Source organism: Nocardioides luteus (genome assembly GCF_014648595.1).
Classification (GTDB): Bacteria; Actinomycetota; Actinomycetes; order Propionibacteriales; family Nocardioidaceae; genus Nocardioides; species Nocardioides luteus.
The window spans coordinates 112,752-161,837 of the sequence record NZ_BMRK01000013.1; the positions used below are offsets into that span (position 1 = coordinate 112,752).

At 70.2% G+C, this 49,086-nt stretch carries 47 protein-coding genes (1 of these 47 cut by a window edge); 23 read left to right on the top strand and 24 right to left on the bottom strand.

The window, feature by feature from the left end; translation table 11 throughout:
- Positions 1 to 646: the 5' portion of an MFS transporter gene (locus tag IEY81_RS16490; protein WP_229787929.1), read on the bottom strand. Its footprint begins 851 nt before the window's first position; only the first 646 of its 1,497 coding nucleotides appear in the window; it begins with the start codon at positions 644 to 646; the stop codon falls past the left edge of the window.
- A 284-nt stretch (positions 647 to 930) separates the two neighbouring features.
- On the opposite strand from IEY81_RS16490, the gene IEY81_RS16495 reads away from it, so the two are divergent.
- Genes IEY81_RS16495 through IEY81_RS16540 form a run of 10 tightly spaced genes read left to right on the top strand, consistent with a single transcriptional unit; the run spans position 931 to position 10,663 of the window.
- Complete coding sequence (locus IEY81_RS16495; RefSeq protein WP_271188342.1) at positions 931 to 1,896, top strand: ABC transporter ATP-binding protein; 966 nt, start codon at positions 931 to 933, stop codon at positions 1,894 to 1,896.
- The gene (locus IEY81_RS16500; RefSeq protein WP_189119571.1) at positions 1,893 to 2,894 is read left to right on the top strand and encodes an ABC transporter ATP-binding protein; all 1,002 of its coding nucleotides are present in this window, start codon (positions 1,893 to 1,895) and stop codon (positions 2,892 to 2,894) included. The genes IEY81_RS16495 and IEY81_RS16500 overlap by 4 nt, the downstream gene beginning before the upstream one ends.
- A 4-nt stretch (positions 2,895 to 2,898) precedes the next feature.
- The gene (locus tag IEY81_RS16505) at positions 2,899 to 3,861 is read left to right on the top strand and encodes an ABC transporter permease (RefSeq protein ID WP_189119572.1); all 963 of its coding nucleotides are present in this window, start codon (positions 2,899 to 2,901) and stop codon (positions 3,859 to 3,861) included.
- Entirely contained in the window at positions 3,858 to 4,745 is an 888-nt protein-coding gene (locus IEY81_RS16510; RefSeq protein WP_189119573.1) for an ABC transporter permease, read from the top strand. The genes IEY81_RS16505 and IEY81_RS16510 overlap by 4 nt, the downstream gene beginning before the upstream one ends.
- Positions 4,746 to 4,769: 24 nt before the next feature.
- Positions 4,770 to 6,419 (top strand): ABC transporter substrate-binding protein, encoded by a 1,650-nt coding sequence (locus IEY81_RS16515; RefSeq protein WP_189119574.1) that lies wholly within the window; start codon positions 4,770 to 4,772, stop codon positions 6,417 to 6,419.
- The gene (locus IEY81_RS16520; protein WP_189119575.1) at positions 6,416 to 7,294 is read left to right on the top strand and encodes an MBL fold metallo-hydrolase; all 879 of its coding nucleotides are present in this window, start codon (positions 6,416 to 6,418) and stop codon (positions 7,292 to 7,294) included. Before IEY81_RS16515 ends, IEY81_RS16520 begins: the two co-directional genes overlap by 4 nt.
- A complete protein-coding gene (locus IEY81_RS16525; protein ID WP_189119576.1) occupies positions 7,291 to 7,722 on the top strand; it encodes a Zn-ribbon domain-containing OB-fold protein in 432 nt (143 codons plus the stop codon). Before IEY81_RS16520 ends, IEY81_RS16525 begins: the two co-directional genes overlap by 4 nt.
- Positions 7,719 to 8,861, top strand: a complete 1,143-nt coding sequence (locus IEY81_RS16530; protein WP_189119577.1) for a thiolase C-terminal domain-containing protein — start codon at positions 7,719 to 7,721, stop codon at positions 8,859 to 8,861. The genes IEY81_RS16525 and IEY81_RS16530 overlap by 4 nt, the downstream gene beginning before the upstream one ends.
- Before the next feature lie 30 nt (positions 8,862 to 8,891).
- Entirely contained in the window at positions 8,892 to 9,806 is a 915-nt protein-coding gene (locus tag IEY81_RS16535) for an SDR family oxidoreductase (RefSeq protein WP_189119578.1), read from the top strand.
- Positions 9,803 to 10,663 (top strand): MaoC/PaaZ C-terminal domain-containing protein, encoded by an 861-nt coding sequence (locus tag IEY81_RS16540; protein ID WP_189119579.1) that lies wholly within the window; start codon positions 9,803 to 9,805, stop codon positions 10,661 to 10,663. Before IEY81_RS16535 ends, IEY81_RS16540 begins: the two co-directional genes overlap by 4 nt.
- Positions 10,664 to 10,700: 37 nt before the next feature.
- On the opposite strand, the gene IEY81_RS16545 is transcribed toward IEY81_RS16540, so the two are convergent.
- On the bottom strand, positions 10,701 to 11,345 hold the full coding sequence (locus IEY81_RS16545; RefSeq protein ID WP_189119580.1) for a TetR/AcrR family transcriptional regulator: 645 nt from the start codon (positions 11,343 to 11,345) through the stop codon (positions 10,701 to 10,703).
- Positions 11,346 to 11,485: 140 nt separating this feature from the next.
- Between IEY81_RS16545 and IEY81_RS16550 the strand changes: the two genes are divergently transcribed.
- The 3 genes from IEY81_RS16550 to IEY81_RS16560 all read left to right on the top strand — a co-directional run bounded on the left by IEY81_RS16550 (position 11,486) and on the right by IEY81_RS16560 (position 15,388).
- Positions 11,486 to 12,658, top strand: coding sequence for an acyl-CoA dehydrogenase family protein (locus tag IEY81_RS16550; RefSeq protein WP_189119581.1), 1,173 nt, complete (start codon positions 11,486 to 11,488; stop codon positions 12,656 to 12,658).
- Complete coding sequence (locus IEY81_RS16555; RefSeq protein ID WP_189119582.1) at positions 12,655 to 14,778, top strand: acetate--CoA ligase family protein; 2,124 nt, start codon at positions 12,655 to 12,657, stop codon at positions 14,776 to 14,778. The genes IEY81_RS16550 and IEY81_RS16555 overlap by 4 nt, the downstream gene beginning before the upstream one ends.
- Positions 14,779 to 14,866: 88 nt before the next feature.
- Complete coding sequence (locus IEY81_RS16560; RefSeq protein WP_189119583.1) at positions 14,867 to 15,388, top strand: hypothetical protein; 522 nt, start codon at positions 14,867 to 14,869, stop codon at positions 15,386 to 15,388.
- 1 nt (position 15,389) lies between these two features.
- On the opposite strand, the gene IEY81_RS16565 is transcribed toward IEY81_RS16560, so the two are convergent.
- The gene (locus IEY81_RS16565; protein ID WP_189119584.1) at positions 15,390 to 16,226 is read right to left on the bottom strand and encodes a helix-turn-helix transcriptional regulator; all 837 of its coding nucleotides are present in this window, start codon (positions 16,224 to 16,226) and stop codon (positions 15,390 to 15,392) included.
- A gap of 101 nt (positions 16,227 to 16,327) precedes the next feature.
- Here IEY81_RS16565 and IEY81_RS16570 point away from each other — a divergent pair, with 101 nt between their 5' ends.
- Positions 16,328 to 17,107 (top strand): SDR family NAD(P)-dependent oxidoreductase, encoded by a 780-nt coding sequence (locus tag IEY81_RS16570; RefSeq protein WP_189119585.1) that lies wholly within the window; start codon positions 16,328 to 16,330, stop codon positions 17,105 to 17,107.
- 9 nt (positions 17,108 to 17,116) lie between these two features.
- On the opposite strand, the gene IEY81_RS16575 is transcribed toward IEY81_RS16570, so the two are convergent.
- The 4 genes from IEY81_RS16575 to IEY81_RS16590 all read right to left on the bottom strand — a co-directional run bounded on the left by IEY81_RS16575 (position 17,117) and on the right by IEY81_RS16590 (position 23,294).
- Positions 17,117 to 20,569, bottom strand: coding sequence for an indolepyruvate ferredoxin oxidoreductase family protein (locus IEY81_RS16575; protein WP_189119586.1), 3,453 nt, complete (start codon positions 20,567 to 20,569; stop codon positions 17,117 to 17,119).
- Positions 20,570 to 20,758: 189 nt separating this feature from the next.
- On the bottom strand, positions 20,759 to 22,219 hold the full coding sequence (locus tag IEY81_RS16580; protein ID WP_189119587.1) for an NAD-dependent succinate-semialdehyde dehydrogenase: 1,461 nt from the start codon (positions 22,217 to 22,219) through the stop codon (positions 20,759 to 20,761).
- 78 nt (positions 22,220 to 22,297) lie between these two features.
- A complete protein-coding gene (locus tag IEY81_RS16585) occupies positions 22,298 to 22,741 on the bottom strand; it encodes a P-loop nucleotide/nucleoside kinase family protein (RefSeq protein ID WP_189119621.1) in 444 nt (147 codons plus the stop codon).
- Positions 22,742 to 22,799: 58 nt separating this feature from the next.
- Positions 22,800 to 23,294, bottom strand: a complete 495-nt coding sequence (locus tag IEY81_RS16590) for a MarR family winged helix-turn-helix transcriptional regulator (RefSeq protein ID WP_229787930.1) — start codon at positions 23,292 to 23,294, stop codon at positions 22,800 to 22,802.
- Between the two features lie 101 nt (positions 23,295 to 23,395).
- Between IEY81_RS16590 and IEY81_RS16595 the strand changes: the two genes are divergently transcribed.
- A complete protein-coding gene (locus IEY81_RS16595; RefSeq protein ID WP_189119588.1) occupies positions 23,396 to 24,307 on the top strand; it encodes a dioxygenase family protein in 912 nt (303 codons plus the stop codon).
- 183 nt (positions 24,308 to 24,490) lie between these two features.
- On the opposite strand, the gene IEY81_RS16600 is transcribed toward IEY81_RS16595, so the two are convergent.
- From IEY81_RS16600 to IEY81_RS16615, 4 genes are all read right to left on the bottom strand, one after another.
- The gene (locus IEY81_RS16600; protein WP_189119589.1) at positions 24,491 to 25,699 is read right to left on the bottom strand and encodes an AGE family epimerase/isomerase; all 1,209 of its coding nucleotides are present in this window, start codon (positions 25,697 to 25,699) and stop codon (positions 24,491 to 24,493) included.
- 7 nt (positions 25,700 to 25,706) lie between these two features.
- A complete protein-coding gene (locus IEY81_RS16605) occupies positions 25,707 to 26,576 on the bottom strand; it encodes a carbohydrate ABC transporter permease (protein ID WP_189119590.1) in 870 nt (289 codons plus the stop codon).
- On the bottom strand, positions 26,573 to 27,511 hold the full coding sequence (locus IEY81_RS16610) for a carbohydrate ABC transporter permease (protein WP_229787931.1): 939 nt from the start codon (positions 27,509 to 27,511) through the stop codon (positions 26,573 to 26,575). Before IEY81_RS16610 ends, IEY81_RS16605 begins: the two co-directional genes overlap by 4 nt.
- Before the next feature lie 114 nt (positions 27,512 to 27,625).
- The gene (locus IEY81_RS16615) at positions 27,626 to 28,897 is read right to left on the bottom strand and encodes an ABC transporter substrate-binding protein (RefSeq protein WP_189119591.1); all 1,272 of its coding nucleotides are present in this window, start codon (positions 28,895 to 28,897) and stop codon (positions 27,626 to 27,628) included.
- 166 nt (positions 28,898 to 29,063) lie between these two features.
- Here IEY81_RS16615 and IEY81_RS16620 point away from each other — a divergent pair, with 166 nt between their 5' ends.
- The 6 genes from IEY81_RS16620 to IEY81_RS16645 all read left to right on the top strand — a co-directional run bounded on the left by IEY81_RS16620 (position 29,064) and on the right by IEY81_RS16645 (position 36,037).
- Positions 29,064 to 30,236 carry an ROK family transcriptional regulator gene (locus IEY81_RS16620; protein WP_189119592.1) on the top strand — a complete coding sequence of 391 codons (1,173 nt, stop codon included), beginning with the start codon at positions 29,064 to 29,066 and terminating at the stop codon, positions 30,234 to 30,236.
- A 23-nt stretch (positions 30,237 to 30,259) separates the two neighbouring features.
- A complete protein-coding gene (gene nemA, locus IEY81_RS16625; protein ID WP_189119593.1) occupies positions 30,260 to 31,351 on the top strand; it encodes an N-ethylmaleimide reductase in 1,092 nt (363 codons plus the stop codon).
- Positions 31,352 to 31,413: 62 nt separating this feature from the next.
- Positions 31,414 to 33,837: a GH92 family glycosyl hydrolase gene (locus IEY81_RS16630; protein ID WP_189119594.1), complete on the top strand. Its 2,424-nt coding sequence runs from the start codon at positions 31,414 to 31,416 to the stop codon at positions 33,835 to 33,837.
- A gap of 31 nt (positions 33,838 to 33,868) precedes the next feature.
- Complete coding sequence (locus IEY81_RS16635; RefSeq protein WP_189119595.1) at positions 33,869 to 34,117, top strand: FitA-like ribbon-helix-helix domain-containing protein; 249 nt, start codon at positions 33,869 to 33,871, stop codon at positions 34,115 to 34,117.
- Positions 34,114 to 34,521, top strand: coding sequence for a type II toxin-antitoxin system VapC family toxin (locus tag IEY81_RS16640; RefSeq protein ID WP_189119596.1), 408 nt, complete (start codon positions 34,114 to 34,116; stop codon positions 34,519 to 34,521). The genes IEY81_RS16635 and IEY81_RS16640 overlap by 4 nt, the downstream gene beginning before the upstream one ends.
- A 46-nt stretch (positions 34,522 to 34,567) precedes the next feature.
- Positions 34,568 to 36,037 carry an NCS2 family permease gene (locus IEY81_RS16645; RefSeq protein WP_189119597.1) on the top strand — a complete coding sequence of 490 codons (1,470 nt, stop codon included), beginning with the start codon at positions 34,568 to 34,570 and terminating at the stop codon, positions 36,035 to 36,037.
- Here the strand turns inward: IEY81_RS16645 and IEY81_RS16650 are convergent.
- From IEY81_RS16650 to IEY81_RS16705, 12 genes are all read right to left on the bottom strand, one after another.
- Complete coding sequence (locus IEY81_RS16650; protein ID WP_189119598.1) at positions 35,991 to 36,770, bottom strand: urease accessory protein UreD; 780 nt, start codon at positions 36,768 to 36,770, stop codon at positions 35,991 to 35,993. The genes IEY81_RS16645 and IEY81_RS16650 overlap by 47 nt on opposite strands.
- Complete coding sequence (ureG, locus tag IEY81_RS16655; protein ID WP_189119599.1) at positions 36,748 to 37,476, bottom strand: urease accessory protein UreG; 729 nt, start codon at positions 37,474 to 37,476, stop codon at positions 36,748 to 36,750. Before ureG ends, IEY81_RS16650 begins: the two co-directional genes overlap by 23 nt.
- Entirely contained in the window at positions 37,469 to 38,131 is a 663-nt protein-coding gene (locus tag IEY81_RS16660) for an urease accessory UreF family protein (protein WP_229787932.1), read from the bottom strand. The genes ureG and IEY81_RS16660 overlap by 8 nt, the downstream gene beginning before the upstream one ends.
- Positions 38,132 to 38,133: 2 nt before the next feature.
- Positions 38,134 to 39,828, bottom strand: coding sequence for an urease subunit alpha (locus IEY81_RS16665; protein ID WP_189119625.1), 1,695 nt, complete (start codon positions 39,826 to 39,828; stop codon positions 38,134 to 38,136).
- Positions 39,828 to 40,163 carry an urease subunit beta gene (gene ureB / locus IEY81_RS16670; protein ID WP_189119600.1) on the bottom strand — a complete coding sequence of 112 codons (336 nt, stop codon included), beginning with the start codon at positions 40,161 to 40,163 and terminating at the stop codon, positions 39,828 to 39,830. Before ureB ends, IEY81_RS16665 begins: the two co-directional genes overlap by 1 nt.
- Positions 40,164 to 40,176: 13 nt before the next feature.
- Positions 40,177 to 40,479 (bottom strand): urease subunit gamma, encoded by a 303-nt coding sequence (locus IEY81_RS16675; RefSeq protein ID WP_189119601.1) that lies wholly within the window; start codon positions 40,477 to 40,479, stop codon positions 40,177 to 40,179.
- Positions 40,480 to 40,489: 10 nt separating this feature from the next.
- Entirely contained in the window at positions 40,490 to 41,167 is a 678-nt protein-coding gene (locus IEY81_RS16680; protein WP_189119602.1) for an ATP-binding cassette domain-containing protein, read from the bottom strand.
- On the bottom strand, positions 41,167 to 41,928 hold the full coding sequence (gene urtD / locus IEY81_RS16685) for an urea ABC transporter ATP-binding protein UrtD (RefSeq protein WP_189119603.1): 762 nt from the start codon (positions 41,926 to 41,928) through the stop codon (positions 41,167 to 41,169). The genes IEY81_RS16680 and urtD overlap by 1 nt, the downstream gene beginning before the upstream one ends.
- Positions 41,925 to 43,004, bottom strand: coding sequence for an urea ABC transporter permease subunit UrtC (gene urtC, locus IEY81_RS16690; RefSeq protein ID WP_229787933.1), 1,080 nt, complete (start codon positions 43,002 to 43,004; stop codon positions 41,925 to 41,927). Before urtC ends, urtD begins: the two co-directional genes overlap by 4 nt.
- Positions 43,001 to 43,885: an urea ABC transporter permease subunit UrtB gene (gene urtB / locus IEY81_RS16695; protein ID WP_189119604.1), complete on the bottom strand. Its 885-nt coding sequence runs from the start codon at positions 43,883 to 43,885 to the stop codon at positions 43,001 to 43,003. The genes urtC and urtB overlap by 4 nt, the downstream gene beginning before the upstream one ends.
- A 4-nt stretch (positions 43,886 to 43,889) precedes the next feature.
- The gene (gene urtA, locus IEY81_RS16700; protein ID WP_189119605.1) at positions 43,890 to 45,131 is read right to left on the bottom strand and encodes an urea ABC transporter substrate-binding protein; all 1,242 of its coding nucleotides are present in this window, start codon (positions 45,129 to 45,131) and stop codon (positions 43,890 to 43,892) included.
- A 113-nt stretch (positions 45,132 to 45,244) separates the two neighbouring features.
- A complete protein-coding gene (locus tag IEY81_RS16705; protein ID WP_189119606.1) occupies positions 45,245 to 45,676 on the bottom strand; it encodes a MarR family winged helix-turn-helix transcriptional regulator in 432 nt (143 codons plus the stop codon).
- 119 nt (positions 45,677 to 45,795) lie between these two features.
- On the opposite strand from IEY81_RS16705, the gene IEY81_RS16710 reads away from it, so the two are divergent.
- Both IEY81_RS16710 and IEY81_RS16715 read left to right on the top strand, forming a co-directional pair.
- The gene (locus IEY81_RS16710; RefSeq protein WP_189119607.1) at positions 45,796 to 46,914 is read left to right on the top strand and encodes a substrate-binding domain-containing protein; all 1,119 of its coding nucleotides are present in this window, start codon (positions 45,796 to 45,798) and stop codon (positions 46,912 to 46,914) included.
- 44 nt (positions 46,915 to 46,958) lie between these two features.
- Complete coding sequence (locus tag IEY81_RS16715) at positions 46,959 to 47,381, top strand: carboxymuconolactone decarboxylase family protein (protein ID WP_189119608.1); 423 nt, start codon at positions 46,959 to 46,961, stop codon at positions 47,379 to 47,381.
- Positions 47,382 to 47,389: 8 nt separating this feature from the next.
- On the opposite strand, the gene IEY81_RS16720 is transcribed toward IEY81_RS16715, so the two are convergent.
- Positions 47,390 to 48,682, bottom strand: a complete 1,293-nt coding sequence (locus IEY81_RS16720) for an HNH endonuclease (protein ID WP_189119609.1) — start codon at positions 48,680 to 48,682, stop codon at positions 47,390 to 47,392.
- Positions 48,683 to 49,086: the final 404 nt, after the last annotated feature.

The window sequence follows — 49,086 nt, forward strand, 5'->3', positions numbered from 1 at the left end:
TGACCACGGCGGCCATGATCACCAGGTTTCCGGAGAGGTCGAGACCGACCGCCCGCTTCTCCTCGACACGGCGCGGCAGCAGCGCGTGACCAGCCGCCAGAGCGAGCAGGCAGACCGGGACGTTGAACCAGAAGACCCACTGCCAACCGATGTGGTCGACGATCAGGCCGCCGACCGTGGGGCCGATCAGGTTGGCGGTCGGAAACGATGCGGCGTACAGGCCCATCGCGCCCCCGAGCGACTCCTGCGGGAAGGCCTGGTGGATGAGAGTGGCGCCGTTGCCGATCAGCACCGCACCACCGATCGCCGAGACCACCCGGAGCCCGATCAGCACCTCGACGTTCGGCGCGAAGCCGGCGAGGAGGCTCGCCACGGAGAAGAGCACCAGCCCGTTCAGGTAGAGCCCGCGCTGCCCCCAGACGTCACTGAGACGGCCGAACAGGAGCAGGCAGGCGGTGTTGGCGACCATGTAGGAGAGCAGCAGCCAGCTCCCCTCCCCCGAGCTCGCGTGGAACTCCCTGCTCAGCGTCGGGAGCGCCACGTTGAGTGAGCTCGCGTTGAGCGCCATCACGGCGCTGACCAGGCAGACCACGATCAGGGTGGAACGTGCGGCGGTTGTCACTTCGGTCGGTTCGGACCCGGTCATCCCACCTCCTGCGCCGTACGCGACAGCGCCTCTTCGAGCCGTGCGCGACGGCACGACCTACCCCCGACGGGGGCGTCGCGAGAAGAAAGTCCGATATCCGGCTTGTGACTCTTGACACACCCGTTTGGCGACCCAATGATGAATCTCATCCTAGAGCGTGATTCTAGATTGAGCCACCAACATCGGCGACCGGAGCCCGGTCGTGGACACGAACGGGAGGGTCAGGTATGAGAGCACCAGCCAGGTCCGCGGACGAGCCGCTTCTGCGCGTCGAGGATCTTCATGTGGAGTTTCGGACCGGCGGCGGGACGGTCGAAGCCCTCAACGCCGTGGACCTCTGGATCGACGCCGGCGAGACGGTCGCCGTCGTCGGCGAGTCGGGGTCCGGCAAGAGCGTGACGGCGCTCGCCGTGCTCGGCCTCCTGGGCAACGGCCGGGTCAGCGGCGGCCGGATCACCTGGGACGGCAAGGACATCACCGGCGCGTCCAACCGCGACATGCGTACGGTCCGCGGCAACGACATCTCGGTGATCTTCCAGGACCCGATGACCTCGCTCGACCCGCTCTTCACCATCGGTCACCAGCTCGTCGAGGCCTACCGGATCCACCACGACGTCTCGAAGCGGGAGGCTCGCGAGCGGGCCGTCGAGCTGCTCGACCTGGTCGGCATCCCCGAGCCCGCGGCGAAGTTCAAGGCGTACCCCCACCAGCTCTCGGGTGGTCAGCGACAGCGGGTGATGATCGCCGGTGCCCTCGCCTGCGACCCGCGCCTGCTGATCGCCGACGAGCCGACGACGGCGCTCGACGTCACCGTCGAGGCTCAGGTGCTCGCCCTCATCCGCGATCTCCAGGAACGCACCGGCGTCGGGCTGATGCTGATCACCCACGACATGGGCGTGGTCGCCGAGATGGCCGACCGGGTGGTGGTCTTCTACGCCGGCCAGGTCGTCGAGACCGGCACCGCCGACGAGATCCTCGACCGCCCCCAGCACCCCTACACCCGCGCGCTCCTCGAGGCGATCCCGCGACGGGACACCCCACGTGACCAGGAGATGCCCGCGATCCCGGGCGCCGTCCCCGCCCTCGACGAGATGCCCACCGGCTGCCGCTTCGTCACCCGCTGCACGGAAGCCGCGCCCGAGTGCGAGTCGGCCCAGACGCTGCGCGACGTCGCCGGCCGCCAGGTCCGCTGCTGGCGCCCCGACGAGGACCACGGAGTCCTCGCCCCGATGGCGGAGGTGGCCGGATGATCGTCCCCGAGGCGGCGCCCCTCGTCGAAGCCGACGGGCTCGTCAAGCACTTCGGCGGCGGCAAGGGGCCCTTCACACCCCACCGCCCGCCCGTACGCGCCGTCGACGGCGTCTCCCTGACGATCAGGCGCGGCGAGACGCTCGGGCTCGTCGGCGAGTCCGGCTCCGGGAAGTCCACGCTCGGCCGGCTGATCCTGCGGCTCATCGAACCGACCAGCGGCTCGGTCACCTTCGACGGCCAGGACATCGCCCAGCTCACCAAGCGCGAGCTCACCCAGCTCCGCAAGCGGATGCAGCTGGTCTTCCAGGACCCGTTCAGCTCGTTCAACCCGCGGATGACCATCGCCCAGGTGCTGACCGAGCCGATGGTCGTCCACGGCATGGGCGACCGGGAGAGCCGCACCCGGCGCGCCAAGGAGCTGCTCGACCTCGTCGGCCTGCCCTCCTTCGCCATGGAGCGCTACCCGCACCAGTTCTCCGGCGGCCAGGCCCAGCGCATCGGGATCGCCCGCGCGCTGGCCACCGACCCCGACCTGATCGTCTGCGACGAGGCCGTCAGCGCCCTCGACGTCTCCGTTCAGGCCCAGGTGCTCAACCTGCTCAAGGAGGTCCAGCGCGAGCTCGGCCTCTCCTACCTCTTCATCGCCCACGACCTCAACGTCGTCCGCTACATCTCCGACCGCGTCTGCGTGATGTATCTCGGCAAGCTCGCCGAGGTGGCGCCCGCCGACGACATCAGCGAGCGGCCCCAGCACCCCTACTCGCAGGCCCTGATGGCCTCGATCCCCTCCCCCGACGCCCACCACCAGCTGCGTACGCCGCTCGCCGGTGAGATCCCCAGCCCGCGACGGCCACCGTCGGGCTGCCGGTTCCACCCGCGCTGCGCGCAGAGCGTCGACGGCTGCGACCGCGACGAGCCCGAGCTGCTGACGATCGGTCACGACGGCGATGCCCGCAGTGTCGCCTGCCACCTCTTCGACCCCACTCCCGCGAGGTGATCGCATGCTCCTCTATGCCGGACGACGCCTGACCTACGGCCTGCTGGTGCTCGCCCTGGTCGCCACCCTGGTCTTCCTCATCATCCGACTGATCCCGGGCGACGCCGTCCGCCTCCAGATGGCCGACGCCCCCGGCGTCACCCAGGCGCAGATCGATCAACGCACCGCCGAGCTCGGCCTCGACGAGCCGATCCTGTCCCAGTTCGGCCACTTCGTCGGCGGGCTGGCGCAGGGTGATCTCGGCACCTCCTTCGACGACGAGCGCCCCGTCACGACCAAGATCCTCGAGCGGCTCCCGGCCACGTTGGAGCTCGGCCTGCTCGCCATCCTCTTCGGCGTCCTGCTCGGGGTGCCGTTCGGCATGCTCTCCGCGATCCGGCACCACAGCGTCGTCGACAACGTGATGCGCTTCCTTGCGGTGATCGGCATGTCGGTGCCGAACTTCTGGCTTGCGCTCCTGCTGATCACCTTCCTGGCGCTCTGGTTCGGCTGGTCCCCGCCGCTGGTCTACGCCTCCCCCGCCGAGAACCTCGGTCAGAACCTCGTCCACATGCTGCTCCCCGCGATCGCCCTGGGCGCGGCGACGATGGCGAGCATCGCCCGGATGCTGCGCTCCTCGCTGCTGGAGGTGCTCGGCTCGAACTTCGTCCGCACCATCCGCTCCCGCGGCGCCTCCGAGCGCGTGGTCGTGCTCAAGCACGCCGGCCGCAGCTCGATGATCCCGGTCTTCACCGTGCTCGGTCTGCAGGTCGGCCACATCCTCGGTGGCACCGTCATCCTCGAGCGCATCTTCGCCATCCCCGGGATGGGCTCGCTGATCTTCGAGGCGGTCGGGCAGCGCGACTACCCGGTCATCCTCGGCTGCGTCATCTTCTACGGCGCCATCTTCATCCTCGTCAACGTCGTGGTCGACCTGCTCTACGCGGTCATCGACCCGCGGATCCGTTACAAAGGAGCCTCCGCATGAGCATCGCCCTCTCCGGCACCGCACCGGCAGTACGCCGCCCCCGCACCCGCAGCGGCCTGCGCCGCTTCACCCGCGAGCAGCCCCTCGGGGCCATCGCCCTCTTCCTCATCTCCCTCTTCGTGGTCGTCGCCGTGCTGGCGCCGTGGATCGCTCCGTACGACCCGTTGGCCCAGGACCGGGTGAACATCCTGACCGGACCCGGGGTCGGCGGGCACCCAGCCGGCACCGACGAGCTCGGCCGCGACGTACTCAGCCGGTCGCTCTACGGCGCCCGGACCTCCCTGCTGATCGCGGTCGCCACGCTCGCCCTGGGTGGCGCGATCGGCCTGGTCGTCGGCGTCGTATCCGGCTACTTCGGCGGCACCTGGGTCGACTCGATCCTGCAGCGCGCCATGGACGCGCTGATGGCGATCCCCTCGATCGTGCTGCTGCTGTTCGTGGCCGCCCTCCTCGGCCCGAGCGTACGCAACACCGTGATCGCCCTGAGCCTGCTGGTGATCCCCTCGATCAACCGGGTGGCGCGAGGCGAGATGCTCCGCATCCGGGAGGAGCCGTACGTCGAGGCCGCCCGGTCGGTCGGCTGCGGGACGCCCCGGATCCTGATCCGCTACGGGCTGCCCAACCTCATGGCACCGCTCTTCGTCATGGGCTCGCTGCTCTTCGCGGTCATCCTGATCGCCGAGTCGGCCCTCAGCTTCCTCGGCATCGGCACCCCGCCGCCCACCCCGTCGTGGGGCCGGATGCTGAGCGAGGGCCGCAGCCAGCTCGAGATCGCCCCGTGGATGACCGTCGTCCCGGGCCTGATCCTGTCCATCTCCGTCCTGGCGTTCAACCTCCTCGGCGACGCCATGCGTGACTTCCTCGACCCCAAGCAGCGCCGCTAGCCCATCCCACCCAAGGAGTCCGTGATGCCCCACCTCAACCCCCGTCTCACCAGACGGCAGACCCGGACCGCCGGTGCGGCCCTGGCCGCTGCCTGCCTCGCTCTGACCGCAGCATGCTCCGGCGCCGACGGCGCCGCCTCCGGGAAGGGCAAGATCGTCGAGGACGCCGGACCGCCCCAGGACGGCGGCATCCTGCACACCGCGGCGACCGCGGACGCACCTTCGCTGGACATCCAGAAGGAGGCGTCCTACATGACCCACGTCGCGGTCGGCTCGGTCTACAGCCGGCTGGTCGCGCCGAAGACCGGCAAGGACATCGCCTACGGCTCGAGCGACCTCGAGGGCGACCTGGCCGAGAAGTGGTCGAAGTCGAAGGACCTGAAGACCTGGACCTTCAACCTGCGGCAGGGCGTCACCTTCCACGACAAGCCGCCGGTCAACGGCCGCGAGCTCACCTCCGCCGACGTGAAGTGCACGGTCGACCGGATCAAGTCGCTGCCCGGCCACCAGCTCGGGCTGGTCGCCAACGTCGCCGAGCTGCAGACGCCGGACCCGTACACCGTGGTCTTCACGCTCACCTCCGCGAACACCGCCTTCGACCAGACCATGGCCAACCCGTTCATGGCGATCCTCCCCTGCGAGGGCACCAAGGGCGAGTTCAACCTGGCCGAGGACGCGATCGGCACCGGCCCGTTCATGCTGAAGAGCTGGAAGCGCGACCAGGAGCGCGTGCTGGAGAAGAACCCCGACTACTTCGTCGAGGGCCTCCCCCACCTCGACGGCATCCAGACCACGGTCCTGCCCGACGCCCAGGCGCAGATCGCCGCCCTGCGCAGCGGCAAGCTCGACATGATCTCCTCGCTCTCCACCGAGAAGCGCCAGGTCGACCAGATGCTCAAGCAGATCGACGGCCTGCAGCTGCGCACCGAGAAGGGCATCACCCAGACGCGCGTCTTCATGAACGCGGAGAAGGGACCGTTCAGCAAGCTCGAGGTCCGCCGGGCGGTGGCGCACGCGATCGACAAGGAGGGGATGATCAAGGCGCTCCGCTCGGGCGGCACGCTCACCGGCCCGATCACGCCGACCCTGTTCGGCGCGATGCCGCAGGACGAGGTCGACGAGCTGCTCGAGTACGACCCGGAGAAGGCCAAGGAGCTGCTCGCCGAGGCCGGCTACCCCGACGGCTTCTCGGCCGAGCTGGTCGCCACCGACGGCTATGGCGAGACCATCCTGCGCGAGGCCCAGTGGGTGCAGGAGGACCTGGCCAAGATCGGCATCGACCTGACCATCGACCAGCAGGACTACGCCACCTACGTCAGCTCGACCTGGCCCGAGACGAAGTACGACATCATGTACGGCCTGCAGACCCCGATGCTGACGGCCGACGAGTACCTCACCTCGGAGTACACCAGCACCGGCACCCGCAACTGGTCGAAGGTCAACGACCCGAAGCTCGACGAGATGGTCGCCGCCCAGCGGGTGCTCACCGACGACGCGGAGCGCGAGAAGGCGCTGCAGGACATCGAGCGCTACATCATGGAGAACGTCTCCACCCCGCTGCCGCTCTACGCCTACGACACCCAGACGCTCTACTCCGGCAAGGTCCACGACTACTTCCCGCACCCGGACTACTCCACCCGGGAGCTCCAGGACGTCTGGATGGAGCAGGAGTGAGCAGCGGCCCTCGCGTCCAGGACGAGGCGTCCCACCTCACCTGCGCCGTCGACGCGATGTGGGACGTCGGCGGAGCGCCGCCGCGGCCCGGGGAGCCGGTGGAGGTCACCGCGGGCGTCCACCTGCTGCTCGCGCCGAACGCCAACCACTGGACGTACGAGGGCACCAACACCTGGATCCTCGTCGGGGAGGGCCGGGCCGTGGTCATCGACCCCGGCCCGACCGACCCCGGCCACCTGGACCGCATCGACGAGGTCGTACGCAGCGCCGGTGCCCGCGTCGAGACGGTCCTGCTCAGCCACCACCACGGCGACCACTCCCAGGCGGCCGGCGCGGTGGCCGAGCGCTGGCGGGCGCCGATCAGGCCGCGGGTGCAGAAGGGGCTGATCCCCGACGGCACCCGGTTCGACCTGGGCCGGCGCACCGAGATCCGCACGCTCACCACGCCCGGCCACACCTCCGACGGGGTGAGCTTCGCGCTCGGCGGGCGGCGGGTGATGCTCACCGGCGACACCGTGCTGGCCAGGTTCAACCCCTACATCTCGCATCCCGACGGCACCATCGCGGACATGCTCGGGTCGATGGCCCGGATCGCGGACCTGGTCGACGACGACTGGACGCTGCTCCCGGGCCACGGGCCGGCGGTGCGCGAGCCGACGACGTACCTGCACGCCCGGATCGCGGACCGGCGGCGCCGCATCGACCAGGTCGCCGGGCTGCTCGCCGACGGCGTGGCTCGCGAGCACGTGACCGACCACGTCTACGCCAAGGTCGACGACCAGCGGCTGCCCGCCGCCCGGGCGTCGGTCGAGGCCATCCTCCACTTCCTCGACACTCGCGGCCCCGCGCAGCGGGAGAAAGGCAGCACCGTATGAGTACGACGACCCCGGAGGTCTCACCGGAGGCACGCTTCGCGCCGCGGCCGACCCCCGAGACCCAGCCCTACTGGGACGCCACCGCCGCCGGCCGCCTCGACCTGCCGAGGTGCCGCCCCTGCGACCAGGTGTTCTTCTACCCGCGCTCCTCCTGCCCGCAGTGCGGGTCGACCGACCTCGAGTGGGTGACCTGCTCCGGCAGGGGCCTGCTGCACACCTACGTGGTCTCCCACCGCCCCGCGCCCGGCTTCCCGGTGCCGACCGTCATCGCCGTCGTCGAGCTCGAGGAGGGCCCGCGGATGATGACCAACCTGGTCGACGCCGACCCCGGCTCGCTCGAGCTGGACATGCCGGTGCAGGTGCGCTTCGAGCAGCGCAAGGGCGTCGTCGTACCCGTCTTCGCGCCTGCGAAGGAGGACGCCCGATGAGCCGCGACGTCGTCATCATGGGTGCCGCCGAGACCGAGATCGGCAAGCTGCCCACCACCTCGACCCTCGAGCTGCACCTGGAGGGCGCCCGGCGGGCGCTCGCCGACGCCAACCTGACCAAGGACCAGGTCGACGGCATCGCCTCGGTCTCCGTCCCGGGCCCGGTCCAAGTCGCGCACGCCCTGGGAATCACGCCGACCTACGTCGACGGCACCGGAGTCGGCGGCTCCTCCTTCCTCTTCCACGTACGCCACGCCACCGCCGCCATCAAGGCCGGCTACGCCGACGTGGTGCTGGTGACCCACGGCGAGTCCGGCCGGTCCCGGGTCGGCGCGCCCACCCATCCGCGCGGGAACGACTCGGTGCTGGCGCAGTTCGAGCTGCCGTACGGTGTCGTCGGGCCGCCGACGAGCTTCACCGTCCCCGCCCGCCGGTTCCTCCACGAGACCGACAACACCCTCGAGCAGCTCGCCGAGGTCGCGGTCGCGCAGCGGCGCTGGTCCTCGCGGAACCCGCGCGCGATGTTCCGCGACGAGGTCACCGTCGACGACGTCCTCGGCGCCAAGATGATCGCCGACCCGTTCACGCTGCTGATGTGCTGCCTGGTGACAGACGGCGGCGGTGCGCTGGTCGTCGCCTCGCGCGAGTTCGCCGAGGCCCACGGCAGCGACAAGCCCCTCGTCCACGTCCTCGGCACCGGCGAGGCGGCCACCAGCCCGCTGATCTCGCAGATGGAGGACATGACCCGCTGCAAGCAGTTCACCCTGTCCAGCCAGGCGGCGTTCAAGGAGTCGGGCACCTCCCAGGCCGACATCGACCACCTGATGATCTACGACGCCTTCGCGCACGTGCCGCTCTACGGCCTCGAGGACATGGGCTTCGTCGGCCGTGGCGAGTCGGGCGCGTTCGTCGCCGACGGTCACACCTCCCCCGGCGGCCGGCTGCCGATGAACACCAACGGCGGCGGCATGTCCTACACCCACACCGGGATGTACGGGATGTTCGCCATCCAGGAGTCCGTACGCCAGCTGCGCGGTGAAGCCGCCGCGCAGGTCGACGGGGTGAGCACCAGCCTCGTGCTCGGCAACGGCGGCATGTTCATGAGCGCGGCCACCCTCATCCTCGCCAACCAGCGCTAGCCCACCCCCATCCAGCAAGGAGCTGACAGCATGAACGACACCCAACGCCAGGTCGTGATCATCACCGGCGCCGGCCGTGGCCTCGGCCGCGCCCACGCGCTCGAGTTCGCCCGCCGGGGCGCGGCCGTGGTCGTCAACGACCTCGGCGCCGGCCTCGACGGCACCGGCAAGGCCGACGACCCCGCCCAGCAGGTCGTCGAGGAGGTACGCGCGCTCGGCGGCGAGGCGATCGCCAACGGCAGCGACATCAGCGACCCCGAGGGCGCCCAGAAGCTCTTCCAGGACGCCCTCAACGAGTGGGGCAAGGTCGACGTGCTGGTCAACAACGCCGGCATCCTGCGCGACCGGATGCTGGTCAACATGTCCATCGACGAGTGGGACGCGGTCATCAAGGTCCACCTGCGCGGCACCTTCGCGCCGATGAGCGTCGCCGCCCAGCACTGGCGCGAGCTCGCCAAGCGGGGCGAGGACGTCGACGCCCGGATCATCAACACCACCTCCTCCTCCGGCATCTACGGCAACCCGGGCCAGATCAACTACGGCGCCGCCAAGGCCGGCATCGCGGCGATGACCGTGATCGCCGCCCAGGAGCTGCGCCGCTACGGCATCACCGTCAACGCGATCGCCCCCGCCGCCCTGACCCGGATGACGGAGAACCTCAACCCCAACCGCCCGACGGTCGCCGAGGGCGAGTGGAACCCCGGTGCACCCGAGAACGTCTCCCCCGTGGTCGCCTGGCTGGCCTCGCCGTCGGCTCGCGAGGTGACCGGCCGCGTCTTCAACGTCCGTGGTGGCCACGTCAGCGTGGCCGAGGGCTGGGTCGCCGGCCCGACCGAGGAGAAGGACGGGCCGTGGACCGTCGACGAGCTCGACGTGGTGCTTCCCAGCATGATCGCCGAGGCCCGGGCCAACTCGCTCACCAGCGGAAGGACGCCGGAGGCATGAGTCTGGACCAGTCCGTCATCGGCGTACGCTCCGAGCCCGAGTTTCGCTCCTGGACCAGCGCCGACACCCTCCTCTACGCCCTGGGCGTGGGGGCCGGCCACGACGACCCGCTGAGCGACCTGCGCTACACGACCGAGCACGGCGACGACGAGTGCGGCGAGCAGAAGGTGCTGCCGACCTTCGGCGTGATGGTCACCTGGGGCGCCAGACGCGGCGGCAGGAAGATGGGCGACTTCAACCCCGCCATGCTGGTCCATGCCGAGCAGGAGGTCGTCCTGCACCGGCCGCTGAGCGCGGCCGGGACGGTCTCGCTCAGCTCCCAGGTCACCGGCATGTACGACAAGGGATCCGGCGCACTGGTCGCGAGCGAGGCGGAGGCGGTCGACCCGGAGACCGGTGAGCCCGTGGTGACCACCCGCAGCTCGGTCTTCATCCGCGGCGAGGGCGGCTTCGGCGGCGACCCGGGGCCCAAGGCGGCCTCACCGATCCCCGAGCGTGATCCCGACGAGCTGGTGGTGATGCCGACCTGGCCCGGTCAGGCGCTGCTCTACCGGCTCAGCGGCGACCGCAACCCGCTGCACTCCGACCCGCGCTTCTCCGCGCGCGGCGGCTTCGAGCGGCCCATCCTGCACGGCCTGTGCACCTACGGTGTCACCGGCCGGGCGCTGGTGCGCACGATCGCGGACGGGGACGGCGACGCGATGGCCTCGATGGCCGGGCGCTTCTCCGCACCGGTGCTCCCCGGCGAGAAGCTGCAGGTCGCGATGTGGCGGCTCGACGAGACGACGACCGCCTTCCAGACCCGGAAGGAGGACGGCACCGTGGTGGTCGATCGTGGCCTGGCCACCTGGCGCTGAGCGGTGCGATGACCAGCCGATGACCGCCGGGCCTGGCCTACTCGGAGGCCGGCAGCGCTCCCCCGGCGACCTCTCCGTCGAGAAGTCGCTGGGCGAGCGCGATCGCGTGCCTCGCGACCTTCCGCGCCTGCCGCTTCGTCTCACAGGCGGCCGTCATCCGGGCGGCCTCACCGATGAGCGCGGTCAGGATCGCACCCAGCAGCTGGTCCTCGTCGCTGCCGCCGAGGCCGAGCACCTGCAGGTTGCGGCGGATCCACTCGATGTTGCGGCGGCGGCGCATCACCTCGAACCCCGGCGGCCCGTCGCCGGCGTAGAAGACCGGCAGCAGCTCGCGGTCCTCCCAGACCGCGTCGAGGTAGGCCAGCGCGCCCGCCTCGAACTGCTCCAGCGGAGCCTCGACGCCGCTCTTGCGCGCCTTCGCGACGCTGGCCGCGGCGGCCGAGGCCAGCCGGTCGACGTACTCCTCCCAGAGCGCGAGGTAAAGCTGCTCCTTGCCACCGAAGTGGTGGTAGACGCTGCCGACGCTCGAGTCGGCCCGGGCGACGACGTCGGAGACGCTCGCCACCGCGTAGCCCTTCTCGGCGAAGACCTCTCGCGAGGCGTCCAGGAGCTGGCGGCGCGTCTCCTCGGTCTTCGCCCATCGGCGCCCCGCCGGGCGCTGCGGTTCGACCTCAAGGGACATCGTTCACTCCTGTCGTGGTGGCGGGATCTTCTCACAATATGCGCATTTCCTCTTGACGACGAACCGCTACTGCGTGACTCTTCTCATAGTCCTATTCTAGAAAATCATTCTAGAAAGTCACTCTAACCGAGGGAGCGGCAATGATCGACTTCGCGCTGGGAGAAGAGCATCGAGCAGTCAAGGAGGCAGTCCGCCAGTTCATCACCAAGGAGGTGATGCCGCTGGAGGACGAGGTGCTCCTGAACGAGCGCAACGGCCGGCCGGCGCTCGAGCCGGGACAGCTGAAGGACCTGCAGGCCAAGGCCCGCAAGTACGGCTACTGGGGCATCAACACGCCCGAGGAGTACGGCGGCATGGCCGCAGGCGCCGTGATGTCGGCGATCATCGCGGGCGAGGCCGGCCGCACCTTCGTGCCGTTCCGCTTCGGCGGCAGCGCGGACAACATCCTCTACGCGGGCACCGAGGAGCAGAAGCAGGAATACCTGATCCCCACCATCGAGGGCGAGCGTCGCAGCTGCTTCGCGATCACCGAGCCCGGCGCCGGCTCCGACGCCCGCAGCATCCGGACCAGGGCGGTCCGTGACGGCGACGACTGGGTCATCAACGGCGAGAAGATCTTCATCACCAACGGCAACGAGGCCGACTTCGTGATGGTCTTCGCCGTCACCGACCCGGAGAAGGGAGCCGACGGCGGCGTCACCTGCTTCCTGGTCGACCGCGCGATGGGCTGGGAGTCCACCCCCATCCCGACCATGGGCGAGTGGGGCCCGGCCGCGCTCAGCTTCCAGGACGTACGCGTGCCGAACGACCACATCCTCGGCGAGGAGGGCAAGGGCTTCGAGCTGGCGATGCAGTGGATCGGCAACGGCCGCTTCATGATCCCGGCCGGCGCCATCGGTGCCGCCGAGCGGATGCTCGAGATGGCGATCGAGCACGCCAACAACCGCCAGTCCATGGGCCAGCCGATCGCCAACTACCAGTTCATCCAGGGTCACATCGCCGACAGTGCCGTCGAGCTGGAGGCCGCCCGCTGGCTGACCCTCCACGCCGCCTGGCAGGTCGAGAACAAGATGGATGCCCGGCACGCCTCGTCGGTGGCGAAGCTCTACGGCACCAACATGGCCAACCGGGTCGTCGACCGGGTGCTGCAGATCCACGGTGGGATGGGCTACACCAAGGAGCTCCCGCTGGAGCGCTGGTACCGCGAGCTGCGGCTGCTGCGCATCTTCGAGGGCACCGACGAGATCCAGCGCCGCACGATCGCCCGAAACCTCCTCAAGGGCCACGTCAAGGTGGGAGCGTCGTTGGCATGAGCATCCTCGACGCCGATCGACTGCGGGAGTTCTTCCAGCCGAAGTCGGTCGCCCTCGTCGGGGCGACCGACAAGTCGGGCTGGTCGACGAGCACCTACAACAACCTTCTCCAGCACGGCTTCGCGGGCGACGTACATCTGGTGAACCCGAAGACGCCTGTCGTCCACGGTGTCGAGACCCGTCGGAGCCTCACCGACATCCCCGGGCCGGTCGACCTCGCCTACGTGATGACCCCGATCGAGGTCGTGCCGCGCGTCCTCGAGGAGGGTGCCGCCCGCGGCATCCGCAACTACGTCATCCTGACCGCCGGCTACGGCGAGGTCGGCGGGGACGGCACGGTCCGGGAGCAGGAGGTCGCCGACATCGCCCGCCGTCACGACCTCACCGTCCTCGGTCCGAACGGCAACGGGTTCATCAACGCGGCCGACTCGATCACGCCGTACGGTCTGCCGATCCCGCCGCCGCTCCTGGGTGGCTCGGTCGGGGTCGTGCTGCAGAGCGGGGCGCTGGCCAGCAACGTGCTGGCCTTCGCGCAGGCGCGCAACATCGGCATCTCGCTCCTGGTCTCGATGGGCAACGAGACCGTGATGTCGGTGACCGACGTGATGAACGCGCTGGTCGACTCTCCCGAGACCAAGGTGATCGCGCTCTTCCTGGAGAGCATCCGGCACCCGGAGGAGTTCGCCGAGATCGCCCGGCGGGCGCTGGCCGCCGGCAAGCCGATCGTGGCGCTCAAGATCGGCCGCAGCGTCAAGGCGTCCCGGACCGCCCAGGCTCACACTGGTGCGCTCGTCGGCGACGACAAGACCGTCGACGCCGCCTTCCGCCAGCTCGGGGTGATCCGGGTGAGCTCCCTGGAGGACCTGATGGTCACCGCCGGGATGCTCGCCGAGACCGGCCCGCTCCCCGGCAACCGCATCGGCGTCGTCACCCCCTCGGGCGGCGCCTCCGAGATCATCTCCGACCGCGCCGAGGACGAGGGACTCGAGCTGCCGGAGTTCGCCGGGCACACGACGGAGGCGCTCCGGGCGGTGCTGCCGCCCTTCGCCACCCCCAACAACCCGCTGGACGTCACCGGGTACGTCCTCCTGGACCGTCAGCTCATGGCTAAGTCGCTCGACGTCGTCGCCGCCGACCCGGGTGTCGACGTCATCATGCTGCTGCAGGACATGCCACGCGCGACACCCGACTTCGACCTCGCGGTCGAGAACTACCGCCACACCGGCGCGGTGATCCGGGCCTCGGCCAAGCCGGTCGTCATCGTCGGCAACGTCCTGGTCGACGTCAACGAGACCGGGCGGGCGCTGCGGGAGGCGGCCGACTATCCGCAGATCGCCGGTGGGATCGAGCACGGGATGACCGCCCTCGGCCACGCCGTGCGGTGGTCGGAGACCTACCGTCGCCAGCAGGCGGGCGGTGAGGAGCCGCTCGCGGTCGAGGTGAGCGTGCCCGAGGGGCTGCCGCCGCGTACCGGCACCTGGACGGAGCGACACGCAGCCGGCTTCCTGGCCGCCAACGGCATCCCGGTGGTGCCGTCGCTGGTGGCCGCATCCCCTGAGGAAGCCGGGCGGCTGGCCGAGGAGGTCGGCTTTCCGGTGGTGCTGAAGGCGGCGGCCGACGGCGTCGAGCACAAGAGCGACCTCGGCGGCGTGGAGCTCGGGCTCGGCGACGCGGAGTCCGTCCGGGCCGCAGCAGCGCGGATCGCGACCTCGCTCGCGAGCGCCGGCCACGACGGCAGCACGACCGTGGTGCAGCCGATGCGGGCGGGCGGCACCGAGCTGCTCGTCGGGGTCGTCCGCGACCCGTCCTGGGGACTCACCCTGGCCGTCGCCATGGGCGGAGTCTGGGTCGAGATCCTCGGCGACTCCCAGCTGCGCCTGCTCCCGGTCTCGACGACGGAGGCTCGCCAGGCGATCGAGTCGCTGCGCAGCGCCGCCGTCCTCCGGGGCGCACGCGGCCAGGACCCGGTCGACCTGGACGCGCTGGCGGACGTGGTGGCGAGGATCGGCGCGATCGCCGTCGCCCTCGGTGACGACCTCGAGTCGCTCGAGGTCAACCCGTTGCTGGTCTCCGGGGATCGCATCGAGGCGCTCGACGCGCTCATCACCTGGCGGCGATGAGTCTCGACACCGGGGCCGGGGTGTGACCACCTCGGCCCCGGTCTCGGCTAGATTGCCTCCACCGTTCAGGCCGAGAAGGAGTCTCAAGATGCCCACACCGGTGATGCGTACCGCTCAGATGCTGTCGCTCACGTTCATGTCGATGCTCGTCGTGATCGGGGTCGTGGTCGCGCTCAGCATTCCCGAGGCCGACCTCGCGCTGCCCGCCCCCGTCATCCTCGGCGGCCAGGTCATCGCCGGCATCGTCGTGTTCGTGCTCTGCTCCACGATCGGCTTCCGCACCGCGCCGATCGCGCCCGGCACGCCGCAGGAGCGCGCCGAGACCGAGGGCATCCAGAAGCAGCAGACCTCGATGTTCCTCCGGCTCGTCCTCAGCGAGATCGTCGCGCTCGGCTCGCTCGCGCTGGCCTTCCTCGTGGAGGAGGGCCAGCTGATGACGTACGCCGTGGGCGGGGTGATCTCGCTGCTGCTGATGATCTTCTTCGCCTACCCCTCGGCCCGCAACATCCGCCGGGTGGAGGCCGGCCTCGACAGCGCGGGTGCGCGGTCGAGGCTGTCGGAGTCGTTCGGCGTGGGTGATGGCCCGACCAGCACCCACCAGGTGCTCTAGGTCAGCCGCCGCGCGGCTCGCGCGAGCGGGTGGCGGCCAGGGTGCCCAGCAGGGCGAGCGCCTCGGCGTCCCGCGAGCCCGGGTCGGCCTGATAGACGATCAGCTCCTGACCCGGCGCGGAGCGTACGTCGAAGGCGTGGATGTGGAGCGTCAGGTCGCCGACCTCGGGGTGATGGAAGCGCTTGCTGGTGAGGCGCTTGGTGCGCGCCTCGTGCCGCTCCCACATCTCGACGAAGGCGGGGCTCTCCGCGGTCAGCTCAGCGAGGATCCGGCGGATGCGCGGGTCGTTCGGGGTGCGCCCCTCGAGGACCCTGAACCCGGCGACCGTGTAGCGGGCGACCTGCTCCCAGTCGGGGTAGAACGAGCGCGCATCGGGATCCAGGAACATCTTGAGCATCAGGTTCGGGCCCTGCCGGAAGCCGTCGAACAGCGCGTACGCCAGCTCGTTCCCGGCCAGCACGTCATAGGCCCTGCCGAGGATCAGCGCCGGGCTGTCGGACCAGGTGTCCATCAGCTGCATCAGCTGGGGGTCGACCTGGTCGCGTGTCGCCGTCGCGGGGCTCGGTAGGTGGCCGGCGACCTGGTAGAGGTGGTCGCGGGCGTCGTCATCGAGCTGGAGCACCTCGGCGAGCGTGTCCAGGACCTGAGCGGACGGGCTCTTCTCACGGCCCTGCTCGAGCCGGACGTAGTAGTCGACGCTGATGCCGGCTGCCACCGCGACCTCCTCACGCCGCAGCCCGGCCACCCGGCGGAGTCCGTAGGTGGGGATCCCGGCCGCCTCCGGTGTCACCTGCGCGCGGCGGGCGCGCAGGTAGTCCCCCAGCGCTGTCGATGCCATGGGGTCGATCCTAGGTCGCTCGAGCGGCGCGTGGGTGGGTGCAGCTCTCCCAGGCACACCGGCACCTTCTTGCCGCCTTCCGTGCGGGACAGGGTCGAGACATGAACGCGAACATTCCTCAGGACACGACCCTTCCGATCCCCACCACCCTCGACCTGACCGGCAAGGTCGCGGTCGTCACCGGCGCCGCCCGCGGCATCGGCCTCGCCACCGCCGACCTGCTCCGCGCCCGCGGTGCGCGGGTCGTCGCGACCGACCTGCTGGACGCCGTCGAAGGGCAGGAGGACGACCGGACCGTCACCCTCGTCGGCGACGCCGCGGACGAGGAGGTCGCCCGCGCGACGGTGCAGCTGGCGACGGACCGCTTCGGCAGGCTCGACATCCTGGTCAACAACGCCGGCCGCACCCTCAACAAGCTGCTCACCGACACCAGCGTCGAGGAGTTCGACGCCATCCTCGCCACCAACGCACGCGGCAACTTCGTGCACGCCCGCGCGGCCTTCCCCGCGATGCGCGAGACCGGAGGAGGCGCCATCGTGTCGATCGCGTCGGTCTCCTCCGTCGTCGCGTTCGAGACCCAGACGGCGTACGCGGCGTCCAAGGGCGCCCTCGTCCAGATGGCCCGGGTCTTCGCGATCGAGGGTGCTGAGCACGGCATCCGCAGCAACGCCGTGCTCCCCGGCGTCATCGACACCGACATCATGGAGGGCGTGGTCGACAACGGCCGGGAGATGCTGGCCGGGTTCGGCGACGCGCACCCGATCGGTCGGATCGGACGGCCCGGGGAGGTTGCGGAGGCGGTCGCCTTCCTCGCCTCCCCGGCCGCGTCCTTCGTCACCGGTGCCCTGCTCGCCGTGGACGGCGGCTGGACCGCGCAGTGACGTCCTCGCTCAGACGTCGAGGTCGATGCCCTCCACCGCGAGCGCCGCGCGGTAGGCCTCGACGTTGCGCATCTTCACGTTCTCGTAGCCCCGCACCATGTCGGGCAGCTCGGCCAGGCGTACGGCCCGGGCGTAGCTCTCCTCGGTGAGGTTCTCGGCGAGCTCGGTGACCATCGCCGAGTAGTGCGCCACGAGCGCGCGCTCGGTGCGTCGTACGTGGGCACGACCGAACGGGTCGAGGACGGTGCCGCGCAGGAACTTCATGGTCGCCAGCAGGCGGAGCACGAAGTGGGAGCGCGGGCCGAAGGTCATCTTGCGACCCTTCAGGAGAGCGCCGAAGACCGGCGGCGAGAGCTTGAAGCTGATCTTGCCCTGGACCTCGGAGCGGACGCCGTCGAGCGCGGCCGGTGCGGTGAGCAGCCGGGCGACCTCGTACTCGTCCTTGTAGGCGGTGAGCTTGAACAGGTAGCGGGCGACGGCCTCGGAGAAGCGGGTCTCCGCGGTCACCTCACGCTCGGCGGCCCAGACCCGGTCGACGAGCTCGACGTAGCGGCGAGCGGTCTGCTGGTTCTGGAAGCCGACCAGCTTCGGGGCGCGGAACTCGGCGAGGCGGCGCACCTCACCGTCGAACTTCGCCTCGTCCAGCGCCGGGACGGCGACCTCCTCGACCGCCGCGGTGGCCGTGCCGGTGACCTTGGCGAACTCCTCCGGCGCCGCGACCGAGGCGCGGCCCCAGCGGAAGGCGGCCACGTTGGCGCTGACCGCGACACCGTTGATGCCGATGGCCTCCTCGATCGCCTCGGCGGGGATCGGGAGCGCACCGGACTGGTAGGCGGCGCCGACCAGCAGGAAGTTGGCCGCGGCGGTGTTGCCGAAGAGGGTCTCGGCGGCGGAGAGCGCGTCGAAGGCACGCAGCGACGAGGTCGCGCCGTTGACCCGGGTGAGCAGCTCGTCGTCGGCCGGGTAGGCGATGTCCTTGTCGTAGACCATCGGACCGGTCGGCGTCTTGCTGGTCGACACCACCGCGCGGGTGCGCGCCGGGTCGCCGTAGGCGAGGTTCTTGCCCTCGGCGAGGGTGAGCAGGTCGAAGCCGAGCAGCGCGTCGGCCGAGCCCGGGGTGACCCGGTTGGACGGGTCGATCGAGCCCGGAGCGAAGCGCAGGTGACCGGTCACCGGGCCCGCCTTCTGGCTCATCCCGACCTGGTCGAGCGACTCCACGTCGAAGCCGGCGCGCAGCGCCGCGGTGGCGAGCACCTGGTTGACCGTGACGATGCCGGTGCCGCCGATGCCGGCCATGAAGACGCCGTAGGTGCGGTCGAGCTGGTCGTAGCCCGGGTCGGCCACCGTCGGCGGCTCCGGGGTCTGCTTCTTCGACTTCTTGGCCGTGGGATCGGTCTCCACGGCCATGAAGGACGGGCACTCGCCCTCGACGCAGGTGTAGTCGGTGTTGCACGAGGTCTGGTCGATGCGGGTCTTGCGGCCCAGCTCGGTCTCGACCGGCTGCACGGAGAGGCAGTTGGACTTCACGCCGCAGTCGCCGCAGCCCTCGCAGACGGCCTCGTTGATCACGATCCGGGTGTTGCGGGGCTCGATCGTGCCGCGCTTGCGCTGGCGGCGGGCGTCGGCGGCGCAGTGTTGGTCGTAGATCAGCACGGTCACGCCCTCGATCTCGCGCAGCTCGCGCTGGGCCTCGTCGAGGCGGTCACGGTGCCAGAGGCGTACGCCGGCGGGGAAGCTCGCGCGACGGTAGCGCTTGGGCTCGTCGGCGACCACGATGATCGCCTTGACGCCCTCGTTCATCAGCTTGTGGGTCAGCTGGGCCATCTCGACCTCGCCCTGGCGCTTCTGCGCACCGGTCATCGCGACGACGTCGTTGTGGAGCAGCTTGTAGGTGATGTTGACGTTCGCCGCGACGCACGCCTGGATGGCGAGCTGGGCGGAGTGGAAGAAGGTGCCGTCGCCGACGTTCTGGAACGTGTGGCCGGCGTGGCTGTAGGGCGCCTGGCCGATCCACTGCGACCCCTCGCCGCCCATCTGGGTGATGCCGACGACCGCGCTGTCCTCACGCTGCGAGGCGGTGACCAGGGTGTGGCAGCCGATGCCGCCACCGCCGAGGCTCCCGTCGGGGAGGGCGGTCGAACGGTTGTGGGGGCAACCGGAGCAGAAGTAGGGGGTGCGCGAGGTCGAGAGCAGCGGCAGGTCGATCCGGGCGGGGCCGGCCGGCTTGAGGTCGACGCGACCCTTGAGCGCGCGGCGCAGCGGCGCCAGCAGGCGGCCGGCGGTCAGCTCGCCGTCGAGCGGCACCAGCGGGACACCGGCGCGGTCCTTCTTGCCGAGGATGACCGGGGCGGTCGGCTCGCCGTAGAGGATCTCGCGGATGCCCTGCTCGATGAAGGAGGTCTTGTCCTCGACGACGATGATCTCCTCGAGGCCCTCGGCGAAGGTGGAGACGATGGTCGGCTCGACCGGCCACATCATGCCCAGACGCAGCACCCGGATGCCAGCGGCCATCAGGTCGTCGTGGTCGAGGCCGAGGTCCTTGAGGCCCTGGCGCATCGAGTCGTAGCAGGAGCCGGAGGCGACGATGCCGACCTTGGCGTCCGGCGCCTTGACCTCGATGCGGTTGAGCTTGTTCTCGGCGGCGTACGCCTTGACGACGCTCATCCGGGGGCCGTAGAGCTTGGCCTCGGCGCCGACGATGCGGTCCGGGAAGAGCTCGATCTTGGTCGGCTCGTAGGTGTAGGGGACGCCGTCCCACTGGATCTTCGGGGTGACCGGGTCGAGGACGCCGATCTCGGGATTTACCACCCAGGCACCGTCGGCGACGTCGGCGACGATCTTCAGCGCGACCACGCAGCCGGAGGCGCGGGAGAGGGCGATGCCCTCCATCCCGTACTCGACGATCTCGGAGGCGTTGCGCGGGAAGAGCACCGGGATGCCGAGGGAGGCCAGGGTGCGCTCGCTGACCGCGGGCACGGTGGACGACTTCGCGGCCGGGTCGTCGCCGACCAGCATCAGCATGCCGCCCTGCGGGTGCGCGCCGTACATGTTGGCGTGACGCATCGCGTCCAGCGCCCGGTCGACGCCGGGACCCTTGCCGTACCAGACGCCGGTCACGCCGTCGTAGCGCTCGGTGTCGAGGGTGACCGCCGACTGCGACCCCCACACGGCGGTGGCGGCGAGCTCCTCGTTGAGGCCCGGCACGACGGTGATGTCGGCGTCGGCCATCTCCTTCGGCAGGCCCAGCAGGAGCTGGTCGAGACCGCCGAGCGGGCTGCCCGGGTAGCCGGAGATGAAGGTGCCGGTGCGGAGGCCCCGGCGCTGGTCAAGGGCACGCTGCTCGACGAGCATCCGCGCGATCGCCTGGATCCCGGTCAACAGGACGGGGCCGGCTCCGACACGGTAACGATCGGCCAGGTCGTAGGCCTCGAATGAGGTCCCGGGCTCGAACACTGCGGTCATGGGTGACTCCTCGATCTGCCGAACGGCGCTGGTGGTCCGCCCGGAATGTTGTGTCAGGACCGCCCGGGTGGGGGCTGTCCCAAGGAACCACCCGCAGGGTGTGCGGGTGGCCTGGGTCACATCATGGTCGATACAGGCAGGGCTGCGCCAACTGAGGGCGGTGTCGAGGAGCTCGACCTCAGGGGCGGGTCACCAGGCGACGCTGAGGTACTGCGTCTCGAGGTACTCCTCCAGCCCCGCGCGGGCGCCCTCGCGGCCGATGCCGCTCTGCTTGACGCCGCCGAACGGAGCCGCGGGATCGGAGACCAGACCGCGGTTGACGCCGACCATCCCGGCGTCGATCCGCTCGGCCAGGTGGAGCGCCTCGCCCATCTCGCCGTAGACGTACGCCGCGAGCCCGTACTCGGTGTCGTTGACGGTCGCAAGCAGCTCCTCGGCGTCGTCCCAGACGACGATCGGGGCGACCGGGCCGAAGATCTCCTCGCGCACCAGCGGCGAGTCGGCGGGTACGCCGGTGACGACGGTCGGCGGGTAGAAGTAGCCCTCGGACTCGGGGACGTCGGCGCGGTGGGCGATCTCGGCCCCCGCGGCCACGGCCTCGTCGACGACCTTGCTCACGCCTGCGTACGCCTTGGCGGAGATGAGCGGGCCGATGTCGCTGCCCTCGTCGGCAGGGCCGACGCGGAGCGCCTCGACCGCGGCGCCGAGCCGGGAGGTGAACTCCTCGGCGACGTCGGCGTGCACGTAGAACCGGTTGGCCGCGGTGCAGGCCTGTCCGCCGTTGCGGAACTTGGCGACCATCGCACCCTCGATCGCCGCCTCGATGTCAGCGCTCGCGGTGACCACGAACGGGGCGTTGCCGCCGAGCTCCATCGAGGTGTTGACGATGCGGTCGGCGGCCTGACGGAGCAGGATCCGGCCGACGCCGGTGGAGCCGGTGAAGGAGATCTTGCGGACCCGCGGGTCGGTGAGCCAGGTGCTGACGATGGCGGCGGCGTCCTCGCCGGGCACCACGTTGACCACGCCGTCTGGGACGCCGGCCTCGGCGATCAGCCGAGCGATCGCGAGCACCGTCAGCGGCGTCTCGGAGGCGGGCTTGAGCACGACCGTGCAGCCGGCGGCGAGCGCCGGGGCGATCTTGCGGGTGGCCATCGCGGCCGGGAAGTTCCACGGCGTCACGAGCGCGGCCACGCCGACCGGCTTGTGGGTGACGATGGTGCGGGTGCCGCCGGCGGGCGAGGAGCCGAAGTCGCCGTTCGGACGCACGGCCTCCTCGGCGTACCACCGGAAGAACTCGGCCGCGTAGCTCACCTCACCACGCGCGTCGGCGAGCGACTTGCCGTTCTCGAGAGCCATCAGCGCGGCGAGCTCCTCGACGTCGCGGAGCATCAGCTCACGCACCTTCACGAGCAGGTCGCTGCGGGCCCTGGGCGCCTGCGCGGACCACTCGGGGAGCGCCGCGACGGCAGCGTCGACGGCCGCGGTCGCGTCCTTGGTGCCGCCGTCGGCCACCTCCGCCACGATCTCGCGGGTGGCGGGGTTCTCGACGTCGAAGACGCCGACGCTGCCCGCTCGCCACTCACCGCCGACAAGGACGCCGTTGCCCGGCTCGAGGGCGCCGAGGTAGCTGGTCTCGGTGCTCGTGGTCACGTGGTCTCCTCCAGTGCGGTCGGGTGTTCACTGTGAGCCTAGGTCGGGTCACTAGGCGACCGTACTGGCCCGGCCGGGCTAGCGGATCACTTCCAGCGGCCCTTCTTCGGGCGTCGGCGGCTCGAACCGCTCGAAGTAGTCCCTCGCCGTCTGGTCTGTGAGCGGCCAGTCGTCCGCCCGCCTGCCGTGTCGGTCGCCGATCCGGCTCAAGATGGTCTCGAGGCTCGTCGCGATGTAGACGGTCTTCGGCACGATGCTCTGGGGCGCGAGCAGTGCACGAAACTCGTCACGCTGTCTCCGGAACCAGAACCCGAAGTCGAGCACGACATCCTCCCCCGCCGTGACATGGCGCAGCAGGCGCGTCTTCAGGTCTGCCGCCACCTCCGCGACCACATCGGCGGAGGGCATCGTCGTGATTCCGCGCTCCCAGAACTCCACCTCGAACGACAGGCGCGTCCAGCCCTCCCGCTCCAGCCACTTGGCGTAGGTGGTCTTGCCGGCGCCACCTGGCCCGCACATCATCACGACTCGGGGTCGTCCTGCTTCGTTCCCTGTCACCGCGCTGAGGTTACGCGCAGAGCTAGCTCGCAGGCGCCGGATCGATCGGCGGGCGGCGGGTGCCGGTGGGGTCGAGGCGCTCGAGCACGCCGGCGGCGATCTCGGAGAGCTGGTCGACCTGCTCGGGGGTCAGCGCGTCGAAGACGTACTCGCGCACCGCGTCGACGTGGCCGGGGGCCGAGGAGACCATCTTCTCGTGGCCGGCGGCGGTGAGGCGTACGTTGGTCGCCCGGCGGTCGCCGGGGACCGCGAAGCGCTCGACGAGGCCGCGGTCGACCAGACGCTTGACCACGTTGGAGAGCCTCGGCAGCGTCGAGTTCGTGAAGCCGGCCAGCTCGGTCATCCGCAGGGTCTGCTCCGGCACCTCGGACAGGATCGCGAGCACGCTGTATTCGAAGTGGGTCATCCCGGCGTCGCGACGCAGCTGATGGTCGAGGGCAGCCGGAAGCAGCTCGAGCATGCCGATGAGACGGACCCACGCCGCACGTTCCGGCGGCGACAGCCAGTTGCCCTCCACGGTTGAGGAGTTTGCCGTAGAAACCTGTGCGGAACAAACAGCGGTCGTCTAGAGTTAGTTCAAGCGACAACTTTCGCCGCTACTCGCCAGGAGAACCCGCCATGACCGCCGCCACCGAGAGCAGGACCGCAGCCGCCGACGCCCGCCTTCCCCGGACGCACCCGTTCGCGCAGCACCTGCGCACCGTCCAGGCTCTCGAGGCGGCCGAGCCGCACCGCGTCTGGACCCCGGTCGACGGTCCCCTGCCGAGCCTCTACCTCTCCCACGGCGGCGGCCCACTGCCGCTGCAGAGCCCGGAGTGGCTCGACCCGCTGCACGCCTGGGCCCGGGCGCTCCCGCGCCCGAAGGCGATCCTGGTCATCTCGGCTCACTGGGAGTCGGCGCCGCTCTCGATCAGCGCGACCCGCCCCGACCAGCTCGTCTACGACTTCGGCGGCTTCGACCCGATCTACAACTCGGTGCGCTACGACACCCCCGACGCCACCGAGCTCGCCCGCACCGTCGCCGCGCTGATGCCCGACACCGAGACCACCCACCAGCACACCCGTCGCGGGCTCGACCACGGCGCCTGGGTGCCGCTGAAGATCATGTACCCCGCCGCCGACATCCCCGTCGTACAGCTCTCCCTGCCCACCGAGGACCCCGACGGCCTGCTCGCTCTCGGCGAGCGGCTTCGGCCTCTGCGCGAGGAGGGCGTGCTCGTGGTCGGCTCGGGCCACATGACCCACGGCCTGCCGTTCATCACCCGCGAGATGGTCTCCGAGAACAAGCCGGCCGGCTGGTCTGCCGACTTCGACGCCTGGGCCGCCGAGGCCCTCGACCGCGGCGACGTCGCCGAGCTGGCCAGGTTCCGCACGGCGGCTCCCGGCATGCCGTACGCACACCCGACCGTCGAGCACTTCACCCCGCTCTTCGTCACCCTCGGCGCCGCCACCGACCCCGCTGCCCCGGTCACGACCACCCTCGACGGCTACGGCTTGGGCCTCTCCCGCCGCTCCTTCCAAGCCGCCTGACCCAAGCCGGCCCGCCGAGAGGTCAGAAATCGGCGTCGAGACGTCAGAAATCGCCGTCGAGTGGTCGAAAATCGACACCGAGGCGTCACTTCCGCTTCGTCAGAATTCGACGCCTCGGCGTCAGAATTCGACCTCTCGCGGTCGTTTTCTGACGTCTCGGCGTCGATTTTCGACCATTCCCGGTCAGGGGTTGACGGGATGGGTGTCTCGGAGCTGGACCGCGAGGGACGGGGAGAGGGGCATCCGGGCGAGCAGGAGGGCCTGGTAGGCGTGGTAGACGTCGGGCTTGCCGCGCCAGACCTGGTGGGAGGGGTGGTTGTGCTCGTCGAGCTCGTGGTGCCAGCTGCCGAGGTCTCGGTCGATCAGATGATCCTCGATGTACGCCTCGAAGCGCTGTCTCCACTCGTCGTAGACCGCCTCCTCGGTGCGGGTGTGCAGGGCACCGGAGGCGGCGAGCGCCTCCGCGGCGACCCAGTGCAGCCGCAGCCGGGTGACGGGGGTGCCGTCCCAGGAGGTCGTGTAGACGAAGCCTGGTTCGCCGTCGGCGGCCCAACCGATCTCGACCGCCCGCGCGAAGAGTGCTCGCGCGTCCTCGACCAGCCAGACCGGAGGCTCCGGGAGCGTCGCGTCGAGGTGGAGCAGCAGGCGCGCCCACTCCAGCAGGTGGCCCGGGGTGCAGCCGTAGGGGCGGAACTGGTCACCGGGCCGGTCGGCGTTGTAGTCGAGCAGCGGGTTCCAGTCGAGGTCGAAGTGCTCGGGCAGGTCGTAGCCGTGGGAGCGGGCGACCCCGTGGATCAGGTGCTCGGCGATCGCCAGTGCCCGCTGGTGCCAGGCTCCGTCGCCGGTGACGTCGCCCGCGGCGAGGAAGGCCTCGACCGTGTGCATGCTCGAGTTGGCGCCGCGATAGGCCTCCCCCGAGCGCAGGTTGCGCTCGAGGCTGTCGACCACCCGGCCGGAGTCGTCGAGGAAGTGCTGCTGCATCACACCGAGCGCCTCGTCGAGCAGCGCGGCCGCGCCCGGCACGCCTGCCGCGACGCCGCTGCTGGCGGCCAGGACGACGAAGGCGTGCGCGTAGGCCTCCTTGAGGGTGCCCACCGGCTCTCCGTCGACCGTGACCGAGGCGTACCAGCCGCCGTGCTCGTCGTCGCGCAGCGCACCCGAGAGCGCCCGGACGCCGTGCGCGGCGAGAGATGCCGCCTCGGTGCCGGGCAGGTCGCCGCGCAGGTGGGCGAGGGCGAAGACGTGGGTCATCCGGGCCGTGATCCAGGTGTGGACCGGCTCGCCGGGGTCCGGGCGACCCGCCTCGTCGAGCCACCAGAAACCTGCGGCCGAGGCCGCCGCCGGCCGGGCGAACCCGGCCAGCCGGCGGCACTCCGCATCGGGGTCGATCATCGCTCGATCATCCCTTGACCGAGCCGGCCATCAGCCCGCCGACGAAGTAGCGGCCGAGCAGGATGTAGATGATCAGCGTCGGGACGGACGCGATCAGCGCGCCCGCCATGCTGGCGGAGTAGTCCTGCAGCTGACCGCTCGCCAGGAAGTTCAGCGCGATCGTCACCGGCCCGTTGCGCGAGGTCGAGAAGAAGAGCGCGAACAGGTAGTCGTTCCAGGCCGAAGTGAACTGCCACATCAGCACCACCACGAACGCCGGCGCCGAGATCGGCAGGATGATCGAGGCGTACGTCCGGAGCATGCCGGCGCCGTCGACCCGCGCGGCCTCGACCAGCTCGACCGGGACCCCGGCGTAGTAGTTGCGGAAGATCAGCGTGGTGATCGGCAGACCGTAGACGACGTGGAGCACGATCAGGCTGGGTACGCCCGAGGGGACACCGAGGTTGCCCATCAGCTGCACCAGCGGGACCATCACGGCCTGGTAGGGGATGAACATCCCGAACAGGATCAGCGTGAAGACGATGTCAGCGCCGGGGAAACGCCACTTGGAGAGCACGAACCCGTTCATCGACCCCAGCACCGAGGAGATGATCGAGGCCGGGATGACCATGGCGAAGGTGCGCCCCAGGGCGGGCCCGAGCTGCTCCCAGGCGCGCGACCAGCCGGCGGTCTCCCAGACCTGCGGCAGCTTCCAGGCGTTGGCCGGGGTCGCGTCGCCGAGCCCCTTGAAGCTGGTCACGAACAGGACGTACGCAGGCAGCAGCACGACCAGCGCGAAGATGATCAACAGCACGTACTTGAGGGTGCGGGCGATCCCGCGGGAGCGCTGGCCGGGGACCCGGCTCGCGACGGCTGCCGGGATTGCATCGGTGCTCATCGGCGACGCTCCTGACGGTAGGTGGAGACGAGGTAGGGGACGATCAGGATGGCCACGATGAGGAGCAGGATCGTCCCGATGGCGGCCGACTTGGCGTAGTCGCCGCGGGTGAACTCGATCCACATCTGGGTGGCGGGCACCTGGGTCGTGTAGTTGGTCTGGCCGGCGATGGCCATGATCAGGTCGAAGACCTTCAGCGACATGTGGCCGATGATGATGATCGCCGACAGGGCGACCGGGCTCAGCTGCGGGAAGATGACGTGGCGGTAGAGCTGCCACTCCGAGGCGCCGTCGATGCGGGCCGCCTCGCGCAGCTCCTCGGGGATGCCGCGGAAGCCGGCCAGGAAGAGCGCCATCACGTAGCCGCTCAGCTGCCAGATCGCGGGGACGGCGATGGCCAGGATGCCCCAGCGCTCGTCGGTCCACCACGGGTTCTGCAGGAAGTCGAGGTGCAGCGAGCCGAAGAGCCGGTTGAGCCCGGAGGCGCGGTTGCCCTCGGCGTTGTTGAGCAGCCAGCGCCAGACCACACCGGAGGCGACGAACGAGACCGCCATCGGAAACAGGTAGATCGCCCGGAAGAGCGACTCACCGCGGGCCTTGCGCTCCAGCAGCCACGCCCACAGGAACCCGAGGCACAGGGTGCCGACCAGGAACGTCGCGGTGTAGAGCAGCAGGTTGCGCAGCGAGTAGATGAAGTCGTCGTCGGTGAACAGGTCGCGGTAGTTGTCCAGACCCGCGAACCCCTGGGACGGACCGATGTTGTGGCGGTCCTGCAGGGAGGTGTGGATGTTGGAGCCGATGAGGCCGTAGACGAAGACGCCGATGACGATGACGGTCGGCAGGATGAGGAGCACGGGCGCGACCCACCCGTGGCCGCCGATGCGGCCCTTGGGCCGTCGCGGCCGCTTGACGGCGCTGGGCACCGTGGAGGACATCTGTCCGTCCTTTCACAGAGGGCGGCCGAGGAGCCGCGGCGGACGATGGCCGCCGCAGCCCCTCGGGCCGGGTGTTCAGACCGGGTGGATCAGCGGGCTCGATGAGCCCGTCGATCACTCGGGCTTGTTGTCCTCGGCGGCCTCGGCGAGACCCTCCTGGAGACCGGCGACATCCTTGTTGCTGCCGAACTTCGCTACGGCGGCGGTGATGTCGGTCAGCCAGTTGACCGAGGTCGCGGCGCCGTGGGCCAGCGAGGAGACGATCTCGTCCTCGCTCCACGACTTGATCGCGGTCTGCTGGTACTCACCGAAGGAGGCGGTGTCGGCGGTGGTGCTGGCCGGGATCGAGCCCTTCGCCTTGTTGAAGGCGACCTGGCCCTCGTCGCTGGCGATGGTGTCCAGCCAGGCCTCGGTGCCCTCGGGGTTCGGGCCGTCCACCGGCATGGTGAAGGAGTCGGCCAGGAAGTCGAAGACGCCCTCGGTGCCCGGGACCGGGACCGCGGTGTAGTCGGTGTTCAGCTTCTTGCCCTGCTCCTGGAACGCCGCCTCGGCCCAGTCGCCCATGATGTTGAACGCGGCCTCGCCGTCGATGACCAGCTGCGTCGCGTCCGGCCAGTCGAGGCCCTGACGGTCGGTGTTGGTCAGCGCGATGAGCTTGCTGTAGTCACCGAGCGCGGCCTTGACCTCACTGCCGGCCCAGTCGGTGGACCCGTCCCAGAGACCGTTGTACGCCTCGGCGCCCAGATCGGCGAGGAGCACGGTCTCGAGCAGGTGGACCTGGGTCCAGTCGGTCGCGATGGAGAGCGGGATGATGCCCTTGGCCTTGATCTTCTCCAGGTCGGCGATCCAGGCGCCGAGCGAGTCGTAGCTCTTGTTCGCCTCGATGCCCGCCTTCTTCAAGACGGCCGGGTTGGACCAGAGCACGTTGGCCCGGTGGATGTTGGACGGGACGGAGTAGATGCCGCCGTCCTGCTTCAGCCGCTCCAGGAGGCCCTCGGGGAACTGCTCGTTCCAGCCCTTCTCCTCGTAGAGGTCGGTGAGGTCCTCGATCTGGCCGGCGTTGATGTAGTCGGTCAGCTCCGCACCCGCGTGCGCCTGGAAGGTGGCCGGCGGCTCACCGTTCTGCAGGCGGGACTGGAGCACGTTCTTCGCGTCGCTGCCGGCACCGCCGGCGACCGCGCCGTTGACGAACTTCAGGTCGGGGTTCTGCTCGTCGAACACCTTGACCAGGGCGTCGAGCCCGGCCTTCTCACTACCCTCGGCCCACCAGGTGAAGACCTCCACCTCGTCGGTGCTGCCGCTCTCGCTGTCGCTGCCGCAGGCGGACACCGCCAGCAGGCTCAGGGCGGCCAGGCCGGCGGCCAGGGCCTTACGCGTTGCGTTCATCTTTGATCCTCCGGTTGCGCGACCACCACGTCGGTGTGATCTGGGTCATTCGCGGTCGCGTGCCGGGACAACGTACGCCCTGCCTTTCTGTCTAGTCAACGCATAACCCGAGACGTTTCCAACCTGAGATCTGTCGGAAATCGACATAATCACCTACAGTCACCGCATGACCACTCCGGAGTCACGGCTGCGCGTCACCAACCGATCCCAGATCCTCGACCTCCTGGGCCGCTCGGCGCCGGTCAGCCGCGCCGAGCTCGCCCAGCGCACCGGCCTCTCCCGCAGCACCGTGTCGAGCATCGTGCAGGAGCTGCTGGCCGCCGAGAAGATCGTCGAGACCTCCGGCTCTGTCCTGGCGCGCGGCGGCGGGCGGCCTCCCTCGCTGCTCACCATCAAGGGCTCTCCCGGCACCCTCGTGGCCGTCGACATCGGCCACCGGCACGTCCGGGTGGCCATCGCCGACCTCGCGGCGAACCCGCTCGCCGAGGAGGAGATCCGGCTCGACGCCGACAACTCCCCCGTCGAGACCATCGACCGGGCCGCGGCACTGGTGCGCGAGTGCCTGGCCGAGGCGGGCATCGACCCGCGCACGGACCGCGTCCTCGGGGTCGGCATGGGCATCCCGGGCCCGGTCGACCCGCACAGCGGGCTCGTGGTCTCCCCCATCCTGGCCAACTGGATGGACCTTGCTCCCGGCGAGGAGCTCTCCCGCCGTCTCGGGATGCCGGTCCAGGTCGAGAACGACGCCAACCTCGGCGCGCTCGCCGAGATCGAGCACGGCGCGGCGCGCGACGTCGACGACGTCATCTACGTCAAGGCCTCCAGCGGCATCGGCGCCGGCCTGGTCCTCGCCGGCGAGCTCTACCGGGGCGTCACCGGGATCGCCGGAGAGATCGGCCACGTACGTTTCGAGGAAAACGGCCCGATCTGCCGGTGCGGCAACCGCGGCTGCCTGGAGAAGGCGTTCGGCGGCTCCCGCCTGGTCGAGCTGCTGCAGCCCGCCTACGAGGAGACGCTCACCGTCGAGCGCATGCTCGAGCTCGCCCAGGAGGGTGACATCCGGGTCAACCGCATCCTCGACGACGCCGGCCGCGCCGTCGGACGGGTGCTCGCCGACCTCTGCAACCACCTCAACCCGGCCCTGATCGTGGTCGGCGACACCATGCGCCACTCGGAGTCGTTCGTGCTCGGCATCAAGGACTCCATCGACCGGTTCACCCAGCCCGACACCGCCGCTGCGCTCGACGTCGTCCCGAGCGAGCTCGGCGACAACGCCGGTGTCATGGGCGCGCTGGTGATCGCGAACTCGGCTTCTCCGGCCGATCCGGGAACAATATGAGCAACCGCTCAGTTGAGCGGGTCATGACGTCATTGTTCTCGCCGCTGAACCTCGGTTCGACGACCATCCCCAACCGCGTCCTGATGGCGCCGCTGACCCGTATGCGCGCCAGCCAGCCGGGCGACGTACCCAACCCGCTGATGGCCGACTACTACCGCCAGCGCGCCTCGGCCGGCCTGATCATCTCCGAGGGCACCCAGGTCTCGCCGCAGGGCAAGGGCTACATGGACACCCCGGGCATCCACTCGGCCGAGCAGGTCGAGGGCTGGCGCCACGTCACCGACACCGTCCACGAGGCCGGCGGCCGGATCGCCGCGCAGCTGTGGCACGTCGGCCGGGTCTCTCACGAGTCCTTCCACGACGGCGACCTCCCGGTCAGCGCCTCGGCCATCCCCTACCGCAACCGCACGACCGTACGCGGCGAGGACGGCACCCCGACGAGGGTCAACTGCCCCACGCCCCGTGCCCTCGAGACCGCCGAGATCGCGGAGGTCGTCGACGACTACCGCCGCGCGACACGCAACGCCCGTGAGGCCGGCTTCGACCTCGTCGAGGTCCACGCCGCCCACGGCTACCTGCTCCACCAGTTCTCCAGCGCCAGCAGCAACGAGCGCACCGACTCCTACGGCGGCTCCCTGGAGAACCGCGCCCGGCTGACCCTCGAGGTGCTCGACGCGGTCATCGCTGAGTGGGACGCCGACCACGTCGGCATCCGGATCTCCCCGATCGGCTCGTTCAACGGCCTCGAGGACCCCGAGGGCGCCGAGATGGGCCTCTACCTCGCCGCCGAGATCGGCAAGCGCGGCGTCGCCTTCCTGCACCTCTCCGAGCCCGACTGGGCCGGCGGGCCGGAGCTGAGCGACGACTACCGCAAGCAGCTGCGCGCCGCCCACCCCGGCACGATCGTCGCCGCCGGCTCCTACACCTCCGAGAAGGCGACCCGCCTGATCGAGGCCGACCTGATCGACGCGGCCGCGTTCGGGCGCACCTTCATCGCCAACCCGGACCTGCCCCGGCGCCTGGAGGAGAGCCTCCCGCTCAACGAGCCCGACCTGTCGACCTTCTACGGCGGCGGCGAGGCCGGCTACACCGACTACCCCGAGTGGACCGCCTGAGTCCACCAGTCCTTCACCTCGAACCCGCACGGCGGAGACGAATCTCTGGCATGGTCTCCGCCATGCGGGTTCTCGTGACTTGTGCCCTCTCCCTCACCCTTCTCGGCAGCGGGTTCGCCGCGACGGCGGCTCCGGCTGCGACGCCGGCCGCCGACCTCGTCGCCGATCCCGTCGCGCTGGTCGATCCGCTGATCGGCTCCGCCAACGGCGGCAACACCTATCCGGGAGCGGTACGCCCCTTCGGGATGATCTCGGTCAGCCCGACCTCCACCGCCGGCGACCAGACCAACACGGCCGCCTCCAACGGCTACTCCCACGACACCACCCGGATGCGCGGCTTCTCGCTCACCCACGTCAACGGCGCGGGCTGCCATCCCGGCGCCGCCGGCGACGTCCCGGTCTTCCCGCACACCGGTGAGATGACCGGGTCGCCGACCGCGGACGTCACCGACGCGACGTACGCCTCCGACTTCAGCCACGCCGACGAGCTGGCCGAGCCGGGCCGCTACCGGCTGGGTCTGGCCAACGGTGCCGAGATGGACACCGCGGTGACGACCCGCGCCGCGGTCAGCGAGCTGACCTTCCCCGCCGACAAGCCCGCCAACCTGCTCTTCCGCACCTCCAACTCGCTCAACGGCAGCGAGAGCGCGGTGACCCGGATCGACCGCGCCAAGCGCACCGTGAGCGGATCGGTGCTGACGGGGGCGTTCTGCGGGCGGCGTGGGAACGGCGGCGGCAGCAACAAGCGCTCCTACTACCGGCTCTACTTCACGGCCCAGTTCGACCGCTCCTTCAGCGGCCACGGCACCTGGGTCAACGGCGAGCTCCAGCCGGGCAGCACGGAGGCGCGCGGCGGCGAGGGCTACGAGACCGGTGCGGCCCGCCAGGGACAGGGCTCGGGTGGCTACGTCTCCTTCGACCCGCGCCGCGACCAGACGGTGCAGATGCGGATCGGGATCTCCTACACCAGCCAGGCGGCCGCCGAAGCGAACCTGAAGGCCGAGATCAAGCGGCCCGACACGGTGTCCTCGGTCACCACCGACGCGAAGGCGGAGTGGCGCGAGGCGCTCTCCTCGGTCGAGGTCGCCGGCGGCAGCAGGGACGAGCAGACGGCGTTCTACACCGGCCTCTACCACTCCTATCTCCAGCCCAACGTGATCTCCGACGTCGCCGGCACCTACTGGGGCAGCGACCAGGAGGTCCACCGGATCGAGCGCGGCCAGCAGGCGCAGTACGGCAACTTCTCCGGCTGGGACCAGTACCGCGCGCACACCCAGCTCCTCGCGCTTCTCGAGCCGCGGGTGGCCGGCGACTTCGCCCGCTCGCTGCACGCCTACTCGCGACAGCACGGCGGCGTCTGGGACCGCTGGCTCCACCTCAGCGGGTGGACCCACGTGATGACCGGCGACCCCAGCGCACCGACGCTGGCCGGCTTCTACGCGCTCGGCGTGCGCAACTTCGACGCTGCGGGCGCCTACGAGTCGCTGGTGCGCCAGGCGACGGTGCCGCACCCCGACGGACTCTCGAGCTACGGCTGCCCCGGCCAGTGCATCGGCCAGCGGCCCAACCTCGCCGACTACCTCGACAAGGGGTACGCACCCCAGGACACGTGTCACTGCTGGGGCGGCGCCGCGGAGACCCTCGAGGACGCCGTCGCCGACTACTCGCTCGCCGACTGGGGCCGCCGCCTGGGCGCCTCCTCGGCCGAGACCGACGCGCTGATGGATCGAGCCGGCTGGTGGCAGCACACGTTCAACCCCGACGCCACCGAGACCGACGGCTACCAGCAGGCGCGCAAGGCCGACGGGAGCTGGGTCTCCGGCTTCAGCCCCTCGACCGACACCGGCTTCGCGCAAGGCAGCAGCGCGACGTACACCTGGATGGTGCCGCACGACGTCGCCCGCCTGGCCGAGGCGGCCGGCGGGCGTGACCGGGCGATCGAGCGTCTCGATGCGTTCTTCCACAAGGCCGACGGCTCCTGGCAGCACACCGGCGGCGACCCGCTGCGCTACGACCCGACCAACGAGCCCGGCATCCACATCCCGTGGATGTACAACGGCCTCGGCGCTCCGTGGAAGACCCAGGAGACGGTGCGCGCGATGGCCTCGCTCGCCTACGGGGTCGGGCCGCGCGGCCTCCCCGGCAACGACGACCTCGGCACCATGTCGGCCTGGTACGTCTTCTCCGCGATGGGCATCTATCCGCAGGACCCCGCCCGCGCCGAGATGCTCCTCTCCAGCCCGATCTTCGAGCGGGTGGTCATCCACCGCGGCAACGGCGTCGACATCGTCATCGAGTCGCCGCAGGCGAGCGCCGAGAACATCTACGTCTGGGCCGTCTCCCTCGACGGCCGGGAGCGTACGCAGTCGTGGCTGCCCGAGTCGGTGATGAACCGCGGCGGCACCGTCCGGATCGACGTCGCCCCCGACCCGAACCAGGACTGGGGCACCGCCGAGGCGGACCTGCCGATCTACCACACCAGTTGAGATGGATGCCTTATGCACTCATAATGAGTGCATGGCCTATCTGCAGATTCGCGACGTCCCGGACGAGATCCGCGACGTCCTCGCCCAGCGTGCGAAAGATCGCGGGCAGTCGTTGAATTCCTACCTGCGCGATGTCGTGCTCCGTGAGGCGTCGTTCGCGAACAATCAGGCGCTGATCGAGGAGGTGATCGCCCGCCGCGGCGGTTCCAAGTTCACCGCCGACGACGTCCTGGCGGCGCGCGACACCGCTCGTGGCGAGCGCGGCCGGGGCGTGGCGTGATCGTTCCCGACGCCTCCGCCGTCGCGCTTCTCTTCGCCGACCCCGGCTCCGACTCCCGGGTGGACGCAGCGACTCGGGTCCTCACCGACGATCCTGAATGGGTCGTCCCGGAGATCTGGCGAACCGAGATGCTCAGCGTCTTCCGTGGGCTCTCCCTCGGCGGCAAGCTCACCGATCAGGACGCCGACCGGGCGCTGCGCTGGCTCCAGACGATCACCGTGATCACCGCTCCCTCCGGCCCGTGCCTCGCCCGGATGTGGGAGCTGCGGCGCAATCTGTCGACCTATGATGCGGGCTACGTAGCGGTCGCCGAGTCCCACGACCTCACCCTCGTCACCGCCGACGTACGCATCGCGAAGGCCGGCGTCGCGCGCTGCGCGGTGAGGACCGTCACGGCCGGGTGATCTCCGCAGCGAGGCGGCTCTGGACGGATCGCGAGTTTCTGCGAAGATGCGGGGCGTGAGCACATCGACTCCGGGACGCACGAACGTCATCGACCGGTTCTTCCAGATCAGCGCACGCGGCTCGACGGTCGGGCGTGAGGTGCGCGGTGGCATCGTCACGTTCTTCACGATGGCCTACATCGTCGCGCTGAACCCGCTGATCCTCGGCTTCGCGGAGGACGTGAACGGTGACCTCCTCGGCGGGTCGAGCGGGGACAACATCGCCGCGATCGCGGCGGGCACGGCTTTGGTCGCCGGTGTCGTGACGATCCTGATGGGCGTCGTCGCCAACTTCCCGCTGGCCCTGGCGGCCGGGCTCGGGCTGAACGCCTTCGTGGCGTTCTCGATCGCCGGGCAGATGACCTGGGCCGACGCGATGGGCCTGGTGGTGATCGAGGGTCTGGTGATCCTGGTGCTGGTGCTCACCGGCTTCCGCGAGGCCGTCTTCCACGCGGTGCCCCGCGAGCTCAAGACGGCGATCTCGGTCGGGATCGGTCTGTTCATCGCGGTGATCGGCTTCGTCGACGCCGGTTTCGTACGCCGCATCCCCGACGCCGCGAACACCACCGTGCCAGTTCAGCTGGGTCCGACGGGCCAGCTCGCGGGCTGGCCGGTGCTGGTCTTCGTGATCGGTCTCGCGCTGCTCATCACGCTGTGGGTGCTCAAGGTGCGCGGCGCGATCCTGATCTCGATCGCGGTGACCACGGTGCTGGCGATCGTCGTCGAGGCCTTCGCGAAGCTCGGTCCGAGCAGCGTGGAGAACCCGACCGGCTGGTCGCTCAACGTGCCGGCGCTCCCCGACAAGATCATCGACTGGCCCTCGTTCGGCACGCTTGGCGAGTTCCACCTGCTCGGCTCGTTCCAGAGCGTCGGCATCGTGACCGCGGTGCTGCTGATCTTCACGCTCATGCTCGCCGACTTCTTCGACACCATGGGCACGATGACCGCGATCGGCTCGGAGGCCGGGCTGCTGCGCGAGGACGGCACCCCGCCGCGTACCCGCTCGATCCTGGTCGTCGACTCGCTGGCCGCCGCTGCCGGTGGTGCCGGTGGTGTCTCCTCCAACACCTCCTACGTCGAGTCGGCCTCCGGCGTCGGCGAGGGCGCGCGCACGGGTCTGGCCGCGGTGGTCACCGGTGTGCTCTTCCTGCTCACCACGTTCCTGGCTCCGCTGGTCACCATCATCCCGTCCGAGGCGGCCGTGCCTGCGCTCATCCTGGTCGGCTTCCTGATGATGCAGCAGGTCAAGGACATCAACTGGAGCGACGTCGAGATCGCGATCCCGGCGTTCCTGACGATCGCGCTGATGCCGTTCACCTACTCGATCTCGGTCGGCATCGGCGCCGGCTTCCTGGCCTACGTGCTGATCCAGATCGTGCGCGGCAAGATCCGCAACATCCACCCGCTGATGTGGGTGGTCGCGGTCCTGTTCATCGTCTACTTCGCGATCCACCCGATCTCGAGCTGGCTGAGCTGACCGTCCACGGCTCCCCCGGGAGCTCATGGGCCTCGGCGGCCAGGTGACGCCACAGGGTGCCGCCGCGCTCCAGGTCCAGGCGTCCCTGCCGGCAGAGGTCGGGAGGGAGGTCGAGACCGAACGTGGTCACCGCCCCGAGCACGCGATGGTCGCCGAGGATCCCCGGAACCAGCGAGGCTTCATCCAGGTCGAGCGACTCGACCAGGAGCGGTCGGCCCTCGTGGTCGAGGGCCGACCACGACGTGCTCGTCCGGCCGGGCCGCTCGCCGTGACGGCCCAGGACGAGCGTCTCGCGCAGCGCGAGCCTGGCACCGGCACCCAGCGTGACCGCGGTGCTCCGGATGACGTCCGCGCCGGCCGAGACCACGAAGGGCTCGCCGGCCCAGAGCAGGGTTGCCCCCGCGGCGAGGGTGATCGCGACCGACCAGCAGGCCTGCCCGCCGTCCATGTCGTAGGCGACCGTCCCGGCGGGCTCGACCAGGGTCAGGCAGGCCCCTTCTCCCACCTCGACCTCGACCGCGACCCGGTCGCCGGCCAGCAGCATCGCGCCGTCGGGGACCAGCGAGACCCGGGCCGAGGTCGCGTCGCTGGCGAGCAGCATCGGGCGCAGCGCGGGGGCGGTGGCCGGACCTTCCATCTCCGTCTCGACACGTACCCGTCCGCTGCTCACCGCCCCGACCCGCACCCGGGTCAGGGCGCCGGTGGCGACCTCAGACGTGCTGGTGGTCGGCATCGTGGTCATGGGAGTGGCTGGTGCCGTCGGCGTGGAAGTGCGGCGCCATCGGACCCGGGTCGGCCGGGACCAGCCCGCCGCCTCGGTGGAGCGCCAGCTCGGACCTGACCCACTCGACCAGCTCTGCCACCGAGCCCGGGTCGGTGCGCGACAGCGCGATGACGGGGCGTCCTTCGCGCACCGACCCCGCGTCGGAGACCATCGCGACCGGGTCGACCCCGACGTACGGGGCCAGGTCGGTCTTGTTGACCACGAGCAGGTCGGCGCGCTCGATGCCCGGGCCGCCCTTGCGCGCGACGTCGCCACCGCCGGCGACGTCGATGAGGAAGATCTGGGTGTCGACCAGCGCCGGCGAGAAGGTGGCGGTGAGGTTGTCACCGCCCGACTCGACCAGCACCACGTCGAGCGGCGCGAACTCGTCCTCGAGCTCCTCGACTGCGATCAGGTTGGCGGTGACGTCGTCGCGGATGGCGGTGTGGGGGCAGGCGCCGGTCTCGACGGCGCGGATGCGGGCCGGGTCGAGCACCCCGGCGGAGCGCAGGAAGCGGGCGTCCTCGTCGGTGTAGATGTCGTTGGTGACCACGCCGATCTCGAGATCGGCGGCCAGCTCACGGCACAGCAGCGCGATGAGCGAGCTCTTCCCGGTGCCGACCGGTCCGCAGACCCCGATCCGCAGTCCTCGGTCCTTCGATACGTCCTCAAGCACTGAACAACCTCCTGGTCGTGGCGGCGTGGGCGAGGGCCCACAGGTCGAGCTGGGGCGCGCTGGGCGCCGGGATCTCGTCGGGCGAAGTGAGCGCAGCGACCTCGGTGGCGAGCCGGTCGGCTGCCGGGAGCAGGTCGTGCACCCACGAGGTGGCGTCCAGCGGGTCGAGGGGCAGCAGCTTGAGGGCTGCCGAGGCGACCGTCTGCAGATCGTCGTATGCCACCAACCGGCCGAGCGAGGCCGGCGAGATGCCACCCGCGGCCGCCGCCGCGGCCAGGACGATCGGGCGACAGACACCCTCGACGCCTGCCGCGTCCGCGACGTGCGGCGAGTCCGGGAACAACCGTCTGACCAGCCGCAACAGCGCGCGGGCGAGCGTGTGCGAGGTCTCCCGCATCGGTGCGGCCGGGGTGCGGGCCGCCCACGCGTCGACGACCGGCGCCAGGGGCAGGCCGGCGCGCAGCCGGTGCAGCGCGACCACCGCGGTGCCGGCCTCGACCCGCGCCACGCTGCCCAGCCGGGACCGCATGAGGACCGACACCTGCGCGGCGGTGAGCCCGGAGCGTACGGCTGCCTCCAGCTGGCCCGACTGGGTGTGGCCGGCGACCGGGAGCCGGGCGTCGGCGAGCAGCATCAGCATCAGGTCGTCGGCCATGGTCAGAACATCGAGTAGAGCTGGGTCAGCGGTAGCTCGGTGGCGGGGGCGGGCTCGATCAGCTCGCCGTCGACGTGGATGCGGAACGTCTCTGGCTCGACCCGGATATCGGGTGTCGCGTCGTTGTTGACCATGTCGGCCTTGCCGATCTCCCGGGTCGGCTCGATCCCTACCAGCCGGCGGCGCAGCCCGAGGCGGTCGGCGAGACCGGCCTCCAGCGCAGCAGGTGCGACGAAAGTGACCGCGTGGTCCCCACCCGGACCGACCAGGGTCGGCCGCATGAGGACCGGCTGCGGCGTGGGGATGGAGGCGTTGGGGTCACCGAGCGCGCCCCAGACCAGCGCGCCGGCTTTCATCACGACCTCGGGCCGGATGCCGAAGAAGCGCGGGTCCCAGAGCACCAGGTCGGCCAGCTTGCCGGGCTCCACGGAGCCGACCTCGGCGGCGATCCCGTGGGCGATGGCGGGGTTGATCGTGTACTTCGCGACGTACCTCTTCGCGCGGACGTTGTCGGCCGGGCCACCCAACGATCCGAGGCGGGCCTTCATCGCGTGGGCGACCTGCCAGGTGCGGCAGACGACCTCGCCGATGCGGCCCATCGCCTGGGCGTCGGAGGAGGTGATCGAGAGCGCGCCGAGGTCGTGGAGGACGTCCTCGGCGGCGATCGTGGTCGCCCGGATGCGCGACTCGGCGAAGGCCAGGTCCTCGGGCACGCGCGGGTTGAGGTGGTGGCAGACCATCAGCATGTCGAGATGCTCGGCGACGGTGTTGACCGTGTGCGGCAGCGTCGGGTTGGTCGAGCCCGGGATGACGTGCAGCAGCGAGGCGACCGAGAGGATGTCGGGCGCGTGCCCGCCGCCGGCGCCCTCGGCGTGAAAAGCGTGGATCGACCGGCCCGCGATCGCGGCGACCGTCGACTCCAGGTAGCCCGCCTCGTTGAGCGAGTCGGAGTGGAGCGTGACCTGGAGCCCGTGCTCGTCGGCGGCGCGCAGGGCGGCATCGATGGCAGCAGGGGTCGAGCCCCAGTCCTCGTGCACCTTGTAGGCCGCTGCGCCGGCGAGCGCCTGCTCGGCCAGCCCGGCGGCGGAGACGGTGTTGCCCTTGCCCATCAGCAGGAGGTTGACCGGCATGTCGTCGAGCGCGCGGTGGACGGTCTCCAGGTGCCACGGGCCAGGGGTCACCGTGGTCGCCTTCGACCCCTCGGACGGACCGGTTCCACCGCCACCGACCGTGGTCGTGCCGGTCGAGATCGCCTCGACGATCTGGGACCGGGAGAGCAGGTGCACGTGGACGTCGATCGCTCCGGCGGTGAGGATCTTGCCCTCACCGCTGACCACGTCGGTGCCCGGCCCGATGACCAGGTCGGGGTGGACGCCGTCGGCGATGTCGGGGTTGCCGCTGCGGCCGAGCGCGACGATGCGTCCGGCGCGGATGCCGACGTCGGCTCGGACGATGCCCCAGTGGTCGAGCACGACGGCGTTGGTGATCACTGTGTCGAGGGCACCCTCTGCCGACGAGACCGTCGACTGGTTCATCGACTCGCGGATCGACTTGCCGCCGCCGAAGACCGACTCCTCGCCCCCGGCGGTCAGGTCGTCCTCGACCTCGATCCAGAGGTCGGTGTCGCCGAGACGCACCTGGTCGCCGGCCGTGGGGCCGTAGAGCGCCGCGTACTCGCTCCTGCTGATCTCCACCATCACGCCTCCCCGGTGGTCGAGCATGTCGAGACCACGGAGATCCCGGGTACGACCCGGGCACCCTTGAGCGCCACGATCGCGACCTCACGGGAAGCGCCCGGCTCGAAGCGCCGCGAGGTCCCGGCGGGGATGTCGAGGCGGAATCCCTCAGCCGCGCCGCGGTCGAGGTCCAGCGCCGCGTTGACCTCCGCCAGGTGGATGTGGGAGCCGATCTGGATGGGCCGGTCGCCGGTGTTGAGGACGACCAACGTACGCCGCTCCGACTCGCTCCGGTCGGCGTTGAGCCGGATGGTGCCGTCGGCGACGCGTACGGCTCCGGGGCCGTTGAGCTGCATGGAGGTCTCCTCCTCAGGCGATGGGCTGGTGGATGGTGACGAGCTTGCGGCCGTCGGGGAAGGTCGCCTCGACCTGCACCTCGACGAGCATGTCGACGACGTCGGGCATGACCTGCTCGCGGCTCAGCACGGTGCGTCCCCGGGTCATCAGGTCGGTGACCGAGGCGCCCTCCCGAGCGCGCTCGATGACCCAGGTCGACAGCAGCGCGACCGACTCGGGGTAGTTGAGCAGCACCCCGCGGGCGAGCCGGTCGCGGGCGACCATGCCGGCCACGGAGAGCAGCAGCTTCTCGGTGTCGGAGGGGGTCAGGTGCATCGGCGCTCCTCTAGACGGCCAGGTGGGATCGGACGTGCTCGTGCGCTCCGGCACCGCCGTCGCCGTGGGCTGTGATCCGGCCGGACTCGAGGACGTAGTAGGCAGAGGCCGTACGCAGCGCGAACCCGACGTGCTGCTCGACCAGCAGCACGCTGAGGTCGCCGCGCCCGGTCAGCTCGGCGATCACCCGCTCGATCTCGGCGACCACGTTGGGCTGGATGCCCTCGGTCGGTTCGTCGAGGATGAGCAGCCGCGGTCTGGTCAGCAGGGTGCGGGCGATGGAGAGCTGCTGACGCTGTCCGCCGGAGAGGAGGCCGGCCCGGCGGCCGAGCAGGTCCTTCAGCGCCGGGAAGAGGTCGAGCATCTCGCTGATCCCCTCCCGGTCGCCGACGAGCTGGAGGTTCTCCAAGGTGGTCATGTCGCCGAAGCACTGCTGCCCCTGCGGGACGTACCCGAGGCCGCGTCTGACGCGCGCGCTCGGCCGCAGCGCGGTGACGTCCTCGCCGTCGAGGACCACCCGGCCGCTCTTGGGCCGGACCAGGCCGACGGCGGCCTTGAGCAGGGTGGTCTTGCCGGCGCCGTTGTGTCCCATCAGGGCCACCGCTCCCCCGGCCGGGACCTCGAGGCTGACCTCGTGGAGCACCGTGGTGCGGCCGTAGCCTCCGGTGACCGACTCGATCCTCAGCATCAGGCGCTCTCCTCAGCTCTCGTCTCGGTCATGTCGGCGACGGTGTCGCCCAGGTAGACCCGCTGCACCTCGGCGTCCTCCCGGATCTCCGCGGCGCTGCCCTCCGCGATCACCTTCCCGGCGTGCAGGACGGTGACGACGTCGGCGAACCTGCGGACGAAGTCCATGTCGTGCTCGATGACCACGACGGTGCGCTCCGGGCTGATCCGGCGCAGCAGCTCACCGGTCTCCTCCCGCTCCTCTGCCGACATCCCGGCCACCGGCTCGTCGAGCAGCATCACCGCCGAGTTCTGCACCAGCAGCATGCCGATCTCCAGCCACTGCTTCTGCCCGTGCGAGAGCACACCGGCGGGCCGGTCGGCCAGGGCGGTGAGGCCCACTGTCTCCAGTGCCTCGGCGACCCGCTCGGGGGTGCCGCGCCGCGGCAGCATCAGCCGCCATCTCGGCCGGTGCACACCGGCGGCGATGTCGAGGTTCTGCAGCACGCTGAGCTCCTCGAAGACCGTCGCGGTCTGGAAGGTACGCCCCACGCCGAGGCGAGTGATCGTGTGCGATGCCAAGCCGAGCAGATCGCGTGTGCGATAGCGCGCCTCTCCACTCCCCGTCGCCAAGCCGGTCAGTGCGTCCACGAGCGTCGTCTTCCCTGCGCCGTTGGGGCCGATCAGGAAGTGCAGGCGACCGGGTTCGAGGGTCAGGGACACCCCGTCGATCGCGACGAAGCCGTCGAACTCGACCCTCAGGTCGTTCACGGTCAGGGTCATCGCGCTGCCGCCTCCTCGAGTGCGGGTCGTTCTCGGTGGGCGACCGTCCGCTTCGCCATCCCCACCAGCTGCGCCAGCCCTCCGGGCAGCAGCAGGATGACCAGCACGAACAGCGCCCCTTGGAAGTAGGACCACGAGCCCGGGAACGCCTCGGAGAGCGAGGTCTCGGCATAGCCGACCAGCAGCGCGCCCACCGCCGGGCCGAGCAGCGAGGCGCGCCCGCCCAGCGCGACCCCGGCGAGCAGCCCGATGGAGGCGACCACGCCGACGTCGTCGGGCGAGACGATCCCGGCGATCGGCACGAAGAGCGCGCCCCCGACCGAGGCCAGCACGGCCGCGACGACGTACGCCGCGAGCTTCACGTTCGCCGGGTCGGTGCCCAGGAAGCGGACCCGCTCCTCGCCGTCGCGGACGGCCACCAGCAGCTCGCCGAAGCGGCTGCGATGGAGCCACGCCATCGCCAGGATCGAGACCAGCAGGATCCCGGCGGCGACGAAGTAGAGCATCCGCTTGTTGGCCGGGTCGAAGAGGGCGTACCCGAAGAAGCCCTGGAAGTTGTTGAGCCCGTTGGCGCCGCCGGTGGTCTTCACCTGCCCGATGAGCAGGATCGCGAAGGCGGCGGCGAGCGCCTGGCTCAGGATGGCGAAGTACGCCCCCTTGATCCGCCGCTTGAAGACCGCGAGCCCCAGCAGGCCCGCGACGATCACCGGCAGGACGAGGATCACCACGACCGCGACGGCACCGCTGCGCAGGGGCTCCCACCACCACGGGACGGCCGCGTCGCCGTAGAGCGCCATGAAGTCCGGGACTCCGCCCGGGCCGGCGTCGGCGAGCTTGAGGTGCATGGCCATCGCGTAGGCACCGAGGCCGAAGTAGAGCCCCTGACCGAGCACGAGCATCCCGCCGCGGCCCCAGGCCAGGCCGATGCCGACCGCGGCGATGGCGTAGCAGCAGTACTTGGCCAGCAGACCGAGCCGGAAGTCGGAGAGGACAGCCGGGGCGAGGACGAGCAGGGCGATTGCGAGCAGCAGCCAGCCGGCGTACGGGGAACTGTGCTTGATCTTCGAGGTCTTCATGCCAGGCTCCTGGTGCGGACCGAGAGGATGCCCTGCGGGCGCAGCTGCAGGAACGCGACGATCGCGAGGAAGACGATCACCTGCGCGACCGAGCCGGTCAGGGCGTGGGCGAGGAAGGCCTGCAGCAGACCGATGCCGAGCGCCGCCACGATCGTGCCCTTGAGGTGTCCGATGCCGCCGACCACGACCACGAGGAAGGCCTGGACGATGTAGGACGTGCCGAGGTTGGGGCCGGTGGAGCCGAGCAGGGTCAGCGCCACCCCAGCGACGCCGGCGAGGCCGGAGCCGATGAAGAAGGTGGCCCGGTCGGTGCGGCGGGTGGAGATGCCGAGCGTCTCGGCGAGGTCGCGGTTGCCGACGGTGGCGCGGATCTCCCGGCCCAGCGCGGTGAACCGGAGCACCGCGAGCAGAGCGGCGACGCAGCCGGCGGCCAGCAGGATGATGAAGAGCCTGGTCAGCGGGAAGTCGTAGCCGAGGATCGGGATCGACCCGTCGAGCCAGTCCGGTGCCGGCACCTCCTTGGCCGGAGCGCCGAAGACGTCGCGCGCGACCTGCTGCAGGACGAGGCCGACGCCGTAGGTGACCAGCAGCGTGTCGAGGGGCCGGGCGTACATCCAGCGCAGCACGCTCGCCTCCAGCGCCAGCCCGAGCAGGCCGCCGATCAGGAACCCCACAGGGAGCGCGATCAGCAGGCTGAGCTCGGTGCCGGCGGTGATGGTCGAGACGACGAAGGCGGTGTACGCGCCGGCCATGATGAACTCACCGTGGGCCATGTTGATGACGCCCATCTGACCGAAGGTCAGGGTGAGCCCCAAGGCGATGAGGAGCAGGACCGCACCGGCGGAGATGCCGGTGAAGACCTGGGCGAGGATCGCGTCCAACGGACTAGTTCTTCCACCAGTCGTAGGACTTCAGGAAGGGGTCGGGCTCGATCGGCTTCTCGCTCGACCAGACCGTGTCGATCAGACCTTCGCCGTTCACCTGGCCGATGAGCGCGGTCTTGGCAAGGTGGTGATTCTCGCCGTCGACCTCGACGGTGCCTTCGGGTGCGTCGTAGGTGACGCCGTCGGCGGCGTCGACCACGTCGGCGACCTCGAAGGAGTCAGCCTTCTCGACCATCCCCTTCCACAGGTGGAGGGAGGTGTAGGCGGCCTCCATCGGGTCGGAGGTCACCGCCTTGGCGCCGTTGGCGGCCTTGAAGTCGGTGACGAACTCCTTGTTCGTCTCGCTGTCGATGGTCTGGTAGTAGTTCCAGGCGGTGTACTGGCCCTCGAGGTTGCCCACGCCGACGCCCGGCACCTCCTCCTCGGCGATCGAGACCGAGAGCACCGGCATCGCATCCGCGGTCAGGCCCTTGCCCTTGTACTCCTTGAAGAAGGCGACGTTGGAGTCGCCGTTGAGCGTGTTGAAGACGGCGTCCGCGCCGGCGGCCTTGACCTTGTCGACCACCGTGCCGAAGTCGGTCGAGCCCAGGGGCTGGTACTCCTCACCGAGGACCTCGATGCCGTTCGCGGCTGCGTACTGCTTGATGATCTTGTTGGCCGTGCGCGGGAAGACGTAGTCGGAGCCCACCAGGAAGATCGACTCGATCTTCTTCTCCTGCTTGAGGAAGTCCAGGGCGGGGATGATCTGCTGGTTGGTGGTGGCGCCGGTGTAGAAGATGTTGTCGGAGGACTCAAGGCCCTCGTACTGCACCGGGTAGAAGAGCAGCGAGTCGTTGCCCTCGAAGACCGGCAGCATCGCCTTGCGGGAGCTGGAGGTCCAGCCGCCGAAGACGGCCGCGACGCAGTCGTCCTGAATGAGCTTGGTGGCCTTCTCGGCGAAGACCGTCGGCTCGGACTGGCCGTCCTCGCTGACGATCTCGAGCTTCTTGCCGAGGACGCCGCCGTCGGCGTTGATCTCCTCGGCCGCCATGGACAGCGACTTGAAGACCGTGGTCTCGCTGATCGCCATCGTCCCCGACAGGGAGTTGAGGAAGCCGATCTTGACGGTGTCGCCGCTGGTGTCGAGGCAGCTCTCGGAGCTGGCGGTGTCACCGGTCTTCGCGCCGCCGCAGGCGGTCGCGGTCATGCCCAGAGCGAGCACCGAGCTGGCCGCAAGGAGGCGGCTCGAGATTTTGGTACGCACGGGGGAGGTCCTTCCATCGGACAGTTGCTCTCGAATGGAAGGAATCTAGGGACGGGTTGTTTCGCCGGCGTGTCGGTCTCCGCGAGGATTTGTTTCCAGACGGAAACGACTTCTCAGGAGTCGGTGTCGAGGAGCGTGGCGAGGTCGCGGGTCACCCGTGCCACGGTCTTCGCACCGTCCGCGCCTCCGAGGGTGCGCGTCGCGGCCTGCTGGCGGTCGCGGATCTCGCGGGCCGCCGAGGCACCCACCGGAGAGAGCGCGACCGCCGCACGTCGCTTGTCCTCGGCGTGGACCTTGCGCAGCACCAGGCCGCGCTCGGTCAGGCGGTCGACATGACGGGTCAGCGTCGCCGCCGGGAGCGCGGCGCTGTCGGCGAGGCGGGTCATGGTCTGGCCCGGCTGGTCGAGCAGCACGCTGAGGATGCGCCACTGCTCGGCGGTCAGGTCAAAGTCGGCGTACGTCTCGGCGAGCGCACGCTCGATCCGGCGCTGCGCACGGGCGAGCAGCACGGTCAGGTCCGTCGCGACGGTCTCGGCGACCTCCATGGCTTCCTCCACGAGATGGCTGTTGGATGCCCGCTGCGCCGAGGGCCCGACTCCCGTACCCTAACCAGCAATCGGCTCAACGGTGAGTCATCCGTCCTACTCAGCAGGAGCAGGTGCCGATGTCCCCACCGTCGTTCACGCCGGCATCGCATGCTCTCCTCGGCCTCGCCCCGCGACCGGCGGATGCGGTCTCGATCGCGTTCGTGGTGCCGATGCAGGGCCCCACCGGCATCTACGGCCCCGGCTGCCTGGCCTGCGGTGAGCTGGCCGCCGAGGAGCTCAACGCCGGCGGCGGGATCGCCGGACGCCCGGTCGAGCTGGTCGCGGTCGACGCCGGCCGCTCCCCCGCGGAGGTCGCCGCCGAGGTGGGCCGGCTCGTCGAGACCGGCCGGGTCGACGCGATCGCGGGCTGGCACATCTCGGCGGTACGCCAGGCGATCACCGCCCGCGTCGGCGGGCGGGCGCTCTACGCCTTCGCGGCCATGCACGAGGGCGGTGACGACACCCCGGGCGTCTTCATGATCGGCGAGCGCCCCGTCAACCAGCTGCTCCCCGCGGCCGCCTGGATGCGCGACAACCACGGCATCTCCCGCTGGGCGGTCGTCGGCAACGACTACGTCTTCCCGCGCGTCACCGGATCGACGGCACGGGCCGCGCTGCAGGGCACGCCGTCCGAGGTCGTCAGCGAGACGTACGTCCCGCTGGGGACCCGCGACTTCGGCGGTGTCCTGCGTGGTCTCGAGCGCGGCGACCAGGACGGCGTGATCATGCTGCTGATGGGTCAGGACGCGGTGTACTTCAACCGTCAGTTCGCAGCGGCCGGGCTGAGCGCGGCGGTGACCAGGCTGAGTCCGGCCATCGAGGAGAACACGCTCCTCGCCGGCGGCGCCCATGCCAACGCCAACGTCTTCGCCGCCGCGGCGTACTTCGACGATCTCGTCACGCCGGAGTCGACCGGTCTGGCCGAGCACTACTACCGCCGCTTCGGTGAGTACGCGCCCTCGCTCAACGCCGTCGGCGAGTCCTGCTACGAGTCGCTGATGTTCCTGCGCCAGGTCGGCGACGCCTGCGGCTCGCTCGAGGTCGGGCCCGCGCTCCAGCTCACCGAGCGGCACGCCTACTCCAGCCCGCGCGGCCTGATGCGGATGCACGGCAACCTCGTCGACCAGGACGTCTACATCGCCGCCGCCGACGGCCTCCGCTTCGAGATCCAGGGGCAGATCGCGTACGCCTCGTAGAAGTCGTTGACTTGGAGCGCGCTCCAACTCCTAGCGTGCGCCGCATGACGCTCTCAGACGACTCCTCCACCACCACCACCCGCACATCCCGCCACGACCACGGGCGCCGGATCCTCGACGCCATCGACGGTGAGGCCGGCGCCCGAGTGATCGACTCCCTCGCCGACATCGCTCCTGAGATGGCTCATCAGATCGTCACCTGGGGCTTCGGCGAGATCTACGCCCGCCCCGGTCTCGAGCCGCGCGACCGTCAGCTCGTCACGCTCGGCATGCTCACCGCCCTCGGTGGCTGCGAGCCCCAGCTCGAGGTGCACATCAACGCCGCCCTCAACGTGGGCCTCACCCCGGAACAGATCGTCGAGGCCTTCTTGCATTCCGCCGTCTACTGCGGCTTCCCGCGAGCCCTCAACGCCACCTTCACCGCCAAGAAGGTCTTCGCCGAACGCGACCTCCTCCCCCTCACCTGATCGTCGGCTCAAGCGGCGAGGGTGTGCTCGACGAGGACGCGCTGGAGTCTTCGCTCTGCAGGTGAGAGCACGGGCGGATCCGGTCGCCAGGTCTCTGGTGGCGGACTCGTATAGGTGTGGCCCGTCGGGGTGATTGTGATGATGCTGCCGTCGGGTCCTGGTCTTGCTCGCCAGCCGAGCGATTCTTTCGCTTGATTGCATCTTTCGCAGAGACCCTGGAGATTCTCGGCGGTGGTTGTGCCGCCGTCTGCGTGGCGGACGATGTGGTCGATGTTGCGGATCGGGGCGTCGCAGCCGTTAGTGCGGCAGGCGCCCTCGTCGCGGGTGGCGATGAACTCGGCCAGCCCGTCCGGTGCCTTTCGCGACCGCGACTCCATCGCGACCAGCTGACCTGCCGGGTCGGTGAGCAGGCGGCGGACAAACACCTCGGCGTCGGTGAGCGCTCCGCGAGCCCAGGAGGCTGCGACCGGGCCGTAACCCTCGACCATCGCAGGCCGGTCGGCGCTGTTGACCAGCGAGTCGGCGGTCATGACGATCTTGACCTCGATCTTCGGTTTCGCGCCTGCCTGGCGGCCGGTGACGCGGTCTACGAGGGTGTCGGCCATGACCTGACCCCTTGTGCGTTGGTCGCCGGCTGCTTGGGCTGTCTTGGCGGCCTGGTCGAGGGCGGCGAAGACCGCGACGCCGTCCTTGACCGGCAGCAGCGCTCCGAGCCAGGTCATGGTGTCGGGTGCCGGACGCACGCTGACGCGCCGATCCTTCTCCGCCTTCGCGGCGCGGGCCACGACAGACTCCTGATCCAAGGTGATGGCGAGCTTCTTGGCGGCGTTCTCGAGCTGCCGCAGACCCATCGTGACGACCTCCGGCGCTTTCCCGTCTGGGGCGTGTGCACAGAGTTCGTGGTCGATGATCCGCCGATCATCCAGTGAGAGGCAGGCGGTCTCACGGGCGAGGATGGTGGCCTGCCACTGCGAGAAGAGTCCGGCCTTCATCAGTGCGAAGGTGTGGGGCATCTCGGTGTTGAGGATCTCGGCGAGGCCGAGGAGTTTTGCGCCCTTGGCCGGGGAGACACGGCGGGCGAAGGCGATCTGAGAAGCGACACCGTCGCCGACCTTGCGGGCAGGGACGCCGGCCTCGGCATGCCGTACGCGAGTGAGCTCATCAAGGCGTACGGCCGCTTCGGCCTGGAGCGCTTCGGCCCGGCATTTCAGATTCTCGAGACCGCTGATCCAGTCGACCAGCTCGGCTTCGGACGCACCTGGCGGTGGTCCGGTGAGGAGCTGGTCGGCGGTCTCGTTCATGTGTTCCATTATATGCCACAAAAGACAGAGACGCCACCTGTTTTCCCTGTTCAGGCGGTCTTTTTGTTCGCGTTGGACCGTTTTTCAGAGGGTGGTCTCGACAAGCTCGACCACCGGTGAGCTGGTGTGTCTGCGAAGGGGTCTCGACAAGCTCGACCTCCGGTGGGTTGGTGTGTTCGCGATGGGGGGTCTCGACAAGTTCAACCTCCGGTGCCCGGGGCACGGAGTGATCGTCCACGGAACCGGCTGTGTTGGTCTCGACACGCCTCCGCCCAGGGGCTCCGGCGGCTCGACCAGCGGGGGCGAGGGGTCCCTGCCCCGACTCGACGTCGACTCTTTCGAAGCTTCATGAGCGCGCGCCACACCCCTCGCCGCCGCCCCGATATTGGCGGAGATCTTTTCTC

Bases quoted from the DNA above. Each gene is read 5' to 3' on its own strand.
- IEY81_RS16500 (WP_189119571.1), top strand. From the start codon at position 1,893: ATGATCGTCCCCGAGGCGGCGCCCCTCGTCGAAGCCGACGGGCTCGTC.
- IEY81_RS16505 (WP_189119572.1), top strand. From the start codon at position 2,899: ATGCTCCTCTATGCCGGACGACGCCTGACCTACGGCCTGCTGGTGCTC.
- IEY81_RS16510 (WP_189119573.1), top strand. From the start codon at position 3,858: ATGAGCATCGCCCTCTCCGGCACCGCACCGGCAGTACGCCGCCCCCGC.
- IEY81_RS16515 (WP_189119574.1), top strand. From the start codon at position 4,770: ATGCCCCACCTCAACCCCCGTCTCACCAGACGGCAGACCCGGACCGCC.
- IEY81_RS16525 (WP_189119576.1), top strand. From the start codon at position 7,291: ATGAGTACGACGACCCCGGAGGTCTCACCGGAGGCACGCTTCGCGCCG.
- IEY81_RS16530 (WP_189119577.1), top strand. From the start codon at position 7,719: ATGAGCCGCGACGTCGTCATCATGGGTGCCGCCGAGACCGAGATCGGC.
- IEY81_RS16535 (WP_189119578.1), top strand. From the start codon at position 8,892: ATGAACGACACCCAACGCCAGGTCGTGATCATCACCGGCGCCGGCCGT.
- IEY81_RS16540 (WP_189119579.1), top strand. From the start codon at position 9,803: ATGAGTCTGGACCAGTCCGTCATCGGCGTACGCTCCGAGCCCGAGTTT.
- IEY81_RS16545 (WP_189119580.1), bottom strand. From the start codon at position 11,345: ATGTCCCTTGAGGTCGAACCGCAGCGCCCGGCGGGGCGCCGATGGGCG.
- IEY81_RS16550 (WP_189119581.1), top strand. From the start codon at position 11,486: ATGATCGACTTCGCGCTGGGAGAAGAGCATCGAGCAGTCAAGGAGGCA.
- IEY81_RS16555 (WP_189119582.1), top strand. From the start codon at position 12,655: ATGAGCATCCTCGACGCCGATCGACTGCGGGAGTTCTTCCAGCCGAAG.
- IEY81_RS16560 (WP_189119583.1), top strand. From the start codon at position 14,867: ATGCCCACACCGGTGATGCGTACCGCTCAGATGCTGTCGCTCACGTTC.
- IEY81_RS16565 (WP_189119584.1), bottom strand. From the start codon at position 16,226: ATGGCATCGACAGCGCTGGGGGACTACCTGCGCGCCCGCCGCGCGCAG.
- IEY81_RS16570 (WP_189119585.1), top strand. From the start codon at position 16,328: ATGAACGCGAACATTCCTCAGGACACGACCCTTCCGATCCCCACCACC.
- IEY81_RS16575 (WP_189119586.1), bottom strand. From the start codon at position 20,569: ATGACCGCAGTGTTCGAGCCCGGGACCTCATTCGAGGCCTACGACCTG.
- IEY81_RS16585 (WP_189119621.1), bottom strand. From the start codon at position 22,741: ATGATGTGCGGGCCAGGTGGCGCCGGCAAGACCACCTACGCCAAGTGG.
- IEY81_RS16595 (WP_189119588.1), top strand. From the start codon at position 23,396: ATGACCGCCGCCACCGAGAGCAGGACCGCAGCCGCCGACGCCCGCCTT.
- IEY81_RS16600 (WP_189119589.1), bottom strand. From the start codon at position 25,699: ATGATCGACCCCGATGCGGAGTGCCGCCGGCTGGCCGGGTTCGCCCGG.
- IEY81_RS16605 (WP_189119590.1), bottom strand. From the start codon at position 26,576: ATGAGCACCGATGCAATCCCGGCAGCCGTCGCGAGCCGGGTCCCCGGC.
- IEY81_RS16610 (WP_229787931.1), bottom strand. From the start codon at position 27,511: ATGTCCTCCACGGTGCCCAGCGCCGTCAAGCGGCCGCGACGGCCCAAG.
- IEY81_RS16615 (WP_189119591.1), bottom strand. From the start codon at position 28,897: ATGAACGCAACGCGTAAGGCCCTGGCCGCCGGCCTGGCCGCCCTGAGC.
- IEY81_RS16620 (WP_189119592.1), top strand. From the start codon at position 29,064: ATGACCACTCCGGAGTCACGGCTGCGCGTCACCAACCGATCCCAGATC.
- nemA (WP_189119593.1), top strand. From the start codon at position 30,260: ATGACGTCATTGTTCTCGCCGCTGAACCTCGGTTCGACGACCATCCCC.
- IEY81_RS16630 (WP_189119594.1), top strand. From the start codon at position 31,414: ATGCGGGTTCTCGTGACTTGTGCCCTCTCCCTCACCCTTCTCGGCAGC.
- IEY81_RS16635 (WP_189119595.1), top strand. From the start codon at position 33,869: ATGGCCTATCTGCAGATTCGCGACGTCCCGGACGAGATCCGCGACGTC.
- IEY81_RS16645 (WP_189119597.1), top strand. From the start codon at position 34,568: ATGCGGGGCGTGAGCACATCGACTCCGGGACGCACGAACGTCATCGAC.
- IEY81_RS16650 (WP_189119598.1), bottom strand. From the start codon at position 36,770: ATGCCGACCACCAGCACGTCTGAGGTCGCCACCGGCGCCCTGACCCGG.
- IEY81_RS16660 (WP_229787932.1), bottom strand. From the start codon at position 38,131: ATGGCCGACGACCTGATGCTGATGCTGCTCGCCGACGCCCGGCTCCCG.
- IEY81_RS16665 (WP_189119625.1), bottom strand. From the start codon at position 39,828: ATGGTGGAGATCAGCAGGAGCGAGTACGCGGCGCTCTACGGCCCCACG.
- ureB (WP_189119600.1), bottom strand. From the start codon at position 40,163: ATGCAGCTCAACGGCCCCGGAGCCGTACGCGTCGCCGACGGCACCATC.
- IEY81_RS16675 (WP_189119601.1), bottom strand. From the start codon at position 40,479: ATGCACCTGACCCCCTCCGACACCGAGAAGCTGCTGCTCTCCGTGGCC.
- IEY81_RS16680 (WP_189119602.1), bottom strand. From the start codon at position 41,167: ATGCTGAGGATCGAGTCGGTCACCGGAGGCTACGGCCGCACCACGGTG.
- urtD (WP_189119603.1), bottom strand. From the start codon at position 41,928: ATGACCCTGACCGTGAACGACCTGAGGGTCGAGTTCGACGGCTTCGTC.
- urtC (WP_229787933.1), bottom strand. From the start codon at position 43,004: ATGAAGACCTCGAAGATCAAGCACAGTTCCCCGTACGCCGGCTGGCTG.
- IEY81_RS16705 (WP_189119606.1), bottom strand. From the start codon at position 45,676: ATGGAGGTCGCCGAGACCGTCGCGACGGACCTGACCGTGCTGCTCGCC.
- IEY81_RS16710 (WP_189119607.1), top strand. From the start codon at position 45,796: ATGTCCCCACCGTCGTTCACGCCGGCATCGCATGCTCTCCTCGGCCTC.
- IEY81_RS16715 (WP_189119608.1), top strand. From the start codon at position 46,959: ATGACGCTCTCAGACGACTCCTCCACCACCACCACCCGCACATCCCGC.
- IEY81_RS16720 (WP_189119609.1), bottom strand. From the start codon at position 48,682: ATGAACGAGACCGCCGACCAGCTCCTCACCGGACCACCGCCAGGTGCG.